The organism is Camelimonas lactis, from assembly GCF_004342915.1.
In the GTDB taxonomy this organism is placed as follows: domain Bacteria; phylum Pseudomonadota; class Alphaproteobacteria; order Rhizobiales; family Beijerinckiaceae; genus Camelimonas; species Camelimonas lactis.
This window is the reverse complement of sequence record NZ_SLWL01000002.1, coordinates 281,436-337,548: the sequence shown is the minus strand read 5'-3', so window position 1 is coordinate 337,548 and position 56,113 is coordinate 281,436. Positions and strand designations below refer to the sequence as shown.

The window sequence follows — 56,113 nt, the reverse complement described above, 5'->3', positions numbered from 1 at the left end:
AACGGATTGAATTCCGGCTGAACGCCCAGCCAGGCGCTCTTGGCGAAGGCCGGGAAGATGGCCGGCAATCCCGCCAGCCCCGCGAAGCGGGCAAAGGCGGTGACGCCCACCATCGGCGACAGCAGCACAAGCCGGTCTGGCTTCGCCAGGGCGGCGTTGTCCATGGCGTCCATGGCGTACATCAGCGCCAGCGCGCCGCCATTGGAATAGCCTATGACATGCAGCGGCTTGCCTGGCCCGCTGCGCTTGCGCGCCTCCCGCACGGCGAGATGCGTGGCGGCGAGCCAGTCCTCCCATTCAACGCCAGTGAGACCGCCCGGCGTCGCGCCATGGCCGGGCATGCGGATGATGACGGAAACGAAACCCGCCTCGCGATAGCGTTGGGCGATGTGGCGCAGGCTGTAGGGCGCGTCGGTGAGGCCGTGCAGGAACACGGCCGCGCCGCGCGGGGCGCCGCCTGGCGCGAGGATGGTCGAGCGGTTCCAGTCGGTGGCGAAGTTGCCCGGATACACCCGGCTGCCGGGCGCATAGCGGTTGAGCTCCGTGCGCAGTTCCGGCGGCAGCCTGTCTGAAACCCTCGCGCGAACCTCCGCGAAAATCCGCTGTTCAGCCGCCAGATAACGCTCCCAGGTCGCGTGCTGAAGCTCGTCGCGTGACAGCTCTTCCGGCGCGAACGTATGCCAGGGGCTCAGCGGCGCGCTGCGCCAGGCGTCGAAGGCCCGGGCGCCCAGCAGGGTCGCCACGACCACGCTGGCGAGCACCACAGCGCGCCGGAGATATCGGAGGAGGCGCCCGCGCATGGTCCGTTTCATGGCGCGTCCGGTCAACCGATGCGCCGGGCCGGCGCCGCGACGGCGCCAGCCAGCACCGGCGTCGCGGCGCCACGGGCCAGCAGGCGTTTTGTCTGTTGGTTGGTCATACTTTCCCCGGGCCAGCGCGACCGGCTTTGCAACCAGCGGCGAGCGCGCGCCATATGTGTTCACATCGCCAGGTTTATGGAACAGCCGCCCGGATCACGCGCGGGCGCGGCAAGAGCGCGGATCACGCCGGGCCGCCGCGCGCCGCAGACCGCGCCGGCAACTGCCGCACGCGCTGGCCCGGGTGCAACGCCTGCACGCCCGCCGAGACAACAATGTCCCCCGGCTCCAGGCCATGCGCGACGATCACCTTGTCCGGGTCGAAACGCAGCACGTCGACAGGGCGCAGGGACACAGTCGAGGTGGCCGGATCGACCACCCACACCGCCGGCGTCGCACCCTGCTGGGTCAGCGCGCTGGCCGGGATGGCGATGATCGACGGCGTGCTGATTTCCAGCACCCCGGTCACCGTGGCGCCGAGGCGCATGGCCTCCGGCGGATCGGTGAGGCTGACCTTGACCGGGAAAGCGCGCGTGGCGGGGTCAGCCTGGATCGCGACCTCACGCACCGTTCCGATGGCGCTCACCGCGGGATTGTCGGCGAGGGCGACGCGAACCCGATAGGTTCCCGCGTGATCCTCCAGCAGCCTGGCCGGAACCTGAAAGACCGCGTCGCGTCCTTCCTCCCGCGCCATGGTGATCACCACCTGTCCTGGCTGCACCACCTCGCCAGGTTCGATGGAGCGGGCCGTCACCACCCCCGGGACCCCGGCGCGCAGTTCGGTGAAGGCCAGCCTGTCCCGCGCCAGCTCCACCCGCGCCTCGGCGTTCTCCACCGCGGCCTGCGCGGTCTCCCGGGCCCGCAGGGCCTGGTCAAAACGTGGTCGCGTGGTGAAGCCCTGCGCCATCAGGCGCTCCTGGCGCGTGAAGGTATTGCGGGCGGTGTCGAGCTCGCCGCGCGCCGCGTTCAGCGACGCCTGGGCCGCCGTCAGCTCATTGCGCTCCAGCGTCGGATCGAGGCGGGCGACCACCTGGCCGGCGCTGATCCGGTCGCCCACATTGACGTTCCGTTCGCTGACGCGGCCATTGATGCGGAAGGCGAGGCCAACGCTTTTCTCGGCCTGGATTTCACCGCTCAGCCGCACGTCGCTGGCGACCGCGCCGGCCTCGGCGCGGATGACGCCCACCGGACGCCCTTCCGCCGCTGGCGGCGCCGCCTCCTAGCAGGCGATGAGCGGCGCCGCCAGGCTGACTGCGGCCGCCACGCCCAGAACGCTTCGGGGCAGGGACCGTTTGGGCAGGGACCGTCTGGCTGGAAACCGGATCATGCCGAAACTCCCACAGCGGTGGTCGCGGCCGGGGCGCCGGGCGCGGCCCGCGCCGACCGGCTCCGGTTGAAGACCGTAACGTAAAGCACGGGCAGCAGCACCAGCGTCAGCACGGTCGCCACCAGCAACCCGCCCATGATGGCGAAGGCCATCGGCCCCCAGAACACGGTCGGCGCGATGGGGATCATGCCGAGCACTGTCGAGATCGCCGTCAGCATGATCGGCCGGAAACGGGTGGCGGCGGCGTCGAGCGCCGCGTCCACCACGCTTTTGCCATCGGCCCGCTCGGCCTCGATCTGGCCGATGAGAATCACCGCGTTCTTGGTGATGATGCCGATGAGGGCGAGAACGCCGAGCAGCGCCACGAACCCGAGCGGCTTGCCGGACAGCAGCAGCGCGCCCACCACGCCGATCAGGCCAAGCGGCGCGATGACGAGCACGATGGCGAGCAGCCGGAAGCTGCGCAACTGGGCCATCAGCACGGTGAGCATCACCAGCAGCATCACCGGCACGACGGCGAGAACCGAGGCCTGTGATTTGGCGCTTTCCTCGACGGCGCCGCCGGTGGCGATGCTGTAGCCGGCCGGCAGGCTCCTGCTGAGCGCCTCGATCGACGGCTTCAGGGCGCTGGCCGCCGTTTCCGGCAGGGTTCCGGGGCGAACGTCGGCGGCGACCGTCAGGGTCGGCGTGCGGTCGCGGCGCCACACCAGCGGCTGGTCGAGGCCATAGCTGAAGGTCACGAACTGGGACAGCGGCGCCGTGCGCCCGCCGGGCAGCGAAACCTGCATGTTGCGCAGGGTCTCCAGCGAGGCGCGCTCTGCGTCGCGCGCCCGCGCCACCACGTCGATGAGGTAGATATCGTCCCGCACCTGGGTGACGGTGGCGCCGGACACCACGGAGTTGAGCGCCGCGGCGACCGCCGAGGAGCTGAGCCCCAGGCGCCGCGCCTCGTCCTGGTCCACTTTCAGCTGCAACTCCCGCGCCGGCTCGATCCAGTCAAAATTGACGTGATCGGTCCGGGGATTGGCGGCGATGGCCTGGGCGACCTTCATGGCGATCGAACGAACCTCGGTGATGTCCGGGCCGCTGACGCGGTACTGCACTGGCCATCCCACCGGCGGTCCAAGCTCCAGCGGGTAAACGCGCGCCACCACATTGGGAAAGTCGTGCGCCAGCATCTTCTCCAGTTTTGCCTGCAGGCGCTCGCGCGCCGGCACGTCCTTCGCGACAATCACCGCCTGGCTGAAGAAGTTGTTGGGCAGTTGGGCGTTCAGCGGCAGGTAGAAGCGGATGGCGCCGCGTCCCACATAGGCGCTCCAGCGCGCCACGTCGGGATCATCCTTCAGCGTCGCGTCGAAGCGTTTGACCATGTCCTCGCTGGCGTAGATCGAGGCGTTCTGGGGCAGCGTCAGGTCAACCAGCAGTTCCGGCCGGTCCGACGCCGGGAAAAACTGCCGGGGCACCAGCGGCAGGGCGAGCAGCGACAGCACGAACAGCGCGACCGTCACGCCGATGGTGACCCAGCGCAGCCGGATCGCCCCGGAGAGGAGCTGGCGGAACAGGCGCTCCACCTTGCCAGGGCCCGGCGGCTCCGCGCCAGGCGCCGGCGCCTTCAGCATGGCGACGCCCAGCACCGGCGCGAAGATCAGCGCCACGAACCACGACGCCACCAGCGCCATGCTGACCACGGCGAAGAGGGAGAAGGTGTACTCGCCGGCGGAGCTCGCCGCGAAGCCGATGGGCAGGAAGCCGGCGATGGTGACCAGCGTGCCGGCGAGCATCGCCATGGCGTATTTGCGGAAGGCGAAGGTCGCGGCGCTGGCCTTGTCGTCGCCGGCGGCCAGCCGCGTCACCATCGCGTCGGTCGTGGTCATGGCGTCGTCGACCAGCAGGGCGAGGGCGATGATGAGCGCGCCAAGCGAGATGCGCTGCATGTCGATGCCGGACACCAGCATCACCGCGAAAACCACGGCCAGGGTGAGGGGAATGGAGAGCGCAACCACCAGGCCCGGGCGCACGCCAAGGCTCAGAAAGCTCATCGCCATGATGATGGCCACGGACTGCCAGAGCGAGGTCATGAAATCGGCGATGGCGTGGTCCACCGTCACCGCCTGGTCGGCGACCAGCGTCGCCTCGACGCCCACCGGAAGGTTGGCGATGATCCCGGCCATGGCTGTCTTGATGTTCTGGCCGAGGGCGAGAATGTCGCCGCCGTCGCGCATGGCGACGCCAAGGCCGATCGCCTCGCGCCCGTTGACGCGGAACATCGGCTGCGGCGGATCCACATGGCCGCGCCGCACGGTGGCGATGTCAGCGAGGCGCACCATGCGGTCGCCCACCGGGAAGTTGACGTTGAGCAGGTCGGCTTCCGATCCGAACGCGCCGGAAACCCGCAGCGACATGGTTTCGTTGCGCGTCTGGATGGCGCCGGCGGGGCGGACCACGTTCTGGCTCTGCAGCGCCGCCAGCAGCGCGTTGCGGTCGATGCCGAGGTTGGCCAGCTCCCTGACGGAGAACTCGATGAAGATGCGCTCGTCCTGGGCGCCGATGATCTCGATCTTCGATACGTCCGGAACCTGAAGCAGACGCGAGCGCGCGGCTTCCACATAGTCGCGCAGTTCGCGCCCCGAGAAGCCGTCGGACGTAAAGCCGTAGATAATGCCGAACGTGTCGCCGAACCGGTCATTGAACAGCGGCCCGACCACGCCCGCCGGCAGCGTATGACGCATGTCGGTGACGAGATTACGCACGCGATACCACGTGTCCTGCACGTCGCGCGCCGGGGTGGACTGCTTCAGGTCAACGAAAATGGTCGTCACACCGGGGCGCGTGAAGCTGCGGACCGTATCCAGGCCCGGCGTTTCCTCAAGCTGGCGCTCAAGACGCTCGGTGACTTGGGTCAGCATGTCCTCCATCGTCGCGCCTGGCCAGGCGGCGGACACCACCATGGTCTTGATGACGAAGGCGGGGTCTTCATTGCGGCCGAGCCGCTCGAACGCGAACACGCCCGCCGCGACGGCGATGATCATCAGATAGATGACGACGGAGCGGCTTCGGAGCGCCCATTCCGAGAGGTTGAATTTCATGGTGTTTCCGCTCCGCCCAGACGCACCTGCTGCCCCTCGCGCAGGACATGCGCGCCCGCCGTGACGATGATGTCCCCAGGGGCCAGCCCCTTGCCGATCTGCGCCATGGCCGGATCGGCGGCCACCACCTCGACCTGGCGCAGCGACACCGTCGACGCCGCCGGGTCAACCACCCACACGCCGGCTTCCATGCCCTTGTCCTTGCGCCGCGTCAGCGCCGTCGCGGGAATCTGGATCGCCGCCTCGCCGTCATCGCCGGTGCGAACCGATACGGCGGCGCCAAGGCGCAGCGCGGGCGGCGGATCGGAGAGGCCGACCCGCACGGTGAACGTGCGCGTCACCGGATCCGCCTGCGGGGAAATTTCCCGCACCCGCCCCTGCGCCGTCACGCCTGGCTGGCCGGCCAGCGAGACGGTGGCGGCGTCGCCCGCGTGCAGGGCGCGGACGACGTCGGCCGGGGCCTCGAACACCGCGTCGCGGCCATCGCGCCGGGCAAGCTGCACGATCATCCGCCCCGGAGCGACCACCTCGCCAGGTTCAGCGCCGACGCGCGTCACCACGCCGGGCGCGTCCGCCTTCAGCGTGGTGAAGCCCACGATATCTTCCGCCGAAGCGACGCGCGCCTGGGCGGCGGCGACCTGGGAGCGGGCCGAGAGGCGGCCCTGTTCCGCCGCCTCGAAATCGGCCCGCGAGATCACGCCGCGCGCCAGCAGCTGGGACTGGCGCAGGTAACGCCCCTCCGCTTCGCGCAGATGCCCTTCCGCGGCCGCAAGCGCCGCCCGCGCCGCGCGCAGGTCATTGAGTTCATTGGCCGGATCGAGCCGGGCGATCACGTCGTTTTCACGCACCGGGGCGCCCACGCCTGCCTCGCGCGCCACAACGCGGCCGCCGATGCGGAACGACAGGTCGACGCGATCCTGCGCCGCGATATGGCCCGTGAAGGCGAGCGCGGAGGCTGGCGGCTGGGGCGCGACCGTCATGGTCCGCACCGGCCGGACTGGCGCGGGAGGCGCTTTCGCGTCCTCCTCTCCGCAGGCGCAGAGCGCGAGGCTCATGACAATGAGCGCTGAAACGGCGAGACAATGCGACCGCGCGCTGTCAGTTCTTTCCGCCTGCACAGACACGATACTCCCCTGAAAGGCCACGGAGCCGGAGGGTCCGCACGGGCCGCGCCGGACTGTCCGCCATTATGTTGTCTTAGGCTCCGGACCCATAAAAACAGTTTCGCTTTTAAGCGCTTTCTGATTCAAGGCTCCCGAAGGGAGCCATCGGATGGACACGCACGTTTTCTGGCTGACGGACGAGCAGTTCGCGCGGCTTGAGCCGCATCTTCCAACAGATACCCGCGGCAAGGCCCGGGTGGACGACCGACGCGTCATCAGCGGGATTGTGCATGTCTTGAAATCGGGCTGCCGCTGGGTGGATGCGCCCCCGATCTACGGCCCGAGGAAAACGCTCTACAACCGGTTCGTTCGCTGGGCAGACAAGGGCATCTGGCAGAACATCTTCCACGCTCTGGCGGCAGCGGGCGGCCCTCCGGCTCAGGTCCTGATCGATTCATCGGCGGTTAAAGCGCACCGGTGCGCCGCTGGCGGAAAAGGGGGGAACGGGCGCAGGCGATTGGTCGCTCGCGGGGCGGTCGCACCACGAAGATCCACGCCCTGACCGATGCTTTCTGCCGGCCCATCGCCTTCCTGCTCACGGGTGGGCAGGTTGCCGACTGCACCGCTGCAGACACGCTTCTCGAGCACATGCCGCACACCGACATCCTGCATGGCGACAAGGGTTATGACACCAATGCGGTGCGCGCGAAAATTGAGAACATGGGAGTTGCGCCCAACATTCCACCCAAGGCCAATCGGGTCTGGAAGAGCTGCTTTTCGCCGGCCCTCTATCGGAAGCGAAATGCGATTGAGCGCATGTTCTGTCGCCTCAAGGACTTCCGTCGCATCGCAACCCGGTATGATCGCAGCGCTGTAAACTTCATGGCCGCAGTCTGCATCGCGGCGACCATCAGCTACTGGTTATGAGTCCGAACCCTAGGCTACAATAACCAGTCGTGACAACGCGGATTATAGAAGACTGAGGAGTATTTCAGGGAGAAATACATGCAGACCCGCGCCAGTTCGGACAATTGCCTGCCGCCGGCGCGCCCGGCGCGTCGCAAACCGGCGATCCGGGGCAGGAGGGCGCGGCGGCGCGGGCCGCACGGCCGGCGGGGGCGCCGCGCCAGGCGGCGTTGAGCGGTCGATTCGGCGACCGCGCCTGTCTCTTGCGATGGTCGCCGCCCGCTGTCATGACTTCGTTCACAAGTCGTCGCCGGGTCGGTCATTGGCCTCAACCCGAGGTTGCGAATGGCGGCGCCGGATCGGTCCGGCTTTGGGGGGCGGGTATGGAAAGCGCTGGCAGGGGATCGATAGCGACGGCCATGATCGTGCTGATCGCGGTCATGCTTGTGTTCGGATGTATTTATTATGCGGGCGCCGTTATCGCCCCCGTGGTTTTCGCCATGTTCATGATCGCCCTCATGTGGCCGTTCCAGAGCTGGCTGCAAACGCGCATGCCGAAGGGGCTGGCGCTTGCCCTGAGCATGCTGGTGGTCGCGGCGGTGTTCCTGGTGTTCGGCTGGATCGTCGCCTGGGGGTTCGGGCGCGTCACCCGCTGGATCATCGCCGACGCCGGGCGCTTTCAGGCGCTGTACGCCATGGGGGTCGCCTGGCTTGAGGGGCACGGGATCGCGGTGGCGGGGCTCTGGGCGGAGCATTTCAACGTTGGCTGGGTCGTGCGCGCCGCGCAACAGGTCACGGGTCGGTTCAACACCACCTTGAGTTTCTGGATCGTGGTGTTCGTCTACGTCATCCTTGGCCTGCTCGAGGTGGACGACGCGGCTCGCAAGGTCAGCGCGCTGAAGAACCAGACCGTGGCTGGCGTGCTGTTGCGCGGCGCCAGCCAGACCGCCGCCAAGTTGCGCAGATACATGGGCGTGCGAACGGTAATGAGCCTCATGACCGGCGCGCTCGTCTGGCTATTCGCCACCGCCGTCGGCCTGCCGCTCGCGGCCGAGTGGGGCGTCATGGCCTTCGCGCTGAACTACATCCCGTTCATCGGGCCGCTGGTGGCCACGGTTTTCCCGACATTGTTCGCCATGGCCCAGTTCCAGTCCTGGGAGGCGGTGCTGGTCGTTTTCGCCTGCCTCAACCTGATCCAGTTTGTCGTCGGGAGTTATCTTGAGCCGCGGGTTGCCGGCTCGGCGCTGTCCATGTCGCCGTTCCTCGTGCTGTTCTCGGTGTTTTTCTGGAGCTACCTTTGGGGGATTCTTGGCGCCTTCATCGGCGTGCCGGTTTCCATTGCGCTGTTGACCTTTTGCGCCCAACATCCCGCGAGCAGCTGGTTTTCTGACCTGCTTGGGGCGCCGCCAAAAGGCGCGGCGGCGGACTGACTTTTCCGCCGGCGGCCAGGACGGCGCCATATGTCGGACGCGGCGGCGCCGTTCGCTCCGCCGTCGACCTGACGCGGCGCGAAAGGCCGACGTAACGCGGCGCGGGAAGCTGGTCATTTTGAGGTGAATGCGGTTCTTCGCGCAAAAACGCTGGGGCGGCTCACTCATTGTCGCATATGCTGGTTTTGAGGCGGTTACGGCCTCCTGCGGACCTTGGGGCGTGACGTCTGGCAGATGGCCCCGGGGAAGCTGTGAGGAAGGCGTGGAACCGTCATGTCCGGATGACGTCGCCGTGCGACATGCGGTTGTGCGGCGCGCTTGCGGAGTTCAGTGTAGCGCTCCAGCTCCCGGGCAGGCGCCGCCTTGCGCGGTTGCCCGGAACGCTGCTTTCCCTGTGTATATTGCGGAGTATTGCCGTGTCTGATCTCGTCGTCGTTGTTTATCCGGATGAACAGAAGGCGGAGGAGATCCGCCAGCGCCTGTTCGAACTGCAAAAGGAATATCTGATCAGGATCGGCGATGCGGTGATCGCCGTCAAAAACGACAAGGGGCAGGTCAAGCTCAACCAGCTGATGAACACGACAGCGGTTGGCGCGGCTTCAGGGGGCCTTTGGGGCCTGCTCATCGGCGCCATTTTCCTGATGCCGCTGGTTGGCGCGGCCATCGGCGCGGCGTCGGGCGCGGTCGGCGGCGCGCTGACCGACTTTGGCATCAACGACAAGTTCATGAAGGAACTGGGCGAAAAGCTTCAGCCCGGCAACGCGGCCCTGTTCGTGCTGGTGCAGGGTGTGACGGGCGACAAGGTGCTGGAAGAGCTGCGCGGCACGGGCGGCGAGGTGCTCAAGACCTCGCTGGACCACAGCAAGGAGCAGGCCTTGCGCGAGGCGCTCGCCGCCCACCCGATTACCCCGGAAGCGGCTGCCGCAACGGCGGCGCCGACGTCATAACCATCCGGGAGCGGATCGTTGTTTTGCATGTGGCCGGGCCCTGTCCCGGCCACATGGGTTTTACGACCGTCTCTCGCCGTTCGGGGAGCCCTTCTGAACGCCGGGGCAGGGCGCGTCCTCAGCGGCATGCGGCTCCAGGCCGCCATTTTCGGCAATGAACGCGATAACGGCGTCAAGGCCCGCGCCGCGCGACAGGTCGGTGAAGCCAAACGGCCGGCGCCCACGCATGCGGGCGGCGTCGGCGCGCATGACGTCGAGGTCAACGTTCACATAAGGCGCCAGATCGCTCTTGTTGATCACCAGGAAGTCCGAGCGGGTGATGCCCGGGCCGCCCTTGCGCGGGATTTCCTCGCCCTGACAGACGGAAATGACGTAAAGCGTCAGATCCGCCAGATCGGGAGAAAAGGTCGCGGCCAGGTTGTCGCCCCCCGACTCGATGAACACGATGTCGAGATCGGGAAAACGGCGGTTCATCTCGGCGATGGCCTGCAAGTTGATCGAAGCGTCCTCGCGGATCGCCGTGTGCGGGCATCCCCCCGTCTCGACGCCCATGATGCGGTCCTCCGGCAACGCCTGGCGGCGGGCGAGGATCATGGCGTCTTCCCGGGTGTAGATGTCGTTGGTGATGACGGCGATGGAAAAGCGGTCGCGCAGCGCCTTGCACAGGCGCTCGGTCAGCGTGGTTTTGCCTGAGCCGACAGGGCCGCCGATGCCGACGCGCAGGGGTCCGTTTCTGGATGTCATGAACGCAGTCGCCTCAGATGTTGTCATGCGGGGCGCGCCTGCGTTCCGCATGGGGCGTGGTTTGCCCGCAGAAGCCTGGTCTTGCGGAGTGGACGCTACTTTGCATCAGGAAAACATGGTGTTTCAACACCATGAAGCACGCCGCGCAAACTGGCGGATATCGCCGGCTGGTAAAACGGGCCCAGCTTGACCCGATGGCCAGGCAAGAAACCGCTTCCGCGCCCAGAAAACCGCTTCCGCGCCCTGGCCGTCTCCCGGCGCCGGGTCTGTCGGCCACGGCCTTTTCCTGGCGACGGTCAGTCGGGATGATGGTCGTGGTGGCCGTGGGCGTGATCATGGTGATGGCGCTCATGACCGTGGGCGTGGCCATGCGGCTCATGGCCGTGCTCATGCCCGCCATGGCCGGAAGAATAGGCGCCGCGCACCGGATGAAATGACGCGACGATTTCGTTGACCTGCGCGCCCAGGCCCTCAAGCATGGCGCGGATAACGTGGTCGCGCAGGATCAGGATCCTGCCCGGCGCAATGTCGGCGGCCAGGTGCCGGTTGCCGAGGTGCCAGGCCAGTTGCGTCAGGTGGAGCGGGTCCCGGGCCACGACTTCGTAGAGCGGCTCGTCGGCAGCGGCAATGGCGATGGCGCCGCCGCAATCGGTCATCAGGGCGTCGCCGTGCTCCAGCGCCACGGTGACCGGCAGATCGACGAGCGCCCGCGCGCCATCGCTCAGTTCGATGGTCCGCCGGCGCAGATGCCGTTCATCGTGCGCCAGAACCGCGCGGCCAACGACGAACTTTCCCTGAGCGCCGCCCTCGGATGCGCGTCGCACCGCAATTGCCTTCAACATGAGGCGCCTCATTCCGGAAATTCGGGAAACGCCGCGCGGCAGGCCCGATTCCTGGGCGCGGAGAAACTGCGCCAACCCTAGATGACAGGCGTTAACGCCGCAATGCGCGAATGTTGCACAAAATCTGGTGATCTAGGGTGAAAATTCACGGCTATATTGAATAAGCTTCACGATAAAAGTAGTTGCCTGGAACAGATGGGGCGCATACTCCAGACAGGAAGGGGAGGCGCCACATGGTCCTGTGTCAGCCAGGGGAGATTTTGCCAGACACGGCGACGCCCGTTGCGCCCGCGGCCACGCGCCGTCGTTCCTGGCCGGCGGAGCTGGAATTGTGGTTTGCGTCCATGGCCGGCAAAACCCGTCTGGCCCGCCGCCGTCATTGCGGCCCGCTGCTGGTGCAGAAGCCGTTTTATCCCGAGAAGGATGGCAGCTGCCATGTTTACCTGCTGCATCCGCCGGCCGGCATCGTCGGTGGTGACCGTCTCGTCCAGCATTTTCATGTCGATGACGGCGCGCGCGTCGTCCTGACCACGCCCGGGGCCACGCGTTTCTACCGCAGCCTGGGCGATGTCGCTCTCCAGTCGACGCGCATTGAGGTCGGCGCCGGCGCTGTTTGCGAGTTCCTGCCGCAGGAAACCATTATTTTTGCCGGCGCCAATGCGCGCGTTGAAACCACCGTGACGCTGGCGCCGGATGCGGTTTACGCCGGCTGGGATTTTATCTGTCTCGGCCGGCCCGCGGCGGGCGAGGGGTTCACGGCGGGGAGGGTGGCGCAACGCGTCGAGATCGTGCGCGACGGCCGGCCGGTCTGGTTCGAGCGCATGGCGCTGTCCGCCGGCGCGCCGCAGCTTGCCGCCGCTTTCGCCCTTTCGGGCCAGCCGACGGCCGGCGCGATGGTCTATGCCGGCGCCCTGCCGGATGACGCGGCTGAACGGGTGCGCGCGGCCATCGACGGCCAGGGCCAGGGCGGGTTCGGCGACGCGGGCTGCCTCCAGGGCATGTTTTCGGTGAGCCAGCTCGAGGACGTGGTGGTGTGCCGGTATCTCGGTTCGCGGGTCGCCGATGGCAAGGCGATGTTCGTTCAGGCCTGGGATATTTTGCGCAGACTGGGGCAGGGCAAACCAGCGAGCGCTCCGCGCATCTGGGCGACATGACACGGGCAAACTGACACAGCGAGGGTCTGGGAAATGGAACTGCTTCCACGCGAGAAGGACAAGCTCCTGCTGTTCACGGCGGGTCTGCTGGCGGAGCGCCGGAAAGCGCGCGGCGTCAAGCTGAATTATCCGGAGGTCATCGCCTACATTTCCCTGGCGATCCTCGAGGGCGCCCGCGACGGCCGGACCGTGGCGGACCTGATGTCCTATGGCGCGACGCTGCTGACCCGTGACGACGTCATGGAGGGCGTGCCTGAGATGATCCACGACATCCAGGTGGAGGCGACTTTCCCGGACGGGACCAAGCTTGTCACCGTTCACAATCCGGTTCCGTGAGGGGGGCTGCGTCATGAATCCGGGCGAATTTTTGCTTGAAGACGGCGAGGTCGAGCTCAACGCCGGTCGCGAGACCCGCAGGATCGACGTCGCCAACACCGGAGACAGACCGATCCAGGTCGGGTCCCACTATCATTTTTACGAAACCAACACGGCGCTGAAGTTCGATCGTCAGCAGGCGCGGGGCTTCCGCCTCAATATCCCGGCCGGCACCGCCGTTCGCTTCGAGCCAGGCCAGGAGCGCACGGTCGAGCTGGTGGCCCTTGCCGGCGATCGCGTCGTTTACGGCTTCAACGCCCTGGTCAACGGAAAGCTGGAGGTCTGAGATGACGCGCATCACACGCGAAACCTACGCCTCGCTCTACGGGCCGACCACGGGCGACCGCGTTCGCCTCGCCGACACCGATCTGGTGATCGAGATTGAGGAAGACCGCACCATTTATGGTGAAGAGGTCACCTTTGGCGGCGGCAAGGTTATCCGCGATGGCATGGGCCAGGGCCAAGGCGTGGCGGCGGAGGTCGCCGACCTGGTGATCACCAACGCCATCATCCTCGACCACTGGGGGGTCATCAAGGCCGACGTCGGCGTCAAGGATGGCCGGATCAGCGGCATCGGCAAGGCCGGCAATCCCGATATCCAGCCTGGCGTCGACATCGTCATCGGCCCAGGCACCGACGTCATTGCCGGTGAGGGCAAGATCCTGACCGCCGGCGGCATCGACACCCACATCCACTTCATCGCGCCGCAGCAGGCGGAGGAGGCGCTCGCCAGCGGGACCACCACCCTGGTGGGCGGCGGCACGGGTCCGTCCGTTGGCACGCTGGCGACAACCGTCACCCCGGGGCCGTGGTACATCCACCGCATGCTGCAGGCCGTCGACGAGCTGCCGATCAATGTCGGCCTGCTCGGCAAGGGCAACGCGGCCCTGCCGGAACCCCTGCGCGAACAGATTCGCGCCGGCGCCATCGGCCTGAAGCTGCACGAGGACTGGGGCACCACCCCGGCGGCGATCGACAACTGCCTGTCGGTGGCCGACGAAATGGACGTGCAGGTCGCCCTGCACTCCGACACGCTGAACGAGAGCGGCTTCGTCGCCGACACCTTCGCCGCCATGAAGGGGCGGGCCATCCACTCCTTCCATACGGAAGGCGCGGGCGGCGGTCATGCGCCGGACATCATCACCGCCGCGGGCCAGGAGAACATCCTGCCGGCCTCGACCAATCCGACCCGGCCCTACACCATCAACACCGTCGACGAGCATCTCGACATGCTGATGGTGTGCCACCACCTCAGCCCGCAGATTCCCGAGGACGTGGCTTTCGCCGAGTCACGCATCCGCAAGGAAACCATCGCCGCCGAGGACATCCTGCACGATCTGGGCGCCTTCTCGATGATGTCGTCCGACTCCCAGGCCATGGGCCGCATCGGCGAAACCACGACCCGCTGCTGGCAGACCGCCCACAAGATGAAAGTGCAGCGCGGCCCGCTGCCCGAGGACAACGCCCGCAACGACAACTTCCGCTGCAAGCGCTACATCGCCAAATACACCATCAATCCGGCGATCACCCATGGCTTCGCCCATGAGATTGGCTCGATCGAGGTCGGCAAGCGGGCCGATCTGGTGCTCTGGAAAACCGCGTTCTTCGGCGTCAAGCCGTCGCTGGTGATGCTGGGCGGCATGATCGCCATCGCGCCCATGGGCGATCCCAACGCATCAATCTCCACGCCGCAGCCGGTGCACTACCGGCCCATGTACGGGGTGCTTGGCGGCGCGCGCGGCGCCACTGGCGTCACCTTCGTCTCCCAGGCGGCGCTGGAAGATCGCATTGGCGACAAACTGGGGCTGGACAAGCAGCTGGTGGCCGTGAAGGGCACGCGCGGCGTGCGCAAGAAGGACATGATCCATAATGCCTTCACGCCAAGGATTGAGGTGGATCCGCAAACCTATGAAGTGCGGGTCGATGGCGAACTGATCACCTGCGAACCGGCCGAAAGCCTGCCGATGGCCCAGCGCTATTTCCTCTTCTGAGGCGGGCGCGCTTTCGGGCGGAGAAACGCAGGTGACCAATGCCTCTCCCGCCGGCCGCAAAAGGCCGGCGGGATATTTGGGGAGGGGCGTGACGTGAGCCAGGCAAATCTGTCTTCAGTCGACATGTTTCGCGATCACCCGGCGCTCGGTTTTGTCGACTGGTGCCTGCGGGGCGTTGGCCAGGTGGTGTTCCAGAACAACCCGCTGTCGGGGTTGATCATCCTTCTGGCCCTGTTCTTCAATTCCTGGATCTATGGCCTGGTCTGCATCGCCGGCGTGGTCGCCGCCACGCTGATGGCGCTGGCGTTGCAGGCGGACCGGGGGCTGGTCCGCGACGGCCTGTTCGGCTTCAACGGCGCGCTCGTGACATTGGCGCTGGTCGCTTTCACCAGCGCCAATTTCCGCGTTGGCCATGTCCCTTCGGGCTGGATGGTTGTTTATCTGCTGTTCGCCGCCGCCATGACAGCGGTGGTGTTTCAGTCGCTCTCCGCCCTGCTGGCTCCGTACAGGATTTCGGCGCTCACCGCGCCGTTCGTGCTCACGGGCTGGCTGTTCCTGTTCGCGGTGCTGAAATTCGCGTCGATCGAGGCGGGGCCGCTGGCGAAGCCGGTGTCGCCGGAGCAGTATGACGCCGCCGTCGCCTATGTGCTGCCAACCTGGTACATGGGCATCGGCAACGCCATCGGTCAGATTTTCTTTCAGGACAACTGGATATCTGGCTACCTCATCATCCTCGGCATCGCCGTGAACTCCCGCATTTCGGCGGGCATGGCCCTGATCGGCGCCGCGGTCGCCGCGCTGGTGGCGGCGCTGTTCGGCGGGCCGGAGGGCGCCATTCGCGACGGTCTGTTCGGCTACAACGCCGCGCTCACCGCCATCGCGCTTGGCGGGTTTTTCCTGGTGCTGACGTGGCGCAGCTTTCTTTACGCGCTGTTCGGCGTCGTCATCTCCACCTGGCTGTGGGCCTCGATCGCCATTTTCCTCAAGCCCATCGGCATGCCGGTGCTGACGTCAACCTTCGTGCTCGTCACCTGGCTGATGCTGCTGGGCCAGTACGGCTTCAGGGCGCTGGTTCCCGTGCCGCCGGCCGAGGCCACGACGCCTGAGGACAACATGCGCCGGCATCGGTCGGCGCCTGCCGCCCAGGTTTCCAGGGATTAAGGTAAAGGGACCGGCGCCCTGGGCGCGCCGGTCCTGTGGACCGCACGGTTAACGCGCGCCGGACCACGGCGCCGACACAGGTGAGTACGGAGTATGCCGGCATGGGGTTGATCGGGATTCTTGTTTCGCTGGCGCTGCTGATGTGGCTCGCCTACCGCGGCTGGAGCGTTCTGCTGGTCGCGCCGATCGCCGCGCTGTTGGCGGCGTTGATCGCCGGGCAGCCCGTCCTCGCGCACTGGACGCAGACCTTCATGCCGGGCGCCGCGGGGTTCGTGGCGCAATGGTTCCCGATCTTTTTGCTGGGCGGACTGTTCGGCAAGCTGATGGATGACAGCGGCTCCATCGCCTCCATCGCCAATTATCTGACGAAACGCCTCGGAACCCGGCGCACGATCCTGTCCGTGGTGCTGGCCTCGGCGGTTGTGACCTACGGCGGAGTGAGCGTATTCGTCGCCTTCTTCGTGCTGGTGCCCATGGCGCAACGCATGTTCGAGGCCGCCGATATTCCACGTCGGCTGATGCCGGCGACAATCGGCCTTGGGGCGTTCACCTTCACCATGACGGCGCTGCCGGGCACGCCTTCGGTCAACAACGCGATCCCGATGCCGTATTTCGGCACGACCACCTTCGCGGCCCCCGGCATCGGCATTATCGCGTCGCTGATCACCCTGGCGTTTGGCCTGTGGTGGCTCGCCCGCGCCGAGGCCGCCGCCCGGCGCGCCGGCGAGGGTTTTGGAACCGCCGTCGTCCTGCCGGCGCCGATTGACGAGAAGCTGCGCGAGCAGGCCACGGCGGTCGGTGACTTCGACATCGCCGAACTGGAACATGGTCACAAGGCGGAAGACTATCCGCCGGCGGCCCTGGCGGCCCTGCCGCTGGCTGTCGTTATCGTCGTCAATTTCCTGATGGCCCTCGTGGTGCTTCCGCGGCTCGATTTTGCCTTTCTGGCCGAGCCGGCCTGGGGCTCCACCACGTTCCGGGCGATTGGCGGCGTCTGGTCGGTGATGCTGGCGCTCGCCGCGGCGAACCTGACGGTCATTGCCGTCAATTTCCGGCGTATGCCGAAAATTCGCGAGTCCATCGACGCTGGCGCCAACTCGGCGGCGCTGCCCATGATGACAATCGCCAGCCTTGTCGGCTTCGGCGCGGTGGTGTCGGCGCTGCCGGCGTTCACCGTTGTTCGCGACGCCGTCATCGGCCTTCCAGGAGGGCCGCTGATTTCGCTGACGGTGGCGATGAACACGCTGGCCGCCCTGACCGGCACGGCCTCTGGCGGCTCGGCGATCGCCCTGTCGGCGCTTGGCGACCATTTCCTGAACCTCGCCGCGACCTATGGCGTCGACCCGGCGCTGATGCACCGCGTCACGGTGATCAGCGCTGGAACGCTGGATGCGCTGCCCCATAACGGCACGGTGCTGATGCTCCTGCAGATCAGCAAGCTGACCCACAAGGAAAGCTACGGCGACATGGCCATGACCGTGATCGCCGGCGTCGTCATCTCGCTCGCCGCCGTGCTGGTCCTCGGCTCGCTGTTTGGTTCCTTCTGAGGCTGTCCCGCCGTTGCGGCGTCCAGTCCGGCCCCCGGAAACCCGGGGGCCGCAAGGCTTTCAGGAGCGGAACAGGCGGCTGTACTGGTTTTCGTGCCAGGCGCTCGCCATGGCCAGCGCCACCGAGACATTGCCGATTTCGTCATCGCCCGCATCCCCGGCCCGAGCAACCGCGCGGGTAATCATCTCCGGAGCGGCGATCAGGATGCGCTGACCGGCGGTATGGCCGAGCGGAACCAGGCGGATCGCCGCTGCGACCTGGGCTTCCGCCGCGCTCCAGATCAGGCCGGAGAGCGCCTGCGTCGCCGGAATTCGCCAATGCCAGGCGGCGATGGCGAAGGCGGCTGTCCACGAGAGGCCGCCACGCGGGGAGCCGCCAGGGCAGGGGGGCTGCCCTGGCCGCGCGGCGACATACTCCCTCGCCAGTTCCCTGGCCAGCGGAACCTCAAGGTCGGCGAGCAGGCGCAGCATCGCCTCGCCCATGCGCCGGTCCTCCTGCTGCAACTCCCGGCTTTCCCGGCCCGCCGCCAGCCAGGCGTCCAGAGCCGCGAAGCCGGCGCGGTCGCTGCGCTCCAGAGCCGCCATCATGCGCAGGAACAGGGCGCCGTCGAACACGGCGTAGCTGTGCTCCAGCGTCCCGAATATCCAGTCGCGCGTTGTTGTTTCGTCGTGGACCCAGCCGGCGTGCACCGCTGCTTCCAGCCCGCGCGAGTAAGAAAACGCGCCGACGGGAAGGCTCTGGCTGACCAGCCTGAGCAGATGCAGCGGCAGGGGAGGCGCCATGGGGCCGTTCATGGGGTCAGGCCGCCCAGTCCGGCGCCGGCGATATAGACGGCGAGAAAATAATAAATCACGTAAGCCACATAGGTTTGGCCGTTGCCGGTGTAGGGCCGGCGGGCGAGTTTGGCGGCGGCCGTCGCGACGGCGGCGACCCCATCCCAGAACAGGATGGCGACCGGCGGCAGCGAGCGGCCGATCACCATGCGGTAATAGGCGTAAAAGCGGGCGAGGCCGCCGGTCCGCGCCTTGCGTCGCCAGATGATCCAGAAGACGGCGAACAGCAGGGCGGAAGCGCCGAGCGCCGCCAGCAGCGCCGGCGTCGGGTTCCAGGCGGCGTAGATTTTCTCCAGCGACATGCCCTCCCACACCAGGCCCGCGGCGAATTGCGGATCAATGGCGGCTGACACCGGCTCGAACAGCAGCTTCGGAAACAGCGACAGCACGATAATGCCCGCCGCCAGCAGCGCCTGCGGCGCCAGCAGAAAAACGGAGGCCTCCCGCGCCTGTTCCTGTCCCTCGGCGCGTGGGCCTGCGAATAGCCCCTGGAGCAGGCGGATCATATAGAGAAAGCCAAGGAACGCGCCGAACAGGCTGGCGACCGCCAGCAGGCTCCAGCCCTGTTCCATCATGGCCACGAGCAGCAGCCATTTGCCGCCGAATCCCATCAGCGGCGGCAGGCCGGACATGGAGACCACGGCGATGCACATCATCAGAAAGGTCAGGGGCATCATCCGGGCGAGGCCGCCCGTGCTGGCGAAGCGGCGCGCGCCGGTCCTGGCGATGATCCCGGCCACGCCCAGGAACAGTATGCCCTTCACCATCAGATGGTTGGCGACAAGGTAAAGCGCCGTCACCCAGCCAAGGCGGCTCATCAGCGCGATGGCGATAATGATGTAGCCAAGCTGGCTCATGCTGGAAAAGGCGAGGAGGCGCTTGAAGTCCTGCTGGCGCAGCGCCATCAGCGCGCCGCCGACAATCGTCAGCAGGCCGATCCACGCCATCACATGCGCCGCCTCCAGCTTCAGTTCGGTGCGGATGGCCAGATAGGTGACCAGCAGCAGGCCGTAGATGGCGACCTTGCTGACCACCCCCGAGAGCATGGCTGACGTATCATCCTCCGCCTCCGCGTAGCTTCCAGGCAGCCAGACATGCGCCCCAAGGACGCCAGCCTTGATGAGGAAACCGGCGACCAGCAGGATGAAGGCGACCTCCATGCCGCCGCCGGGCAGGCGCAGGGCGGCGAGCTCCGCGCTGCCGGCGTTCGCCGCGACGGCGGCGAACCCGGCCATCAGGAAATACGCCGCCGCCAGCGAGAACAGCAGGAAGCTCAGCAGATAGCGGCTGGCGCGGGAACTGCGGGCGATCAGGAAATAGCTGGCGAGGGTGACAAGCTCCCAGGAGAAAAAGAAGCTCAGGCTGTCCCGCGCCCGCAACAGCGTCATGATGGCCAGCAGCAGTGTGGTCATCAGCGGGTAAAAGCCGGGGCGCGCGTCGGCGCGATACAGGCTGGCGGCGGCGATGACGAGGCCGCCAGCGAGCAGCAGGCTGGCGAACAGGGCGGCGATGCCGGTAATGGGCCAGGCAAGCCATGAACCGGCGGCCAGGATAACCAGCAGCATGGCGACGGCCTTCACCCGGCCAGGCAGGACGCCGTCAATCGCCAGCAGGGCGGCGCCGGCAACCAGCGGGACGAACAGCCACGTCGCCACGCCAGCCATGCTGGCGGCCATGCCCCCGGCCGCCAGCAAAAGCAGGCCAGCCGCCAGCGGCGGCGCCAGCTGGCTGGCGTTGATCGCTGGCGGGTTGCTGACATGGCCGGCGCGGGCGCTGGTATTGCGCCGCAGGGTCAGGCCGAACCAGCGGAACATGTAGGCGGCTTCCAGCAGGGAGCCGAGAAGGATGACCATGGTCCAGTGATGCGCGCCGGCGGCGGTGAGCCGCATCACCAGCTCCCACTTGGCCCAGAAGCCGGGGAACGGCGGCAGGCCGGCGATGGCGACGATCAGCAGGCCAAGCAGGGCCAGCGCCAGCGGGTGGTTGCGCAGGCCGGCGCGGCTGTCGGTCTTCTCCATGCCGAGCGTTTCCGCCAGCCAGAACAGGCCGGCCTTGGCCAGCAGGTGATTGACAAACAGTCCGCCGATCACCAGCGGCGCCGCGTCAGCGGCGTCGATTTGCGCCAGCGCGCCTAGGGCCAGGGTCAGCAGGCCCATCTGGCCGATGGAGGAATAGCCGAGCAGGCGCTGCGTCCGGGTTTGCGACAGGCCAATAAGGTTGGAGAACAGGAAGGTGGCGGCCCCGGAAAAGGCGATGATACCGAGTTGCGCCCCGAACAGCGGCGCCAGTTTGAACAGCGCGAAAAACACCCCGGCGGAGACGCCGACCGAAACCATGGCGGCGATCCCGCCAGGCGCCGTTTCATAAACGTCCAGTCCCCAGCCGTTGGCGGGGAAGGGCTTCAGCTCAACCAGCAGGCCCGCCAGCAGCATCAGCAGGGCGGCGACGCCCATGGGACGGCTCAGGGCCCCGGCGCCGGCGATCAGCTCGTCGATATTGAGCGTGCCGGCCACATGGTACAGCAGCACCGAGCCGACGAGAAACAGGCTGGAGGCCACCACCGTCGCCATGATGTACTTGAAGGCGGCGGCCAGGGCCGCCGGCGCCTGCGACAGACCAAGCAGGCCGTAGGTGGCGATGGACACGATCTCCAGGAACACGAACAGGTTGAACAGGTCCCGGGTCATGATCATGCCGTCGATCCCCATCACCAGGATGAGGTAGAGCAGCAGCGCCCCGTAGGAGCCGCGCAAACGGTCCCACAGGCGCCAGGCTCCCAGCAGGGCCGTGACATTGACGCTGACGGCGAAGAACGCCTCCCACAACCCGAGGCGCAGGTTGATGGAGACCGGCGGCATGGCGCCCGCCGTCAGCACCTCGATGGCCGGTTCGCCCGCCAGCAGGCGCAGAAGCCCGGCGCCGCTGGCCAGCGCGATGCCGCCGAGCGCCAGGAAAAAGCCGCCAGCCAGCCATCCCTTGCCGAGCCGGTACAATAGCGGCAGCGCGAAGCCACCGCCCAGCCCGAACAGGAAAATGCCAAGCGGATGGAACGCGGCGGCTACCATTTTGATTCCGTGAAGGCGTCGATCGACAGGGTTTTCTTCGCCGCGTACAGGCGGATGGCGAAGGCCAGCATCACCGCCGTGACGGAGAAGCCAATGACGATCGCCGTCACCACCAGGGCTGAGGGCACAGGGTCGATGGCGCGCGCGCCGGCCTCCGCGGCGCCCAGCGCCCTGTCGATGATCGGCGCGGTGGCCCCGGTGACGTAGCCGCCCGCCACCATCACGATGTTGAAGCCCGTGCCCATCAGCACGAAGCAGATGATGATGCGCATGATGTTGCGGTGGGTCAGCATGCCCCACAGCCCGGTCAGCGCCAGGCCAAAGCCGGTGATCATCAAGATGGTGGAAACCGGAACGCCGATGCTCATGGCCGCCTCGCTCAGCTGCGGAACCTGTCGATGATGACGCTCAGCTCCGCGCCGACCTTGACGCCGAGCAGGGCGGAGATGAGCGGAATCGCCCCGGCGCTGATGAAAGCGCCGAACTGACCTTTCGGGAGAAAGCGCGGATCAAGAAAGCCGCCGGCCAGCGCCAGCCCGAGCACGCCGAGGCAGACGTAGAGCACCCCGGCCGCCGATTCGACCGCGCCCAGCAGCGCCGTATTGAGCCTCGCCGCCGGGTTCGCCACCAGCATCAGCATCACGCCCGAGGCGACGATGGCGCCGCCCTGGAAGCCGCCGCCAGCCGACAGATGGCCATTGACGATCACATAGGCGCCGAAGGTGAAGATCAGCGGCAGCAACACCATGGCGCCGGTGGCGACCAGTTCGCTGGCGGGCCGGCGCGGCGGCGACGCCGTTTCCCGGCCGTCCCCCTGCTGCAGCAGCAGGCCGATGCTCGCCGCCACCATGAACAGCACAGCCACCTCGCCGAGCGTATCGAAACCGCGCCATGAAATCAGAATGCCGGTGACGACGTTGGGCGCGCCGAGCTGGGCGGGAACCTGGGTGACATAATAGTGGGCCAGGGGCCGCAGCGCCTGCAATTCGGCGTAGTCGCCGACGATGTGAAGGAAAACCAGGCCCACCAGGACGACGGCAAGGGCGGCGAAGGCGCGCTTCATCATCGCGGCGGTCCTCCGTCCTCGTCCGGGTCGGGCTCCCGCGCCAGGCGTTCGCCGGCCTCGTGCGCGGCCAGCGCGTCCGCGCCGGTGGACGGCGCCGTCGGCGTCCGTATCAGCCAGGCGGCGCGGGACAGGGCGTGCGATGAAACCGGGTTGGTCATCAGCACGAAGCCGATGACCAGCAGCAGCTTCAGGGCCCAGTCCGGATGAAGGATCGCCAGCCCGGCCAGCACAAGGATATTGCCGAGGGTGGTGGCCTTTGTGCCCGCCTGGATGCGGGTGAAGGCGTCGGGCATGCGCAGGACGCCGAGGCCCGCGGAAAACAGGAAGATGGCGCCCAGCAGGATAATGAGGCTGCCAGCCAGATCCGTCATTGCGCGCCCCCGCCGCCGGTTTTGCGAATGGCGTAGATGAAGACGAAGGTGCTGAGGCCGCAGCCAATGGCCGCTTCCGCCATCGCCACGTCCGGCGCGGCCAGCAGCAGGAACGATACGGCGGCGAACAGGCTCGCCAGGCTGGAGCTCACCATCGCCGCCATCAGATTGTTGAGGCAGACCGCGAGCACGCCGCTGAGCAGGATGCCGGCGCACACCACGAGGATGAGCAGCTCCAGCATCTCAAAGCCCCCTTTCCAGGAAGCGGGCGATGGCCAGCACGGCGAGAAAACTGAGCAGCCCGTAAACCAGCGCAACGTCGATGTAGACGAACCGGCCCGAGACGTGCGCGTAAAGCGCGATCAGCGACAGGGAAATCACTGTCAGCATGTCGATGGCGACGATGCGGTCGACCAGCGTCCGGCCAATGGCGAGCCGGACGCCACTGAACAGCAGCGCCATGAAGATCAGCGCCGCGGCGAGCTGGATGATGACATGCGCCAGCGCGGCGGCCCAGGAGGGTTCAGCCAAAGACCTTCTCCAGATGCCGCTCGAAGGGCGCGACGATCGCTGTCGTCACCGCGTCGGGATCGGTGGTTTTCACATCGAGCCAGTGGACGAACAGCAGGTCGCCCTCCAGCGCCAGCACCAGGGAGCCGGGCGTCAGCGCGATGGTGTTGGCCAGCGCCAGCCGTCCGGTCGGGGAGGTCAGGCGCGTGCGCGCCTGAACAACGCCCGGGTGAATGTCGATGCGCGGCGCATAGACGTAGCGCAGCATCTGCAGGTTGGCTTTCACCAGCTCCACAAGGAAAACGCCGAGATACGCCAGGAAATGATACAGACCGCGCGGCGTCCAGCGGATGCCGCTCCATGCGCCGGAGGCGGAGAACGTCCATGCCAGCGCCCCGGTGATCACCGCGCCGGTGATGGCGATATCGGGGGCGAGGCTTATGTTGGCGATCGTCCAGACCGTGAACAGAACCAGCCACAGGGTGAGCGCGCCGTGCAGGCGCGACCGGCGGGCGCCGCCAGCCGCATCGCGCGGGCCCGTGTTTGCGGACAGGCCGGATTGTCTTCCAAGGGCATCATGTCCTGGAATGTCCGGTGCAGGAACGCTGTCTCCGGCCAAGGCGTCGCTCCCTTATCTGTGCGGCGTGTCCCGGGGGGGGCGCCGAATTCCCCATGCGTTACCGGCGTCGCCCCTGCGGGCGGCCCCGGACGCGCGCCCACGCCCTCAGCCCGTCCGCCAGGGGGCGGGAGGGGCCGCTTCGCAGGTCGCATCATCCCCGGCGGCGCGCCGTCGGAGAGTGTCGATATGCGTCGCGCGCGGCCCGTCCAGAGGGTTGCGTCAGCACTCCCGGTAGGTGCGGCCGCGATAGACGTAGGAGCGGCAGTTCGGCGTCGTCGCATTGCCGACGATGGCGCCGCCAACGCCGCCGATGGCCGCGCCCGCCAGCGCGCCGCCGGCGCGGCCCGTGGCCAGGCCACCCACAAGGGCGCCGGCGCCCGCGCCAATGGCGGCGCCGCCAATGGTGCGGTCCGTCCGGTCGTTGGGGTTGCACGCCGCCAGGCCAATCGCCAACAATCCGATAACAACGAGGCTCTTCATGACAATCCCCTTCACTGAATATGGATGAACAGATGACTGTTCAGCGCCAGACATCAAATGAAGTATCTGCCATACTGGCGGTCGTGTGAAAGGCCAATTGTTCAGCTGATCCCCAATTTGTGTGGTGTGACGTCCGCCCACAGAAACTGGTGACCCGCGACCGGCGACGCAGGAGAGCGGGAGCAGGAGCTGGGCCCGAAGTAGCAGGGCGCGCGCGGCGCGCCATGACGAAGCCGCCGATGGCGAGCGGCGTCAGGCGCAAGGGCGCCGGCGGGGGCGCCATAACGGGAGGGTCCGGATGACGGAGGCTGGGGCGGCTCCTGAAAGAAGCCTGCCGGATGGAGCGTTGCTGCTGGTTGTGTGCGGGCTCGCCGCGATCTTTATCGTTTTTGGTTTCGCCGTATCGGGACCCCGGGAGGTTTTTCTCGGGCTCGGCAAGATCCTCTTTGTCCGCGACACGCTGATCACCGATTACATGGGCGTGGGCGGCATTGGGGCGGCCTGCGTCAACGCCGGGTTGCTGACCCTGGTTGTGGCGGGGATATATCGCGTATCAGGCGTCGCCATTGGCGGTGGGGCCATCGCCTGTCTGATGCTGATTCTCGGGTTCGCCCTGTTCGGCAAGAACCTCCTGAACATCTGGCCCATTGTCGGCGGGGTCTGGCTGTACTGCCGCTTCAGGCGGGAGCCATTCTCGCGGCATATCAACACCGCGTTCTTCGGTTGCGCCCTGGCGCCCGTGTTTTCCGAGATTCTCTTCAGTTCCCTGATGCCCATCCACCAGTCCCTGCCGCTGGCGCTGGGCGCCGGGGTGCTGATGGGCTTCGTCCTGCCGCCGGCCGCCGCGCAGCTGTTCCGGGCCCATGACGGGTTCACGCTTTACAACATGGGCTTCACGGCCGGCATCATCGGCACGATCGTCGTGGCGCTCTATCAGTCCTACGGCTTCATTCCCGAGCCGGTGTTCATCTGGACCAGCGGCAACAACGCCTTGCTCGGCGGTTTTCTCTGCGTGCTGTTCGCCAGCCTGATTGGCCTTGGTCTTCTGGTCGACCGGCGCGCGCTGGCGAAAATGAAAGACCTTTTCGCCCTCGACGGCCGCACCCCCAGCGATTTCATTTCACTGGTCGGGGCGGGGCCGACCTTCGTGAACATGGGCGTCAGCGGCTTCATCGGCATGGCCTATGTCCTGCTTGTCGGCGGCGACCTGAACGGGCCGGTGATCGGCGCCATCCTGTCAATCGTTGGCTTCGCCGCCTTCGGCAAGCATCCGCGCAACTTCATCCCGGTGATGGCGGGGGTGTTCATCGGCTCGCTGGCCAAGCCCTGGAACGCCGCCGATCCGTCCATTGTGCTCGCGGCGCTGTTCGGCACGACGCTGGCCCCCATCGCCGGCCGCTTTGGCTGGCATTGGGGCATTGTCGCCGGTTTTCTGCACTCATCCGCCGCTCTCAGCGTCGGCGTCGTCCATGGTGGCCTCAACCTGTACAACAATGGTTTCGCGGCCGGCATTGTCGCCTCGGCGCTCGAGCCGGTCATCGTCGCCATCCAGTCCAGGTTCGGGGTTGACCCGCCGGAAAGACTTTGACGCTTCGCGCCCCTGGACATCTGTCCCCGGGGCGTGGGAACGACCGGTTAACCGGGCCGGGGCAGGGCGCCGCGGCCAGGCGCGCGCCCGGCTCCGGGCGCCGGGGGCCTGTCGCGGGCAACAAAAAAGCCCGGCGGCTGGCCAGGCTTTCTTGCGATCTGTAGCAGGCTGGCGCCAGGCTCAGCCTTCGTCGTCGTCGGTCTGCGCCGGCGGCACCAGGCCGTCCAGACCACGCAGCAGGTCTTCCTCGCTCATGCGATCGAATTCCTGGAGATCGTCGTCGTTGCGGGCGCTGACCGAGGAGCCGATGGAGGCGCGGCTCGGCACGGCGTCCTCTTCCGGCTCGTCCACTTCCACATGCTTCTGCATGGAGTGGATGAGGTCTTCCTTGAGGTCGTCCACGGAAATCGTCTCGTCGGCGATCTCACGCAGGGCGACGACCGGGTTTTTATCGCGATCGCGATCCACGGTCAGCGGCGCGCCGGACGAGATCATGCGGGCGCGATAGCCGGCCAGCAGGACCAGTTCGAAACGGTTATCAACCTTGTCGATGCAGTCTTCGACGGTGACGCGAGCCATTAAGGGCTCCCTTCAAAGGATCTGAATGGTGCGGAATCAGGTTCAGATACACGTTGGCGTCCGCTGGCGCAAGCTTTTCCGGCCCGCCCGCGCGCCCGCGACTTGACAGGCCGCCAGGTCGGCGCCACTGCCCGCCGCAGCGAACCATGGCGTGGAAACGCCGGCCATCATGCAGGCGCTCCATGGTTTTCCCCGCCGGCGCGCGCTTTTCCCGCCGGCGCGCCCTGGTCATGATGCATTACAGTCGTCGCAGCATGGATGGAAACACGATGAAACCAGCTTTCACCTTCCCCGGACAGGGCAGCCAGGCTGTCGGCATGGGCAAATCCCTGGCGGACAATTTCGCGGCCGCGCGCGAGGTGTTCGCCGAGGTCGACGACGCGCTTGGCCAGCATCTGTCCCAGCTGATGTGGGAAGGGCCCCTCGATGAGCTGACCCTGACCGCCAACGCCCAGCCGGCCCTGATGGCGGTGAGCATGGCGGCGATTCGGGCGCTGGAGACGGAAGCCGGGCTGGATCTGGCGAAGGAGGCCGCCTTCGTCGCTGGCCATTCGCTGGGCGAATATTCCGCTCTGGCCGCCGCCCGCAGCCTGACCCTCGCCGATACGGCCCGCCTGCTGCGCATTCGCGGCGACGCCATGCAGAAGGCCGTGCCTGTTGGCCATGGCGCCATGGCGGCGTTGATCGGTCTGGAGTTCGACGCGGCCGACGCCGTGGCGCGCGAGGCCGCCCAGGGCGAGGTCTGCTCGGCCGCCAATGACAATGGCGGCGGCCAAGTAGTGATCTCCGGCGCCCGCGCCGCCGTGGAGCGCGCCCTGCCGATCGCCCAGGAGCGTGGGGCGAAGCGCGCCATGCTGCTGCCTGTCTCCGCTCCCTTCCATTGCGCCCTGATGCAGCCGGCCGCCGAGGCCATGGCTGAAGCGCTGGCGCAGGTGACCATCTCCGCGCCGCTGGCGCCGCTGGTCGCCAACGTCACCGCTCAGGCGGAAACCGACCCCGACGCCATCCGCGCCAATCTGGTGAAGCAGGTCACCGGCACGGTTCGCTGGCGCGAATGCGTGGCCTGGATGGCGGACCAGGGCGTTGAGACCTTTTATGAGGTGGGCGCCGGCAAGGTGCTGACCGGCCTCGTGAAGCGCATCGCCAGCAACGGCAAGGGCGTGGCGGTTGGCTCGGCGGATGACGTGAAGGCGTTCGTGGCCGCCAGGGGCTGACAGGCGCGCTGGCCCGCCGTGGTTGCGCCGTCAACGATTCCGGTTTTTGCCGCTATTTCAGCGCCATGTTCTGAAGTGTGAATGTAACGCTCAAGCATGGCGCCGCCGCCAAATGGAGATATGCATGTTTGATCTGACTGGCCGCAAGGCGCTTGTTACGGGCGCGAGCGGCGGCATTGGCGGGGCGATCGCCCGCGCCCTGCACGCCCAGGGCGCCGATGTGGCGTTGTCCGGCACCCGCCGCGAGGCGCTGGAGGCGCTGGCCGCCGAACTGGGCGGGCGCGCCCATGTGGTTCCCGCCGACCTGTCGAGCGCCGAATCTGTGGAAGCGCTGGTTCCGGCGGCGGAAGCCGCCCTCGGCGGCCTCGACATCCTCGTCAACAACGCCGGCGTGACCCGCGATAATCTGTTCATGCGCATGAAGGACGAGGAATGGGACGCGGTGATCGCCGTCAATCTCACCGCCTCGTTCCGTCTGATGCGCGCCGCCACCAAAGGGATGATGCGCCGCCGTTTCGGCCGCATCATCAACATCGGCTCGGTTGTCGGGACCACGGGCAACCCGGGCCAGGGCAATTACGCCGCCTCCAAGGCCGGCCTCGTGGGCATGACCAAGGCGCTCGCGGCCGAGGTGGCCAGCCGTAACATCACGGTGAATTGCGTGGCCCCCGGCTTCATCACCTCGCCAATGACAGACGCGCTCAACGACAGGCAGCGTGAGGCCATTCTGGCGAACGTCCCCGCCGGGCGGCTGGGCGAGGGCGGCGACGTGGCCGCGGCGGTGGCCTATCTCGCTTCGACAGAGGCGGCCTACGTCACCGGCCAGACCCTGCACGTTAACGGCGGCATGGCGATGATCTGACCGGCGGCGGCAGGCGCCGCCAGGGCTGGCGGACGCGATCCGGCGGCGTCGCCTGCTGGTCGCCTTCATGATTCGGACTGGGGCCGGGCTGTGAATCCGGTCCCTCCGCCGGGCGTCGCAACCCGGCGTCCACGCCTCTGGAAAGCGCCGGGCCGCCCCTCGTCAGGCGGTTTCCGGTGTGTTAACAGGGCCGGCCTGCCGCGAGGGTACTTGACGCGACAGGCAAAAGCAGGCTTGCACTAGCAATGGACAAGGCGCCTTGACGGGCAGGATTGATCCGACGATTAACGGCGCGAACTGGCCATGGCTTCCGAACCAGGCAACTCGAAAATCGGGCGGCCATACGCCATCTGCAAAATGAAACGAGGACCGAACGATGAGTGACATCGCTGAACGCGTTAAGAAGATCGTTGTCGAACATCTCGGCGTGGAAGCCGACAAGGTCGTGGACAACGCCAACTTCATTGACGATCTCGGCGCCGACAGCCTCGACACGGTCGAACTGGTGATGGCGTTCGAGGAAGAGTTCAACGTCGAGATCCCGGACGACGCCGCCGAGACCATCGTGACGGTCGGCGACGCGATCAAGTTCCTGGAAAAGAACGCGGCCTGAGCCTGCGTCAGTTCCTGACATTACCGGCCGCTGTTCCCGGGCTGGCGCGCCGCCGCGCCGCCCGTGGAGGGCAGCCGCGCATTTCGGGGGCCTTCTGGCCCTCGAAACATGACTGACCGCGTTGGACACGTTCTGTTTTTTGCACGGATTGCTGGGTAAAAGGCAGGGCGCGCCCAAAGTATCAATGCTTTTAACAGGCGCCCCTTGCATGCGCGTGGCGATGACTTTTTTCATCCCGCCCCATGCAGCCGGCTCCGGGACAGAACGGCATGACAATGAGACGGGTTGTTGTCACAGGGCTTGGCATGGTGACCCCGCTTGGGGGCAATGTTGAGGCAACCTGGAGCAATGTGCTCGCCGGCAAAAGCGGCGCCAGCGCCATCACGACGTTCGACGTCTCCGATATCGCCTGTCGCATTGCCTGCCAGATTCCGCTGGGCGATGGCTCCGGCGGAACTTTCAATCCCGACCAGTGGATGGATCCGAAGGACCAGCGCAAGGTCGATCCCTTTATCGTCTACGCCATGGCGGCGGCCCAGCAGGCCCTCGAAGACGCGGGCTGGGAGCCGAAAGACGCCGACGATCAAAACGCCACCGGCGTGCTGATCGGCTCAGGCATAGGCGGCGTCGGCGGCATTTATGAGGCGTCGACCATTCTCAACGAGAAGGGCCCGCGCCGGCTGTCGCCGTTCTTCATTCCGGGCCGCCTGATCAATCTGGCGTCCGGCTACGTCTCCATCCGGCATGGCCTGAAGGGCCCGAACCATTCGGTGGTGACCGCCTGCTCGACGGGCGCGCACGCCATTGGCGACGCCGCCCGCCTCGTGGCGCTGGGCGACGCCGACGTCATGGTCGCCGGCGGCACGGAATCGCCGCTGAACCGCCTGTCGATCGCCGGTTTCGCGGCCTGCCGGGCGCTGTCCACAAATTTCAACGACGACCCCACCCGCGCCTCGCGCCCCTATGACAAGGACCGTGACGGCTTCGTCATGGGCGAGGGCGCCGGCGTCGTCATCCTGGAAGAGCTTGAGCACGCGAAAGCGCGGGGCGCCAGGATCTATGGCGAAATCATTGGCTACGGTCTTTCCGGCGACGCTCACCACATCACCTCGCCGGCGGAAGATGGCGACGGCGCCTACCGCTGCATGCAGGCGGCGCTGAAGCGCGCCGGCATTTCCGTCTCCGATATCGATTACGTCAACGCGCACGGCACCTCGACGCCGCTGGGCGACGAGATCGAGCTGCGCGCGGTTGAGCGGCTGCTGGGCAATTCGGCCGGCAAGATCTCGATGTCGTCGACCAAGTCGTCGATCGGCCACCTGCTGGGCGCCGCCGGCGCCGTGGAATCAATCTTCGCCATCCTGGCGATCCGCGACCAGATCGTGCCGCCCACGCTCAACCTCGACAATCCGTCGGTTGAAACGACGATTGACCTGACGCCCCATGTGGCGCGCCAGCGTGATGTGAATGTGGCCCTGTCGAACTCCTTCGGCTTTGGCGGCACCAACGCGTCGGTGATCTTCCGTCGCTTCGCGGCCTGACCCGCGTCTGTTTCGTCGCGCCGGCGCGTTTTCGTCGCATTCGGCGTTCATGCTCCGCGCCAGTTTCGCGGCCTCCGGGAGCTGCGATAAAGCTGGATGCGCCGGCGTCCGGCTGTTCCCCGGCGGCCAATGCGGAGGGGCTGCGCGCGCGGCCGCTGGCGGAGTGGTAATCTTCCGCGAGCAGGACGTCAGGCGGGCGATTCGCCCGCCCTGGCGCGCCGCTGGCGCCATCTGATGCTCCCGTCACATGTCTGCTGGCCCTGTGGGTTTCCCAACCCCCGATGATGGCCCAGGTCACGCCTGGGCGGGTATGTGAGCAGGAGCGGATTTGAACGGACCAGGGATGAGCGACAACAACAGGACGTCCATTGGCAAGGCAAACCCGGCCCCGGAGAAAGGGGCGCGGGTCCGTTCGCTGAAAAGTCCGACCGAGGCGATCAAGCCGGAGGTTGTGCCGCCGCCGCCGCCGCGCCGGCGGCGCGAACGGGGCGGCTTCGTTAATAGCATGAGCAATTTCCTCACCGCGATCGTGGTGGGCGCCCTGGCGGTTGGCGGCACGGTTTATGTGCTCAAAAGCGAGTTCAACGCCCCCGGGCCGCTGTCCGCGGACAAGGTGGTCATGGTCAAGGGCGGGGCGCGGGCCGTCGCCGATTCGCTCCAGCGCGAAGGCGTCATTTCCCAGCCGACCCTGTTCCTGGCCGGCGTCTATGTGTCCGGCGCCAATGACGACGTGAAAGCCGGCGAATACCTGTTCCGCAAGGGCGCCAGCCTGCGCGAGGTCATGGACACGCTGGTCAGCGGCAAGACCGTGCTGCACAACTTCACCGTGCCCGAAGGGCTGACCAGCGAGCAGATTGTCGCCCGTCTCCGCGACGCCGACCTGCTCACGGGCGAGATCACCGAAATCCCGCCGGAAGGCGCCCTGTTGCCGGAAACCTACCGCATCTCGCGCGGCGCCTCGCGCCAGCAGATCCTCGACCGCATGCGTCAGGACGGCCGGCGGGTGCTGGCGGAAGTCTGGGCCCGCCGCGCGCCGGACCTGCCGCTGAAGACGCCCGAGGAACTGGTGACCATGGCCTCGATCGTCGAGAAGGAAACCGGCCGGGCGGACGAGCGCACCCGGGTGGCCGGCGTGTTCATCAACCGGTTGCAGAAGGGCATGCGCCTGCAGTCCGATCCGACGATCGTCTATGGCATCGTCGGCGGCAAGGGCGCGCTGGGCCGGCCGCTGTCGCGGGCCGACATCACCACGCCGACGCCCTACAATACCTACACCATCAACGGCCTGCCGCCGGGCCCCATCGCCAATCCCGGGCGCGCCGCGCTGGAGGCGGTGGCCAATCCCTCGCGCACCCGCGATCTGTATTTCGTGGCTGACGGGACGGGCGGCCACACGTTCTCCGAGACGCTGGACCAGCACAATCGCGGCGTCAGCCGCCTGCGCCAGATCGAAAGCAGCCGGAAGGCCCAGGACGACGCTGCGGGCAAACCGGCGGAGGGCAAACCGGCGGAGGGCGAGGCTGGCGGCGCTCCCGGCGGCGCGGACCCGACGGCGGAGGCCCCCCAGTCGCCCGGCGGCCGTCCCCGCGCCTTCGACGCTTCAGAGGGCACGGACAAGGACCCGCTGCTCAACAAGACCTATGACCTGAATTCCCCGCAGGTTGTGCCAAAGGTCCGGTGACGCTGTTTCACCCGCATGGTTCCCGCTGGCCGCGCCGTCCCCTGGATGGCGCGGCGGCGTTTCATGGGGGCCTGGGCGCGGGATTGCGACCCGTTTCCGCCAGGAGACGGGAGAAAGGCGGCGTTCGTTCATTGAAGCGGGCGCCGGTCTGTTTTGATTTTATGATGTTTTGACCCGCCGGGACCCGGTTCCGCCGGAAAGGCGCGCCAGGCGCCGTGGCAAACGAACAGCAGGAGCGTGTGCGGTATGGCCATCGCCAGCATGACCGGTTTCGCCAGGGCCGAGGGTGCGCACGGGGCGCTCTCCTGGGCGTGGGAGATCAGAAGCGTCAACGGGCGCAGCCTGGATATCCGCCTGCGCACGCCGCCCGGCTATGACCGCAGCGGCGAGGCGATGCGCCAGTCGCTTGCCAGGGCCGTGCGGCGCGGCGCCTGCCATGTGTCGCTCACCGTCGCCAGCGCCGCCGCCGCCGCCGGGGTTCGCGTCAACCTGGAAGTGGCGCGCATGGTGATTGACGCCTTTCGTGATCTTGAGCGGCCGGCGGACATGGCGCCCCTGACCCTCGACGCGGTGCTGGGCGTTCGCGGCGTTGTGGAGAGCGTCGACGCCGACAGCGCGCCGGACGAGGAGGCGTTCGCCGCGATCGCCGCCACGGCCGGCGCTGCGGTGAAGGCGATGGTCGCCGCCCGCGCCGGCGAGGGCGCGGCGCTGGAAGCCGTGCTGCGCGGCCATATCGACCGCATCGCCGCGCTGACCGTCAAGGCGGAGGCGTCGCCGGCCCGCCAGCCGGAAGCAATCCGTCGCCGCATCCACGACCAGATCGCCCTGCTGACCGGCGGTTCGGTGGCGCTGGACCCCCAGCGCCTGCACCAGGAGGCGGTGTTGCTGGCCAGCCGCGCCGACATCCGCGAGGAAATCGACCGCCTGCACGCCCATGTGGCGGCGGCGCGGGCCTTGCTGGATGAAGGCGGCGCGGTTGGCCGGCGACTGGATTTTCTGGCCCAGGAACTGGGCCGCGAGGCCAACACCCTGTGCGCCAAGGCCAATGACGCCAGCCTTTCCGCGGTTGGGCTTGACCTGAAAACCGTGGTCGAGCAATTCCGCGAGCAGGTTCAGAACGTCGAGTAACGCCCCATGAAAGCCAACATCCCCGACGCGCCCGTGACCCGGCGTGGTTTCGTTCTGATCCTGTCCTCGCCGTCCGGGGCCGGAAAATCGACCCTGACGCGCCGGCTGTTGCAGCGGCACGAATTGCAGATGCGCATGTCCGTGTCGGTCACGACGCGGGCGCGGCGGCCGTCGGAGATCGCCGGCCAGGACTATCACTTCATTAGCCGCGAGGAATTCGAGCTTGGCCGCGATCGCGGCGACTATCTGGAGTGGGCCGAGGTGCATGGCAATTTCTACGGCACGCCGCGCGGGGCCGTGGAGAAAAGCCTCGCCGCAGGCCACGACATGGTCTTCGATATCGACTGGCAGGGCGCTGACCAGGTGGTCGGGAAAATGCCGGACGACGTGGTGACCGTTTTCATCCTGCCGCCGTCCATGGTCGAATTGCGCAATCGCCTGGTGCGTCGCGCCGAGGACGCCAAAGAAGTCATCGACGCCCGTCTCGCCGCCGCCCGCGACGAGATCGCCCATTGGGACGCCTATGATTACGTCCTGGTCAATGAGGACCTGGATGAGAGCTACAACGCGCTGATCGCCATCATTTCCGCCGAGCGCCTGAAACGTCGCCGCCAGACGGCGCTGGCCCCGCTGGTGGCCAGCCTGATGGAAGGCCCGCTGCCCCGGCACGACTGAGGCGCGATCCCGGGCGGACCCCAAGGACAGTTGCGCGCCAGGCGTCGCCATCTGTCCATCCATGAGTGGCCAGCCGCATGCGAAACGCGGCGGCAGGGCGATGGAGAAAATGGCGCGCCGTTTAAATGCGCGTGCTCCAGGTTAAACGCGCGCGCCCGGACGGCGCGGCTTTCGGGCTGAGCTTCAGGCGCTTTCCGCCAGCATGGCTTCACGCTCATTGGCAAGGCGCACGAACCCCGTGACGGGGACCGTCTCCGGGCGGGCGGTCTGGTCGATGCCGGCGCGCGCCAGCAAGGCCAGCGGGTCGCCGCTTACCCCTTTGAGGCTCTGCCGCAGCATCTTGCGGCGCTGGCCGAACGCCGCCTGGGTCACCGCCTCCAGCGCCGCAAGCCGGCACGGCTCCGGCGTCGGGCGCGGCGTGATGCGCACCACGGACGACATGACCTTCGGCGGCGGCGTGAAGGCGGCGGGGGGCACGTCGAAGAGGATTTGCGCCTCGGTGCGCCAGCCGCACAGGACGCCGAGCCGGCCGTAGTCGTTCGGAGCCGACGGCCCGGCGACGATACGCTCCGCCACCTCGCGCTGGAACATCAGCGTCAGCGACTCCCACGCCGGCGGCCATGCCTCCGTGGTGATCCAGCCAATCAGCAGCGCCGTGCCCACATTGTAGGGCAGGTTGGCGACGATGCGCAGCGGCCCGGCGCCGGGGCCGGCGAGGGCGGCGAAATCCACCTTCAGCGCGTCATCGTTGATCACCCGCAGGCGCCCCGGATAATGGGCGGCGATCTGTTCAAGCGCCGGCAGGCAGCGCTGGTCGCGCTCAATGGCGATGACTTCACGGGCGCCGCCAGCAAGCAGGGCCCGGGTCAGGCCGCCAGGGCCTGGCCCCACCTCGATCACCGTGACGCCATCCAGTGGGCCGGAAGCGCGGGCGATTTTGGCGGTCAGGTTCAGGTCGAACAGGAAATTCTGGCCCAGCGACTTGCGCGGCTCCAGCCCGTGGGCGGCCACGACCTCGCGCAGGGGGGGAAGGGCGTCGATCATGGGCGGGCGGCTCCGCTGGCGCCGGCCAGTCGCCCGGCGAGACGCAGGGCGGCCATCAGGCTGTCTGGCCGCGCCACGCCCTTTCCTGCGATATCGAACGCCGTGCCATGGTCTGGCGAGGTGCGGATAACCGGCAGGCCGAGGGTGACGTTGACGCCCTCATCGAAGGCGATGGTCTTGATCGGGATCAGCGCCTGATCGTGATACATGCACAACGCCGCGTCATAGCCGGCGCGCGCCCGGGCGTGGAACATGGTGTCGGCCGGCAGCGGTCCGAAGGCGTCAATACCCGCGGCCTGCAACGCGGCGACCGCCGGCGCGACCACGGCGGCGTCTTCCGCGCCCAGCGCCCCGTTCTCGCCGGCATGCGGATTGAGCCCCGCCACCGCCAGTCTCGGGCGGGCGACGCCAAAACGTTGCGCCAGATCGCGCGCCACGATGCGCCCGGTCTCGATGATCGACGCTGTGGTGAGCCGGCGCGGAACCTCCGCCAGCGGAATATGAATGGTGACGGGAACCACGGCCAGTTCTTCGCACCATAACATCATCACCGGCGTCGGCGCCTGGCCGGCGTCGTCAGCGCACAGTTCTGCGAGGAATTCGGTGTGCCCCGGATGACGGAAACCGGCCGCGTACAGCACCGATTTGGCGATGGGATTGGTGACCACGCCCGCCGCCGCGCCGCTCAGCGCCAGGGCGACCGCCCCGGTAATGGCGGCGATGGTGGCCGCCGCATTGGCCGGATCAGGCTGGCCAGGAATAGCGGGCGCAGACGCTGCGTTCACCGGCAGCAGCGGCAGCCGTTCCGCCGGAAGCTCGCCGACGCCAGGAGGCGCGGACAGAACCGCGACCTCGACGCCCCGGGCGCGCGCCGCCTGGGTCATCGCGCTGGCGTCGCCAACCACAAAGAACGGCGGCAGTTGCTGGCGCTGAAGCCAGGCGGCCACGGCGATCTCCGGGCCGATCCCGGCGGGATCGCCCATGGTGAGCGCCAGCGCGCCGCCCTGCGTCATGGCGAGACGCCGTCGCGCGTCGAATTGCCGACCGACTGGCTGAGCTGCACCGCGCCCAGCGTCGTCAGCTCAAGCTTGAGCATGATGCTCTGGTTGTTGGTGCGCACGCCCGTGGTCGGATCGTTGTAGGTGTTGGTGTAGACCACGGCGAAGGTGGTGCACTCGTCCTGGTACTGCACGCCGAACGATGTGGAGGCGATCGAACCGAACGGCGCCTTGACGTAGCTGGTGGCCAGCGGGTTGGACATGAAGTACTGGCTGGCGTTCTTCTGGGCGCTCAGGTCGAACAGCACGCTGCCATTCAGGCGCCAGTTCTGGGTGACCTGATAGCTCAGCGACGGCGCCAGACCCTGGCGACGCACCGCATAGCCCAGCGCCGGCTGCGCGGCGTACTGACCATAGGTCAGGCTGGCCTGCATGGCGCCGAAGTTCATGCTGCTGGTCAGCTCCATCCGCTTCAGCGCGAAGGTTTCCTGGTCGAATCTGCCCCGCGCGGTGAACGAATAGCGGCTGTTGGGCTGGATATGGACGCGGCCCACATAATCGGACGCCTGGCGGTCGAGGCCGGAGTCGAGGCCGGTGTTGCTCGGGTCGCGATAACCTTCCGAGAAGGAGTTCTTGCCGGCGAGCTGCACCGACTGGCCGAACAGCATGTCGGCGTAGGCGCCGCCTTCGGTGGTCACGGCGTATTTCAGGCCGTAGTTCAGGCGCACGCCGCCTTCGACGCGGTCATAGCCGGAGAACTTGTTCCACTCGAACAGGGTCGTGTCGTCGAACACCAGGCTCTGGGCGTCCTCGTTCGGCAGCTTGCCGATGCGCGTCTCGTTGGGGCGCGCCACGATCTGGGCGATGGGCTCGATGGTGTGGGTCAGGCCGCCCGAGGTCGTCGCCACGAAGGGGTAGCGATACTCCAGGCCCACCGCCGGCATGACGCGGCCGAGCACGTCCGGATCAGGATCCATGAAGTTCGGGATCTTGCTGTTCAGCGGACCGTCCAGATCGACGCGCGTCCAGGTTCCGTCAACCCGCATGGAGGCGAACGGCATCCACACCTGGCCGAACGGGTCGATGAACTTGCGCTTCCACGACACCTCGGCGCTGGCGCGTGAATAGGTTCCGGCCATGCCGCGCATGATGCAGCGGCCCTTCTCGTAGACGGCGCAGTTCGAATAGTAGCCGAGCCAGTTGTTCAGCATGTCCGGCGTCTGCTGGAAGAACGCCTGGTCGCGGCTGAGGCTGGTGACATTGGTGTCGACGGTGATCTGGCCGCCAAGCCATTCCGGCGCGTTGAAGGACTTGTTGTAGTCGAGCACCGGGTGGACCACCGGCTGCTGCTTCTGCCAGTCAAGGCTCGACAGGGCCTTGAAGTAATAGGCGCGCAGGTCGAAGAAGCCCTGTTCCCCCTTGCCGGTGAGAAATACCGTCGAGGTCGATTCACGGAAATAGGTGGTCGAGAGGCTTTCCGACTTGATCTTGTAGTTGTCGAGGAACCACTTGTCGCTCAGCAGGGCGACATCCCAGCCGTACTGCCATTTGTCGTTGATGTAGAAGCGGCCGGCGCTCTCGATGGAGCCGCGGAAGTCCTTGTCGCGCGGGCCGATGGGCGAGGCGAGAAAGGCGTCCTTGTCCTGCTGGAAAATGCCCGCCACGCGGACGTTGTAGCTGCCGGTTTCGAGCCGGTGGCGCCATTCGGCCATGCCCAGGAAGCCCTGCCGCGTCATGTAGGTCGGCGTCAGGGTCAGGTCCATGTTGGGGGCGATATTGATGAAGTACGGCAGCGCCACGCCATAGCCGGTGGCCGAGGTCGCGATGAAGCGCGGCGACAGGAAGCCGGTCTTGCGCTTCACCGTCGGATCCGGCGCGGACATGTACGGAATGTACGCCATCGGGATGCCGGCGAACTCAATCGTGGCGTCCTCGTAATAGATCATCCGCTCTTCGTTCTTGTGGATGATCTTCGCGGCGCGCACCTGCCACAGCGGCGGCCTGTCCGGCTTTTCGGCGCAGGGTTCGCAGGCGGTGTAGGTGCCCTTGTCGAACACCATGGTTTCGCCGGCGGTGCGCTCGGCCCGGGGGGCGGTGAAACGGGTGGTGACGGTTTTGCCGGCGAACACGCCCGTGCGCTTCACGCGCAACGAGTCGATGAAGCCGTCCTTGAAATTGTCGGTGAGTTCGAACCGGTCGCCGGTGATGACCGTGCCGTCCGCCTCGGTGATGCGGGCGTTGCCGGTGGCGAACACGCGGCGGGAGTTGCGGTCATAGGTGACGGAATCCGCCTGCAGGGTGCGGCCCTGGTAGTACAGGTGCACGTCGCCCACGGCCGATACCGTGTTCTTGTCGTTGTTGTAGACCAGCTCGCCCGCTTCCACGAGCAGCTTGTCCTTCTCGCCCGATTGCTTCTGTGACTTCGCTTGCAGCGCGTCGTTCAGGGTCTGGGCCGACAGGACGCACGGGGCCGCGCTCGTCAGCAGAACCGCTGCGATCGCCCTCAACGCAACCATGCCAATCCGTGACTTCATACTGCCGTTCCATCCCGTCCGCGGGCGAGGACTTCAAAGTCCGCCGTGGACGCCGTGTGCTGGGACGTCGCCTCGCGGCGGCGGCCGGTTAAGCGTGGGCGCTGTCGCGCCGGGGGTCCTTCGCCAGGGACCTTTGCGCCAAGGACCTTTGCGCCAGGGACCTTTGCGCCAGAAACCCTGGCGCGAATGGCCCCTGGACCCAGGCGGTTGCGCGCGGGGCCGTCCGCCCCGGGCGCCCGGGTTCAGCCGTCCTCCTGATAGAGGAGGGCGAGCACGCCCAGGAGCGCGCCGGTGACCGCGGGGAACCAGGCGGCCACCGCCGTTCCCAACATACCGGAGCCGCCAAGGTCCTGCATGAGCTCAGTCGCCACATAAAGCACGAAGCCGGCGACGACACCACTGAGAACCATTTTGGCGACGCCACCAAATCGGAAAAACCTTAAGGAAAATGACGCCGCCACGAGCACCATCGCGACAAACAGCATCGGCCGGGCGATCAGCACGTCGAGCTGGAGCCGGTAAGCCGTTGCATCCAGACCAGCTTTTTCCGTGCGCTCGATAACCTGTGGAAGTTGCCATAAAGGCACGCTTTCCGGCGGCGTGAACGCCTGCCGCACCTGATCGGCGTCGAGCGAACTGGCGATCCGTTTCGTGGAAAACGGCTGCGGCGGCGCGCCCGCCGAGATCACCCGGCCATCGGCAACATTCCAGTAACCATGTTCCAGGGTTGCGGTCCTGGCCTCGATGCGATCGCGGAAGCTGCCGTCCGGATTGAAGTTGAAAAACGTCACCCGGTTGAGGGTCGTGGAGTTCTCGATCACCTGGTCGGCGCGGATGATGACCTCGCCCTCCGGCCGCCGCTCGCGCAGCCACTGCTCCTTGCCGGGCTGGAACTTCTGGCTCTTGGCGAAAATGCGGGCCTCCACCCTGGAGGCGTGCTGTTTGAGATGGGCGGCGAAGGGATTGTAGACGGTGATGGCGACGATGCCGACCAGCAACGCCACCAGCACGGGCGGTTGCAGGAACTCCCACGCCGACACGCCGGCGGCGCGGGCGATCACCAGCTCCAGCTTGCGGCTGAGGTTGAGCAGCGTCGCCATGGCGCCGAACAGGATGGCGAATGGCAGCACCTGCTCCGCCACCGCCGGGGTGCGGAACAGGGCCAGCATCGCCATCATCGAGGTGGAGGCGCCCTCGGCGTCGCCGGCCCGGCGCATCAGCTCCACCAGGTCGAGGGTGTAGATCAGGGCGAACACCGTGCCGAAAACGATCAGCACGGCGCGGATGAAATGGCGCGCGAAATAGCGGCCAAGCGTGGGTCCGATGATCATGCGCGGGGGGTGCTCATCAGGCGCGCCGCAGCGGCAGGGCGGGCAGGCGCGCCGCAAGGCGCGCCCGTGCGGCGTCGAGGCGGTCGGTCAATACGGCGACCCGGTCGGGGAAAAAGATCAGCAACAGGGCGAAAAAACTCCCCAGCAGCGGCGCCGCGTAGATGCCGATGACGCCCGCCGGCGAGCGCACCGCCGCCGACGAGGCGAGGAAGCCCAGCACGCGCACCGCCACCACGCCGACCAGCGCCATGATCATGGCGAAGCCGCGCCCCTGGCGGGTGGTGCGGGCCTGGCCCAGGGCGGCGAAGGCGATCAGCATGAAGGCCACCGGATAGAGCGGCGCGGCGAAGCGGTCGTGCAACTCGGCGCGGAAGCGGCCGGCCTGCATCTTGTAATAGCCGTCGTTCACATTGGGGTTGAGCAGGTCCGAGGTCGAACGCTCGCGCGGCTTGTACACGACTTCGCCGCCTTCGCCGCCAAATGCTGAAAGATCAATGGCGTAGCGGTCGAAGTTGACAATCGAGTTGTCGCCGTTACCGCCGTCCTGACGCTGGATCGAGCCTTTCTCCAGCACCAGGTAGCTCTGGCCGTCCAGCTCCACCGTCTGGCCGCGCTGGGCCAGATAGATCGAGGTCTTGCCCTGCTCGCGCCGGTCCTGGAAGAAGATGCCGAGCAGCGTGTTTCCCTGCCGTTCCCGGTAATGGAAGGTCACGCCGCTATCGAGCGCCGTGAACTGTCCCGGCTTGACGATATTGGCGACGAAATCGGCGCGGATGTTGGTCACCAGGTCGCGCAGGCCCTGGAAGCTGTTGGGCATCAGCCAGATGGTCATCCAGCCCGTCAGCAGCGCCACCGCGAGGGAGGCGTAGCCGAACGGCCGCAGCAGGCGGCCGGGCGATACGCCCGCGGCGCTCATGACGATCAGCTCCGAGTCGCCGTTCAGCTTGTTCAGGGCGTAAACGGCGCCGATGAACAGGGCGACCGGCGCGATCACGGTGATCAGCGCCGGCAGCGACAGGGCGGTGACGGTGAAAAACACCCAGATGGTCTGGCCCTTGCCGGTCAGCAGGTCCATCTGTTTCAGCGCCTCGGTGATCCAGATCACCAGGGTCAGCGCCAGCAGGCAACTGATGAAGCCGGTCAGGACGTTCCGGAAAATATAGCGTTCGATCAGTGTCATGCGGCGTGCTCTGGACCTTTTGCCCCCTGATGGCGCAAGCTTCCGTTCAGGTTTGACGGGCATGTCGCGACAGGAGCTGCCGCGACGGCGGTTTCAGGCGTCATGGTAATCGCGCCGCCTGAAGGAAACGTTGTCGCCGGAATGGCGTCGCTCCGGCGAAGCCCCTGTTGAAGAGCCCGTGTCTCTTTGCTTCAAATGCATCCCACTGCCTGTAGCCTGGCGCGGGCGTCACGTTAAGAGGGGCGGCGCCTGTCCGGGGCTGTGTGTCCGGGTCGGCCGGCTTGCGGCGGAAGTTGCGCAAGCGCAAAAGGCCTTTTCAAGGCGCCGCGCTCCGGGCGCTTCGCTGGCCCCGGGGGCGTCGTCAAATGCGGATGGCGGCGCCTTACGGGCGCCGGGCATGCGGTTATAAGTATGTCATGGTTGGGCGTGGAAGCGGTCGGGGCGGCCTGGTTTCGCGTCAGGGAATGCAATTCAGCAGGAAAGACCGGAGCCCCAGACGGAGCCCGGCCCGGATCGAGGGTTTCATGAGCGATCGTATCAAGGTTGATTTCCGGAGCGTCGAGCCGATTGTCGGCGGCGATGTGGTCGTTTTTGTTGGCGATGATCTGAAGCTGACGCCGCTGGCCCAGGATCTGCTGGGCGCCGCCGCCCAGGCGCTGGTGTCGCGCGCCGCCGCCGTCGAGCGCTTCAAGGGCAAGGCGCGCGGCGCCATGGTTGTCACCGCGCCGGCGGGAATCACCGCTGACCGGCTGGTCGTCGTCGGCCTTGGCGACGCCCGCGCCCGCGCCAGCATCGATTTCACCCGCCTCGGCGGCGTGGTCATGGGCAAGGTCGGCGCTGGCCGCGCCGCCCATGTGGTGTTCGACTTCCCGGCGACGGGCGCGGGCGACCAGAAAGACGCGCCTGACGGCGCCTCGGGGAAGGACGGGAAAAAAGCCGCGAAAAAGGCCGCCAAAAAGGGCGCCGCGACTGGTGACGCCGTGTCCGGCGCGTCGCCGGCCGGCGCGGGCGCGGCCGCTGATTTCGCCTTGGGCCTGCAACTGCGCGCCTATCGCTTCGACCAGTACAAAACGAAGAAGAAGGATGACGACAACGGCGCCTCGGGCGGCGATTTCGCCATCTATCTCGCCGACCCGTCCGCCGCCCGCAAGGCCTGGCGCGCCCGCGAAGCGGTGGCTGGCGGCGTCATCCTGGCGCGCGACCTGGTCAATGAACCGCCGAACGTGCTCTACCCGGAGGCCTTCGCCGACCGCGCCGCCAGGCTGTCGAAGCTCGGCGTCGAGGTCGAGGTGCTGGATCAGAAGCAGCTGGCCAAGCTTGGCATGCGGGCGCTGCTCGGCGTCGCCCAGGGCTCGGCCTTCGCGCCGCGCGTCGTGGTGATGCGCTGGAACGGCGGCCGCTCCGGCGACGCGCCGGTGGCGTTCATTGGCAAGGGCGTCTGCTTTGACACCGGCGGCATCTCCATCAAGCCGGCCGCCGGCATGGAGGACATGAAGGGCGACATGGGCGGCGCCGCCTGCGTCACGGGCCTGATGCACGCGCTCGCCGCCCGCAACGCGAAGGTCAACGCCATCGGCGTCATTGGCCTTGTGGAGAACATGCCCGACGGCGCCGCCCAGCGCCCCGGCGACATCGTCACCTCAATGTCCGGCCAGACCATCGAGATCATCAACACCGACGCCGAGGGCCGCCTGGTGCTGGCGGATATCCTCTGGTACGCGAAAGAGCGCTTCAAGCCGCGTTTCATGATCGACCTGGCGACGCTCACCGGCGCCATCCTGGTGTCGCTGGCCCACGAGCACGCCGGCCTGTTCGCCAACGACGATCCGCTCGCCGGCCAGCTGTCGGCCGCCGGCGAGGCGACCGGCGAAACCGTCTGGCGCATGCCGATGGGCGATGCTTTCGACAAGATGATCGATTCCAAATTCGCCGACATGAAAAACACCGGCGGCCGTTTCGGCGGCTCGATCACCGCGGCGCAGTTTCTGAAGCGCTTTGTTGGCGACACCCCCTGGGCGCACCTCGACATCGCCGGCGTCGGCATGGGCCCGCCGGCCAGCGACATCAACCAGTCGTGGGGGCCAGGCTGGGGCGTGCGCCTGCTCGACCGCCTGGTGGCAGATAATTACGAAAACTGAGGCGCGGCGCCCCCTGTCGGGGCGGGAGCGCCCTGACAGGCGGCGGGAAGACCCGGACTGGCGGGCGCAACTCCGGCGCCTGCCTTCAGGGCGGCCCAAAGGAACGGACCACGGATGGCGGAAGTTCTGTTCTACCATTTGCAGCGGCAGCCCGTTGAGGCGGTGTTGCCCGGGCTGCTGTTGCGCAGTCTGGAGCGGGGCTGGCGCGTGGTGGTGGAGGCGGGCGATGAGCAGCGCATGGCCGCGCTCGATGATCACCTGTGGACGTTTTCCGACGACAGCTTCCTGCCCCACGGTTCCGCCCGGGAGCCGGACATCGCCAGCCAGCCGGTGGCGCTGGTCTGCGAGCCTGGCAATCCCAACAACGCGAACGTCCGCTTCCTGGTCCATGGGGCCCGGGCGCCGGACGATCTTTCGGCCTGGGAGCGCGTCGTGCTGATGTTCGACGGCGCCGATGAAGCAGCGCTGTCGGCGGCGCGCGAGGACTGGCGCAAGGTGAAGGCGCTTGGCGCTGATGCGACCTATTGGCAACAGAACGATCAGGGGCGCTGGGAGAAAAAGGCCTGAGCCGGCCCTGGTTGCGCGCGCCAGCTGGAGCCGCCCGTCAAACTTCCGCCCCTGAATCGGGGCAGGGTTCCTGAACAGTCATATGAAGTCCCACGCAGTTCGCGGCTGTCGCACCCCGTTCTTGCCGGAGCCGGCTGGCATGGTGGATCCCATCCGCGATCCCATATGAACGGTGAGGCCGCTTCCGGCAGGCGCACGCCGTCCATTGTGCGCCGCGAGCGGTTCCCACGTCAGCTTCTCAACCGAAAGGAAGGCCATGCAGCCGGTCGATCGCCATTGCCGCCACGCGCGGCGGACGGAAACCGTGAAAACCGTGCTGGCCGCCCTGATGGTCGCCGCGATGCTGACCGGCCCAACCCTGTCTGGCGCCCACGCCGCGGACGAAGCGGCCGCGCCGGCGGCTGGCCCATCATCCCCCGCACAGCCCCAATCCCAATCCCCGTCGCAGGACGCCAGCGCGGCGCGCGAACGTCTGCCGGCGCCGCGTAGCGTTGTTCGCGAAATCGATATCGCCGGCAAGCCACTGCGCTACGTCACGACCGCCGGCAGCATTCCGCTGCGCGACGCCAACGGCGCCTTGCAGGCCGAGGTGGCCTACGTGGCCTACGTGCGCCGGGATGCGGACGACAAAGCCGGCTCGGGCAATGGTTCAAAATCCGCCAGCGACGGGGCGCGGGGAAGCGCGGCGGCGCGACCCATCACGTTTGTGTTCAACGGCGGCCCTGGCGCTTCGTCGGCCTGGCTCAACTTTGGCGCCCTTGGCCCGCGCACCGTCAGCTTCGGCAATCAGGGCGATGCGCCTTCCGATGCGCCGCTGTTGCGCGACAATCCTGAAACCTGGCTGCCGTTCACCGATCTGGTGTTCATCGATCCGCCCGGCACGGGCTTCAGCCGGCTTGCCAGCGACAAGGAGGCGTTGCGCAAGAATTTCTGGTCGGTCGACGGCGACATCAAGGGGCTGGCCCGGGTGGTCAGCCGTTATCTGACGGACACTGGCCGGCTCACGTCGCCCAAATATCTCGTCGGCGAAAGCTATGGCGGCTTTCGCGCCCCCAAGCTGGCCAGCGCCCTGCAGACCGGCGAGGGCATCGGCGTCAACGGCGTGGTGATGCTGTCGCCTGTGCTTGATTTCGCCCGTCTTGGCGCCCAGACCGATCCGGTGATCGGCCAGGCGGCGCTGCTTCCGTCCATGGCGGCGGCGCGGCTGGAGCGCGACGGCAAGCTGACGCCGGAGGCGCTGAAAGCGGCGGAGGATTACGCGCGTGGTCCCTATGTGGCTGATCTGCTGCGTGGACCGCGCGACGCGGACGCCCAGCGCCGCATCAACGCGAAGGTGGCGGAATTCACCGGCCTCGATCCGGCGCTGGTGGCCCGGCTTGGCGGACGCCTGGACGGCCGCACGTTTTCGCGTGAGTTCCGGCGGGACGGGACCGGCAAGGGCCAGAACGAGGTGGTCAGCCAGTATGACGGCAATGTCAGCGGGCCCGATCCCTGGCCCATGTCCCTGATGGCCCGCAACGAAGATCCGATTCTCGACGGCGCCCAGGCGCCGCTGGCCAGCGCGGCGGTCGATGAAATCACCCGCACCATCGGCTGGCGGCCGGAAGGGCGCTATCACCTGCTCTCCGACCGGGTCAATCGCGGCTGGGACTGGGGAGGCGGCTTGCGTCCGCCCGAGGCGCTCTCCGACCTGCGCGCCGCGCTGGCGCTTGATCCGAAGATGAAAGTGCTGGTCGTTCACGGCTATGGCGATCTGGTCACGCCGTACTTCCAGTCGAAGTTCGACCTGGATTCCCTGCCGGCCATTGGCGGCGCCGACCGCACGCCATTGCGCGTCTATCCTGGCGGCCACATGTTCTATACACGCGAATCTTCGCGCCGCGCGTTCCTGGAAGATGCGCGAAAGCTGTATCCTGCAGGGAAGGCGGCGGAAACGCCGGGCGCCGCGCCAGAGCGGGGCCGCTGAGGCTGCGTCCCGCGCCAGCGCGAACGCGTCCGGCCGGAGGGACAGGACAACGCCCGGGAAGCGCGTCTGAAAAACGTCGCGCCCTTTCCGCAACCACATGAAGGATCATCAGGTGCAGTTGGATCACGCGCAGTTTGATCGCTCGCAGCCCGGTTTGGCCAGTCTCGTCCCAACCATGGTTGGGGAACGCCGCGCGGGTCAGCGCCGCGTGGCGGCGGTGATCGCGCCGGCGCTGGCGGTCGCGCTGGCGGGCTGCTCCTACAACATCAGCGCCATTGGCGTCGCCAATGACCGCAGCGCCTCGGCGTCAGTCGGCTCGGGCGGCGTCCATGCCCAGCAGACCGGCCCATCCGGAACCTCGGTTTACAGTTCGCCAGCCCCTGCGCCCAATTACGGGCCGGTGTTGCGCGCTGACGGAACCTGCTCGCAGCCGTTCGCCGGCCCGGCTCCGGCCGCTATCGTGCCGGGGATCAGCGAATGCGCCCTGGTCGCCGCCAAAGGCGCGCCGGTCGACGTGCTGGTTGGCGGCAGCGGCAAGGGGCAACGCGAGGTTCAGGTGCTGTATCAGGAGCCGACCGGAAAAAAGGTCTATCTGTTCTCCGACAACAAGCTGGTGCGCATCGTCGAATGACCGGACGGCGCTGCGTCCCGCCTCGGACGCCTGCCGGCGCCGCGATCACCCACGACACGCCGGCGATCCGGTCGCCCACAAGGCTCCCCCCGAGCGCTGATCACGCCCCCGCCGGGTCATGACGCGCGCGTTCTGGCCATCCACGAAAGCCATCCACGAACGCTGGCTCGTGCAAATGGTCGCCCCCGGTCGGCGGCGCGTGGGCGCCCGCGGCAAGCGGCCATGACGCGGTCAGGGTTGTCATGGCGGCGTCGCCCGGGCGAAGCGCGGCCGCCGCCTGTTGAATGGCAAAAAGGCACGCGGCCATCTTGCTGCTGGGCCTGGCCAGGGGGCAGCCGCCGTATGGCGAAGCGTCCGCGCTTAGCCGCCGCTCTCCAGCTGCGACGAGATCTCCAGCCATTCCTCCTCGGCGGTGGCTATGGCCTCCGCTGCGTCGGCCCGCATTTTCGCCAGCTCCGCCGCCTTCGCCGGATTCTTCGCGAAGGCGTCGCCTTCGGCGAGCGCCGCGTCGACCTTGTTGACGGCGGTGGTCAGCTTCTCGATCCGCGCCTCCAGCGCTTCCAGCCGCTTGCGCAGCGGCGCCTGGGCCTGGCGGCGCTCCGCCGCCTGCCGGCGGCGCTCCGCCTGTTCGTTGCCCTGGTTGTCGGCGCGGGGTTTGCCCGCGTCGGCGCCGCCGAGCACCAGGGCCCGGTAGTCATCCAGATCGCCATCAAATGGTTTCACCGAGCCGTTGGCCACCAGCCACAGCCGGTCGACGCAGGCCTCGACCAGGAAGCGGTCGTGGCTCACCAGCACCACCGCGCCAGGATAGTCGTTGATGGCCTCCATCAGCGCCTGGCGGCTGTCGATGTCCAGGTGGTTCGTCGGTTCGTCGAGGATCAGCAGGTGCGGCCCGTGGAAGGCGGCGAGACCCATGGTGAGGCGGGCGCGCTCGCCGCCGGAGAGCGACGACACCGGCGTGTCCGCCTTCTGCCCCGGAAAACCCATCTGCGCCGCCCGGGCGCGGATTTTCGCCTCCGGCGCGCCGGGCATCAGCACGGCCACGTGCTGGAACGGCGTGTCGTTGATGCGCAGCACGTCGAGCTGGTGCTGGGCGAAGAAGGCGGTTTCCAGCTTGCCCGAACGGGCCATGGCGCCGGAGAGCGGCTGCAACGAGCCGGCGAGCAGCTTGGCGAAGGTGGATTTGCCATTGCCGTTCTGGCCGAGCAGGGCGATGCGGTCGTCTGGCGCGATCGACAGGTTGAGGTTCTTCAGCACCACGCGCTCGCCATAGCCGGCGGCAACGCCCTCCATGGCGATGATCGGCGGCGACAGCGGCCGCTCGGGACCCGGCAGGCTGAACGGCAGCACCGCCTCGTCGGTCATGGCGGCGATTGGCTCCATCTTCTCCAGCCGCTTCAGCCGTGACTGCGCCTGCCGCGCCTTGGTCGCCTTGGCGCGGAAGCGGTCGACGAACGCCTGCATGTGCTTGCGCTCATTCTCCTGTCTGGCGCGCAGGGCGTTGTTTTGCGCCATCTTTTCCCGGCGTTGCCGGTCGAATGAGGTGTAGCCGCCGCGATACAGGGTCAGCTTGCCCCGGTCGAGGTGCAGGATGTGGTCCACCGCCTCGTCGAGCAGTTCGCGATCATGGCTGATCACCAGCGCCGTGTGCGGATAGCGGCCGAGAAAGTCGTAGAGCCACAGCGTGCCTTCGATATCGAGATAGTTGGTCGGCTCGTCCAGCAGCAGCAGGTCCGGTTCGGCGAACAGCACCGCCGCCAGCGCCACGCGCATGCGCCAGCCGCCGGAGAAGGAGGAGCAGGGCCGCAGTTGCGCTTCCGCGTCAAAGCCGAGGCCGTGAAGGATGGCCGCCGCCCGAGCCGGTGCGGAATGGGCGTCGATGTCCACCAGCCGCGTCTCGATCTCGGCCCGGCGCATCGGGTCGGTTGTCGTCTCCGCCTCGCGCAGCAGCGCCGCGCGCTCCGTATCGGCCGCCAGCACCACCTCCACCAGCGGCTCGGGGCCGGAAGGCGCTTCCTGCGCCACCGCGCCGATGCGGCGATGACGGGGCAGGGAGAACGCGCCGCTTTCGGAGGAAATCTCTCCGGTGAGCAGGCGGAACAGGGTGGACTTGCCGGCGCCGTTGCGACCGACGAAGCCGACCCGCGCGCCATCCGGTATGGCGGCGCTGGCGCTGTCGAACAGGATGCGGGGGCCGAGACGGTAGGTCAGGTCGCTGATGGTAAGCATGGCCGGGTTTTGGCCCCGGCCGCGCCGTCGCGCAAGTCGCAAAAACCGTCTGGGCGTGTCGTGAAACCGCCTGGGCGCGCGCCGGCGCGCCTCCAGCCGTCGCGGCGCTGCAAGGTCGTCGCCGCGTCGTGGCCCACGAAGGTGGTTGACAGGCTGTGGATGACGCATGGTGCGCCATCTGGCGCGATTTGATGCGCCCTGGACGCCTGACTACGCGCACCTGCGTGAACAAAACTGCATTCTCATGTAGTGCCAGTGACCTATGTCAAAGTGTCGCCGTGTTTGCGTCACGCTTGCGCCCACTGCCGCCATCTATCTATTCCTGTTGATAAGTTGTTGATTCGCAGTGGTTCCCATGATCGTCCGTCGCCTGTCCACCGATGCGCTGTTTCTGGTGCTTTTCTGCCTCGTCCTCGGGACGCTGGTGCTGGCGCAGACGTCGGTGCGCGCCTTTTCCGGCGCTGGCGGCCGTCCCGGGGTGGTGTCCGCGCCGCCAGCCTGCCTGGAGGGCGTCGCCTGCACCGCCCAGCATGGGCTCGCAAAGACACGGGTGGCTGTCGTGCGCGTCTGACGCGTGGCGGGCGGCCAGGCTGGCCCCCCTTGCATGATGCGAATTTTCTGGACCCGATGGGGCGCGCCCCGTCGGGTTTTTTCGTGCGACGCCGGTTTTTTAGCGGAGACAGGCGTTCAGAAGCGTCACAGGCTTGACGCAACCGCCACGGGAAACGACGATGCGCGTCAATCACGGATCATGAGACGTATGCGCGAGCCGATTCCGGCGCGGCGCGGGCGTTTCCCATGCTTCGGAGGTCTGGCGAGAGGCGGTTGACGGATTGCGTGGAATTGCCGCTGCGTAACCGGCCGGCTCCAGGGGTCCGCACGTTGATATCCTTCTCCCGCATTCCATTCTTCAAGGACACCGGACTTGATCTGGCGCCTTTCGAGCCGCGTTGCCGGTGGCGCAAGTTCGACGTCGACGAAATCCTCGTCGACTTCGAGGACAGCTCCACCGACGTGTTCTTCATTGTCGCCGGCGACGTGCGCATCCTGAACCGCACCCTGGCGGGCAAGGAGATCATTCTGGGGGAAATGCGGGGCGGACAGTTCTTTGGCGAACTGTCAGCCATCGACGGGGTGGGGCGCTCGGCCAATGTCACGGCGCTGACCCGTGGGGAAGCCTGCATTGTCCCGGCGCCGGTTTTCCGTGAAATGGTTTACGCCTCGCCCGCGCTCTCCGAGCGGGTCATGCGCATGCTGGCGGGCCGGGTGCGCGAACTCAACGCCCGGCTGATGGAGCAGTCGGTGCTCGACCTGCGCCACCGGCTTTATTCGGAGCTGCTGCGCCTGTCGACGCCGCGGCCGGGCCACGAAGGCGAGCGGGTGGTGACGCCGCCGCCTTACCACCACGTGCTCGCCGCCCGGATCGGTTGCCGGCGCGAGCAGGTGACGCGCGAATTCACCCACATGTCGCAGGAAGACCTGATCGAGCGCACCCGCGGCGCGCTGGTGCTGAAGAAGCCGCAGGTTCTTGAGGCGCGCGTCGTCCAGGCCCTGCGCGAGAGCGACTGACGCGGCGGGCTTCCGGCGCCGCCGCCCGTGTGTTCAAACGCCCCTATTGCACGCGCGTCCAGGTCTGGCTCTTGCAGATCAGGCCGCCCATGACGCAGCCCTTCAGCTTCAGCTCCGTCGCGCTGACCGGTTGCAGCTTGCCTGTATAGGTCTTGCCGTCCATGGGGTTGTACAGCTGGCCGGAGTAATTGCCGTCGGCGCCGCGCTTCATGCCGGAGATCATCTGCACGCCGGCAAGGCTCCGGTCACGCTTCGCCGGATCCGGGTTTTTCGCGTCCCTGGCGCCGTTGCGGGTCCATACGATCAAGCCGCACCACGCGCCGCCGCATGGGCTGATCTTCACGCGTGTGTCGCCGGAGCTGGTGAGCCAGACGCCGTTGACGTCAGCGGTCTGGCCAATGGCGCCCGTGGCGCCCAGGGCGGTGAGAAGTCCGATGCCGGCGACGGCGCCGCGAAAGATGACTGGAAGCATGATTGTCTCCACGCGCAAGCTTTCGTATCTCGCCGGAACGGAAATCCTTCCGGTTTTGCAGCCTGCACGCCGTAATGAACGGGCTGGCGGCGCTGGTTACAAGCTGGATTTAAGTCGAATACGCTGATGTGACCCGGAAAATCTGGCGGCCGCCGCGTCGCCGCCGGCCGTGATGCCGGCGTGGGAATCAGCCGCCATGCGGCGGCGGCGCTGCTTGCCGCAGCGTGGGCGCGCGGCTATAAGGCCTGACTTTTCTGTCTTTCTCTCACTTCTGGACGAGTATTACGCATGGCCCTCGAGCGCACCTTCTCCATCATCAAGCCGGACGCGACCGCCCGCAACCTGACCGGCGCCGTCAACGCCGTCATCGAAAAGGCCGGCCTGCGCATCGTCGCCCAGAAGCGCATCCAGATGACCCGCGCCCAGGCCGAGGAATTTTACGGCGTTCACCGCGAGCGTCCCTTCTTCGGCGAACTGGTTGACTTCATGATCTCCGCTCCGGTCGTCGTGCAGGTGCTGGAAGGCGACAACGCCATCGCGCGCTATCGCGAAGTCATGGGCGCCACCAACCCCGAGAACGCCGCCGAGGGCACCATCCGCAAGCTGTACGCGAAGTCGGTTGGCGAGAATTCCGTGCATGGCTCCGATGCGCCGGAAACCGCGAAGGTTGAAATCGCCCAGTTCTTCGCCGGTAACGAGATCGTAGGCTAATCGACCTACGCTTGACGGGTCGAAAGGGGCGGCTCATACCGCTTGTTGCAGTATTCGGCGTAAATCCCGGCATGCCGGTGCGGTTTTTCGGGTTTACGTCTGCGACGGGGCGGCGTCCTGGCGGCGTCGGCCTTGGGGCGCGCTCCGGTTCGCCGGGGCGGCGGCTCAGCCTGTGTCATCATGAACAGAGCCGCTCCCGTTCGGGGAGCAGGAGAGCAATCGTGCGCATCACGACCTTGTCGTTTATCGGGTTCCTCGTTGCTTCCGCCGCCGCGCATGCCGCCGGCAACCCCAGGGCTGTGAACCAGTTGCCGCCAAATGATCCCACGGCGGCGAAACTGACGCCGTATGAGATTACCCTGCGCGCCTTCGACGCGTGCCTCATCACCCAGTCGCGCCTGCTCGGCACGACCCGTGAGGCGGTGCACACGCCGTGCAGCTGCTACGCCCGGCGCACCATCGCCAACATGACGAAGGATGAGCTGAACGCCTTCCGCCGGACCGGCTACTTCAACGACAGCGCCCAGGCCAAGGGCCTTGAGGCGATCGACTACTGCAAGCTGAAGCGGCCGATCTGAGCCAGCGCGCAAGAGTTGACAACAAAAACCCGGTGGGTGAGCCCACCGGGTTTTTTATGGTCTGGACAAGGGGGCAGGCCGGCATGCGCATGGCGCGGTCGCGCGGCGCAGATCCGCGCCGTCTGGCGCCGTCAGGTTTCGTCCGCGAAAACCGTCGCCCGGGCCATGGCCTGCGCGTCCTGGTACATCACCCGGCCGTTCTCGAGCCATGCGGCGCCGCTGGCGATCAGCTCCAGCGCGCGCGGATACAGCCGGTGTTCCTGGCGTAGCACCCGGGCGGCGAGTTTGTCCGGGTCGTCGCCGGCCCGCACCGGCACCACGGCCTGGGCGATGATTGGCCCGACGTCGAGCACGGGCGTGACGAAATGCACCGTGCAGCCATGCACGCGCACGCCGTCGTTCAGCGCCCGCTCATGGGTGTGCAAGCCGGTGTAGGCCGGCAGCAGCGAGGGGTGAATATTCAGCATGCGGCCGTCCCACGCGCCAACGAACACCGGCGTCAGCACGCGCATGAAGCCGGCCAGGCACACCAGCTCCACGCCGGCGTCGCGCATGCGCGCGTCCAGCGCCCGCTCGAAGCTTTCGCGATCCTTGCCATAAGGACGGTGATCGACCACGGCGGTGGCGACGCCCTGGCTGGCCGCGGTGACGAGCCCGGCGGCGTCGGCCCTGTTCGACATGACCAGCGAGATTTCGGCCGGAAAGGCCGGATCGCTGGCGGCGGCCAGCAGCGCCTCCATGTTGGAGCCGCGACCGGAGATCAGCACGCCGATGCGTTTGCGCGTCATTTTGGGGCGCTCACCGGAACAGCCGGCCGCGCGTGGCGACCCGCTCGCCATCGCCGCTCCAGGCGGTCAGTTCGCCGAGCACGACAGCCTTCTCGCCTTCGCCGAGCAGGGCCGTGCGCACGGCCTCCACCTTGTCCGCCGCGACCACCGCGACCATGCCGACGCCGCAGTTGAAAGTGCGCAGCATCTCGCTCTCGGCGATATTGCCCGCCTCCGCCATCCAGCGGAACACCGGGTGCGGGTCAATGGCGTCGAGGTTCAGCGCCACGCCGCAGCCCTCGGGCAGCACGCGCGGAATGTTGTCCGGGAAGCCGCCGCCGGTGATGTGGGCCAGGGCCTTGATGGCGCCGGTCTTGCGAATGGCGGCGAGCAGCGGCTTCACATAAATGCGGGTCGGCGTCAGCAGCGCCGCGCCCAGGGACTTTTCCGGGGCGAACGGCGCCGGGGCCGACCAGTCGAGGCCCAGATTGGCCGCCAGGCGGCGCACCAGCGAGAAGCCGTTGGAATGAACCCCGGAGGAGGGCAGGCCCAGCAGCACGTCGCCAGGGCGCACGTCGTCATGCGGCAAAAGCTGGCCGCGCTCGGCCGCGCCAACAGCGAAGCCGGCGAGGTCGTAGTCGCCGTCCGCGTAGAGACCAGGCATCTCGGCCGTCTCGCCGCCGATCAGCGCGCAGCCGGCGTCGCGGCAGCCCTGGGCGATGCCGCGCACAATCTCCACGGCCGCCGCCGGGTCGAGCTTGCCGGTGGCGTAGTAATCGAGGAACAGCAGCGGCTCGGCGCCCTGGACCACCAGATCGTTGACGCACATGGCGACCAGATCGATGCCCACGGTGTCGTGGATGCCGGTGTCGATGGCGATCTTCAGCTTGGTGCCGACGCCGTCGTTGGCGGCGACCAGGATGGGATCATTGAAACCCGCCGCCTTCAGGTCGAACAGACCGCCGAAACCGCCGATCTCGGCGTCGGCTCCCGGGCGCCGGGTTGAGCGCACCAGGGGCTTGATCGCGTCGACCATGGCGTTGCCGGCGTCAATGTTGACCCCGGACTGGGCGTAGGTGAGGCCTTCTGCTTTCTGCTCAGTCATCTGTCTCGTGCGCTCCGGTGTTGGGGGGCAGGTACGACGGCGGGCGGCAAGGCGCAAGGGTTGATGCAAGGGTTCATGACGGATTCATGTGGCGCCGCCCTGGTTTTCGCGCGGATTTTCCTGCGAAAATCGCTCTGGCGGCCGTCCAGGGCCGCCTGCGCCTGCCCTGGGCGCGCGCGCCCAGTCTGCCATAAACGGCGCCGCGCGCCGGATGAAATTTTCCGCGCTGTCGCGGCCTCGCGGGATGCCCCCCAGGGAAGATCCCCGGGGCGATCTGGCGGACCTTTGGCGCCATGCGCCCGCCGCGTTGTGACGTGATATGCGGACGCCGGCGGGGACAGGCAGGCGGACGGCGTTGCGGGCCGGTCACCGCGTGCCATACCATCAGGGCGGAGGATGTATGACGATTCCCAATCTGATCACCGTCGCCCGGTTGCTGATGGTGCCGCTGGTCGTCGTGATGATCGGCGCGGGGCACTGGGCCGCCGCATTCGCCATCTTTCTGCTGGCCGGCGTGTCGGACGCGATCGACGGCTTCATTGCCCGGCGCTGGGGCATGCAGTCGGAGCTTGGCGCCTACCTCGACCCGCTGGCTGACAAGGCGCTGCTGGTGTCCATCTATGTCGCCCTCGCCATTCACGGCGTATTGCCGGGCTGGGTGGCGATCGTCGTCGTGTTCCGCGACATCATGATCGTTGCGGCGCTGCTGCTGTCGATGCTGCTGGACAAGCCCATGGAGGTGCGCCCGCTGATCGTCAGCAAGCTCAACACGGGCGCGCAGATCGGCTTCGCGGCGCTGATGCTTGGCTCCAACGCCTTCGGCGGCGCGCCGCCGCTGCTGGTGGAGGTGGGGCTGATGCTCACCGTCGCCCTGACCCTCTGCTCGGCCGGCGCCTATCTTGTGTTATGGTTGCGCCATATGGCCGCCTGAGGCGGCCCGGAGGACCGGGCGGGCGCGCCCAGGGGCGTTTCGCCTGATCTGGCGGCGTCAGGTCAGATTTTGCTTGCAGGTCCCGCCGCCACTGGCCGGACTGTCGCCGCCACGTCGGTCAGGGAGCAGTGATGCAGGTCAGTCGGGGCAGATTCTGGATCGGCGTGCTTGTCGCCGCCGCGCTGTTTTTGTGGCTGTTTGGCGGGGCCATGTTCCCGTTCGTGGTCGGCATGGGGCTTGCTTACCTTCTGGACCCGCTCGCCGACCGGTTACAGCGCCTGGGCATGAGCCGCATCCTCGCGGCCTGCGTCATCCTGCTGCTGTTCGTGCTGCTGGTGGTGCTGGCGTTGTGGATCCTGGTGCCGGTGCTTGCCCAGCAGGTGGCGGGCTTCCTCGACAACATGCCGCGCTATTTCGCCCGCCTGCACGACCTCGGCAACGCCTATGTGCGGCCCCTGTTCCAGCGCTTCGGCGTGGAGCAGGCGCTCAATGACGCGCAAACCTCCGTGGGGCAGATTTTCTCCCAGGGCGCCTCCTGGGCCGGCGGGCTGCTGAAATCCGTGTGGAGCGGCAGCCAGTCCGTGCTGGGCGTCGTCGGCCTGGTGGTGATCGCCCCGGTGGTGGCGTTCTACATGCTGATCGACTGGGACCGCATGGTCGCCGCCATTGATTCCTGGGTGCCCGTTGGCCAGCGCGAAACCGTGCGCACGCTGGCGCGCGATATCGATCGGGCGATCGCCGGTTTTGTCCGGGGGCAGAGTCTGGTCTGCCTGTTTCTTGGCGTGTTCTATGCGGTTGGTCTCAGTATCGTCGGCCTGAACTTCGGCGCGCTCATCGGTCTTGGAACCGGGTTTTTGACCTTCATTCCCTATGTGGGCTCAACCCTCGGCCTCGTCGTGTCAATGACCGTGGCCATCGTGCAATTCTGGCCGGAATGGACATGGATTGTCGCGGTTCTGGCGATTTTTGTCGCCGGCCAGTTCATCGAGGGCAACATCATCTCGCCGGTGCTGGTGGGCGACGCCGTTGGCCTGCATCCTGTCTGGCTGATGTTCGCGCTGGTGGC

General features: G+C 67.3%; 52 protein-coding genes (2 of these 52 only partly in view). 27 read left to right on the top strand and 25 right to left on the bottom strand.

Annotated features, from left to right (window positions below):
- The 4 genes from EV666_RS04500 to EV666_RS04485 all read right to left on the bottom strand — a co-directional run.
- Window positions 1-800, bottom strand: partial view of an alpha/beta hydrolase gene (locus EV666_RS04500; protein WP_132003703.1) — the 5' portion only. The gene continues 661 nt to the left of window position 1, outside the view; only the first 800 of its 1,461 coding nucleotides appear in the window; it begins with the start codon at window positions 798-800; its stop codon lies beyond the left edge, outside the window.
- Between the two features lie 241 nt (window positions 801-1,041).
- On the bottom strand, window positions 1,042-2,043 hold the full coding sequence (locus EV666_RS04495) for an efflux RND transporter periplasmic adaptor subunit (RefSeq protein ID WP_132003700.1): 1,002 nt from the start codon (window positions 2,041-2,043) through the stop codon (window positions 1,042-1,044).
- A 137-nt stretch (window positions 2,044-2,180) separates the two neighbouring features.
- On the bottom strand, window positions 2,181-5,270 hold the full coding sequence (locus EV666_RS04490) for an efflux RND transporter permease subunit (RefSeq protein ID WP_132003697.1): 3,090 nt from the start codon (window positions 5,268-5,270) through the stop codon (window positions 2,181-2,183).
- The gene (locus tag EV666_RS04485) at window positions 5,267-6,250 is read right to left on the bottom strand and encodes an efflux RND transporter periplasmic adaptor subunit (RefSeq protein ID WP_245514203.1); all 984 of its coding nucleotides are present in this window, start codon (window positions 6,248-6,250) and stop codon (window positions 5,267-5,269) included. The genes EV666_RS04490 and EV666_RS04485 overlap by 4 nt, the downstream gene beginning before the upstream one ends.
- 292 nt (window positions 6,251-6,542) lie before the next feature.
- Between EV666_RS04485 and EV666_RS04480 the strand changes: the two genes are divergently transcribed.
- The 3 genes from EV666_RS04480 to EV666_RS04470 all read left to right on the top strand — a co-directional run bounded on the left by EV666_RS04480 (window position 6,543) and on the right by EV666_RS04470 (window position 9,656).
- A protein-coding gene (locus EV666_RS04480) for an IS5 family transposase (protein ID WP_132003691.1) occupies window positions 6,543-7,300 on the top strand; the annotation gives its coding sequence in 2 pieces (ribosomal slippage) (window positions 6,543-6,876 and window positions 6,876-7,300; 759 coding nt in all).
- A 362-nt stretch (window positions 7,301-7,662) separates the two neighbouring features.
- A complete protein-coding gene (locus EV666_RS04475) occupies window positions 7,663-8,709 on the top strand; it encodes an AI-2E family transporter (RefSeq protein ID WP_132003688.1) in 1,047 nt (348 codons plus the stop codon).
- A gap of 416 nt (window positions 8,710-9,125) precedes the next feature.
- Window positions 9,126-9,656 carry a DUF1269 domain-containing protein gene (locus tag EV666_RS04470; protein ID WP_132003685.1) on the top strand — a complete coding sequence of 177 codons (531 nt, stop codon included), beginning with the start codon at window positions 9,126-9,128 and terminating at the stop codon, window positions 9,654-9,656.
- 60 nt (window positions 9,657-9,716) lie between these two features.
- Here the strand turns inward: EV666_RS04470 and ureG are convergent, their stop codons facing one another.
- Together ureG and EV666_RS04460 are read right to left on the bottom strand one after the other, a co-directional pair.
- Window positions 9,717-10,400, bottom strand: a complete 684-nt coding sequence (ureG, locus tag EV666_RS04465) for an urease accessory protein UreG (RefSeq protein WP_245514202.1) — start codon at window positions 10,398-10,400, stop codon at window positions 9,717-9,719.
- A gap of 296 nt (window positions 10,401-10,696) precedes the next feature.
- Window positions 10,697-11,242: an urease accessory protein UreE gene (locus tag EV666_RS04460; RefSeq protein ID WP_132003682.1), complete on the bottom strand. Its 546-nt coding sequence runs from the start codon at window positions 11,240-11,242 to the stop codon at window positions 10,697-10,699.
- A 233-nt stretch (window positions 11,243-11,475) separates the two neighbouring features.
- On the opposite strand from EV666_RS04460, the gene EV666_RS04455 reads away from it, so the two are divergent.
- The 6 genes from EV666_RS04455 to EV666_RS04430 all read left to right on the top strand — a co-directional run bounded on the left by EV666_RS04455 (window position 11,476) and on the right by EV666_RS04430 (window position 17,470).
- Window positions 11,476-12,396: an urease accessory protein UreD gene (locus tag EV666_RS04455; protein ID WP_245514201.1), complete on the top strand. Its 921-nt coding sequence runs from the start codon at window positions 11,476-11,478 to the stop codon at window positions 12,394-12,396.
- 33 nt (window positions 12,397-12,429) lie between these two features.
- Window positions 12,430-12,732 (top strand): urease subunit gamma, encoded by a 303-nt coding sequence (ureA, locus tag EV666_RS04450; protein ID WP_132003679.1) that lies wholly within the window; start codon window positions 12,430-12,432, stop codon window positions 12,730-12,732.
- A 13-nt stretch (window positions 12,733-12,745) separates the two neighbouring features.
- Window positions 12,746-13,057 (top strand): urease subunit beta, encoded by a 312-nt coding sequence (locus tag EV666_RS04445; RefSeq protein ID WP_132003676.1) that lies wholly within the window; start codon window positions 12,746-12,748, stop codon window positions 13,055-13,057.
- A gap of 1 nt (window position 13,058) precedes the next feature.
- Complete coding sequence (ureC, locus tag EV666_RS04440) at window positions 13,059-14,762, top strand: urease subunit alpha (protein ID WP_132003673.1); 1,704 nt, start codon at window positions 13,059-13,061, stop codon at window positions 14,760-14,762.
- Window positions 14,763-14,885: 123 nt separating this feature from the next.
- Window positions 14,886-15,923 carry an urea transporter gene (locus EV666_RS04435; protein WP_132003782.1) on the top strand — a complete coding sequence of 346 codons (1,038 nt, stop codon included), beginning with the start codon at window positions 14,886-14,888 and terminating at the stop codon, window positions 15,921-15,923.
- A 101-nt stretch (window positions 15,924-16,024) separates the two neighbouring features.
- On the top strand, window positions 16,025-17,470 hold the full coding sequence (locus EV666_RS04430) for a GntP family permease (protein ID WP_132003670.1): 1,446 nt from the start codon (window positions 16,025-16,027) through the stop codon (window positions 17,468-17,470).
- A gap of 60 nt (window positions 17,471-17,530) precedes the next feature.
- Here EV666_RS04430 and EV666_RS04425 read toward each other — a convergent pair whose 3' ends face one another.
- From EV666_RS04425 to EV666_RS04385, 9 genes are all read right to left on the bottom strand, one after another.
- Complete coding sequence (locus EV666_RS04425; protein ID WP_245514200.1) at window positions 17,531-18,253, bottom strand: urease accessory protein UreF; 723 nt, start codon at window positions 18,251-18,253, stop codon at window positions 17,531-17,533.
- Window positions 18,254-18,261: 8 nt separating this feature from the next.
- Window positions 18,262-21,369 carry a complex I subunit 5 family protein gene (locus tag EV666_RS04420; RefSeq protein ID WP_132003664.1) on the bottom strand — a complete coding sequence of 1,036 codons (3,108 nt, stop codon included), beginning with the start codon at window positions 21,367-21,369 and terminating at the stop codon, window positions 18,262-18,264.
- Window positions 21,363-21,737: a sodium:proton antiporter gene (locus EV666_RS04415; protein WP_132003661.1), complete on the bottom strand. Its 375-nt coding sequence runs from the start codon at window positions 21,735-21,737 to the stop codon at window positions 21,363-21,365. The genes EV666_RS04420 and EV666_RS04415 overlap by 7 nt, the downstream gene beginning before the upstream one ends.
- Before the next feature lie 11 nt (window positions 21,738-21,748).
- Window positions 21,749-22,435: a hydrogen gas-evolving membrane-bound hydrogenase subunit E gene (gene mbhE / locus EV666_RS04410; protein ID WP_132003658.1), complete on the bottom strand. Its 687-nt coding sequence runs from the start codon at window positions 22,433-22,435 to the stop codon at window positions 21,749-21,751.
- Window positions 22,432-22,806 (bottom strand): monovalent cation/H(+) antiporter subunit G, encoded by a 375-nt coding sequence (mnhG, locus tag EV666_RS04405; RefSeq protein WP_132003655.1) that lies wholly within the window; start codon window positions 22,804-22,806, stop codon window positions 22,432-22,434. The genes mbhE and mnhG overlap by 4 nt, the downstream gene beginning before the upstream one ends.
- Window positions 22,803-23,048 carry a hydrogenase subunit MbhD domain-containing protein gene (locus EV666_RS04400; protein WP_132003652.1) on the bottom strand — a complete coding sequence of 82 codons (246 nt, stop codon included), beginning with the start codon at window positions 23,046-23,048 and terminating at the stop codon, window positions 22,803-22,805. Before EV666_RS04400 ends, mnhG begins: the two co-directional genes overlap by 4 nt.
- 1 nt (window position 23,049) lies before the next feature.
- Window positions 23,050-23,337, bottom strand: coding sequence for an MrpF/PhaF family protein (locus EV666_RS04395; protein ID WP_245514199.1), 288 nt, complete (start codon window positions 23,335-23,337; stop codon window positions 23,050-23,052).
- Window positions 23,330-23,935 (bottom strand): Na+/H+ antiporter subunit E, encoded by a 606-nt coding sequence (locus EV666_RS04390; RefSeq protein WP_245514198.1) that lies wholly within the window; start codon window positions 23,933-23,935, stop codon window positions 23,330-23,332. Before EV666_RS04390 ends, EV666_RS04395 begins: the two co-directional genes overlap by 8 nt.
- Window positions 23,936-24,154: 219 nt before the next feature.
- Complete coding sequence (locus EV666_RS04385; protein ID WP_132003649.1) at window positions 24,155-24,415, bottom strand: glycine zipper domain-containing protein; 261 nt, start codon at window positions 24,413-24,415, stop codon at window positions 24,155-24,157.
- Between the two features lie 298 nt (window positions 24,416-24,713).
- Between EV666_RS04385 and EV666_RS04380 the strand changes: the two genes are divergently transcribed.
- Window positions 24,714-26,003 carry a DUF1576 domain-containing protein gene (locus EV666_RS04380; RefSeq protein WP_132003646.1) on the top strand — a complete coding sequence of 430 codons (1,290 nt, stop codon included), beginning with the start codon at window positions 24,714-24,716 and terminating at the stop codon, window positions 26,001-26,003.
- Window positions 26,004-26,183: 180 nt separating this feature from the next.
- On the opposite strand, the gene rpoZ is transcribed toward EV666_RS04380, so the two are convergent.
- Window positions 26,184-26,582, bottom strand: a complete 399-nt coding sequence (gene rpoZ / locus EV666_RS04375; RefSeq protein ID WP_132003643.1) for a DNA-directed RNA polymerase subunit omega — start codon at window positions 26,580-26,582, stop codon at window positions 26,184-26,186.
- A gap of 269 nt (window positions 26,583-26,851) precedes the next feature.
- Between rpoZ and fabD the strand changes: the two genes are divergently transcribed.
- The 7 genes from fabD to gmk all read left to right on the top strand — a co-directional run bounded on the left by fabD (window position 26,852) and on the right by gmk (window position 34,296).
- Window positions 26,852-27,796: an ACP S-malonyltransferase gene (gene fabD / locus EV666_RS04370; protein WP_132003640.1), complete on the top strand. Its 945-nt coding sequence runs from the start codon at window positions 26,852-26,854 to the stop codon at window positions 27,794-27,796.
- 124 nt (window positions 27,797-27,920) lie between these two features.
- Window positions 27,921-28,658, top strand: a complete 738-nt coding sequence (gene fabG / locus EV666_RS04365) for a 3-oxoacyl-[acyl-carrier-protein] reductase (protein ID WP_132003637.1) — start codon at window positions 27,921-27,923, stop codon at window positions 28,656-28,658.
- Window positions 28,659-29,034: 376 nt separating this feature from the next.
- A complete protein-coding gene (locus EV666_RS04360) occupies window positions 29,035-29,271 on the top strand; it encodes an acyl carrier protein (RefSeq protein ID WP_132003634.1) in 237 nt (78 codons plus the stop codon).
- A 275-nt stretch (window positions 29,272-29,546) separates the two neighbouring features.
- Complete coding sequence (fabF, locus tag EV666_RS04355) at window positions 29,547-30,812, top strand: beta-ketoacyl-ACP synthase II (protein ID WP_132003631.1); 1,266 nt, start codon at window positions 29,547-29,549, stop codon at window positions 30,810-30,812.
- A gap of 343 nt (window positions 30,813-31,155) precedes the next feature.
- The gene (gene mltG, locus EV666_RS04350; protein ID WP_132003628.1) at window positions 31,156-32,493 is read left to right on the top strand and encodes an endolytic transglycosylase MltG; all 1,338 of its coding nucleotides are present in this window, start codon (window positions 31,156-31,158) and stop codon (window positions 32,491-32,493) included.
- A 246-nt stretch (window positions 32,494-32,739) separates the two neighbouring features.
- Complete coding sequence (locus EV666_RS04345) at window positions 32,740-33,621, top strand: YicC/YloC family endoribonuclease (RefSeq protein WP_132003625.1); 882 nt, start codon at window positions 32,740-32,742, stop codon at window positions 33,619-33,621.
- Window positions 33,622-33,627: 6 nt separating this feature from the next.
- Complete coding sequence (gene gmk / locus EV666_RS04340) at window positions 33,628-34,296, top strand: guanylate kinase (protein WP_132003622.1); 669 nt, start codon at window positions 33,628-33,630, stop codon at window positions 34,294-34,296.
- Between the two features lie 183 nt (window positions 34,297-34,479).
- On the opposite strand, the gene rsmA is transcribed toward gmk, so the two are convergent.
- From rsmA to lptF, 5 genes are all read right to left on the bottom strand, one after another.
- Complete coding sequence (rsmA, locus tag EV666_RS04335) at window positions 34,480-35,340, bottom strand: 16S rRNA (adenine(1518)-N(6)/adenine(1519)-N(6))-dimethyltransferase RsmA (RefSeq protein ID WP_132003619.1); 861 nt, start codon at window positions 35,338-35,340, stop codon at window positions 34,480-34,482.
- A complete protein-coding gene (gene pdxA, locus EV666_RS04330; RefSeq protein WP_132003616.1) occupies window positions 35,337-36,353 on the bottom strand; it encodes a 4-hydroxythreonine-4-phosphate dehydrogenase PdxA in 1,017 nt (338 codons plus the stop codon). The genes rsmA and pdxA overlap by 4 nt, the downstream gene beginning before the upstream one ends.
- Window positions 36,350-38,872 (bottom strand): LPS-assembly protein LptD, encoded by a 2,523-nt coding sequence (locus EV666_RS04325; protein WP_132003613.1) that lies wholly within the window; start codon window positions 38,870-38,872, stop codon window positions 36,350-36,352. Before EV666_RS04325 ends, pdxA begins: the two co-directional genes overlap by 4 nt.
- A 242-nt stretch (window positions 38,873-39,114) precedes the next feature.
- A complete protein-coding gene (gene lptG, locus EV666_RS04320) occupies window positions 39,115-40,203 on the bottom strand; it encodes an LPS export ABC transporter permease LptG (RefSeq protein WP_132003610.1) in 1,089 nt (362 codons plus the stop codon).
- Window positions 40,204-40,219: 16 nt separating this feature from the next.
- Window positions 40,220-41,383, bottom strand: coding sequence for an LPS export ABC transporter permease LptF (gene lptF, locus EV666_RS04315; protein WP_132003607.1), 1,164 nt, complete (start codon window positions 41,381-41,383; stop codon window positions 40,220-40,222).
- 524 nt (window positions 41,384-41,907) lie between these two features.
- Between lptF and EV666_RS04310 the strand changes: the two genes are divergently transcribed.
- From EV666_RS04310 to EV666_RS04295, 4 genes are all read left to right on the top strand, one after another.
- Window positions 41,908-43,521 carry a leucyl aminopeptidase gene (locus EV666_RS04310; RefSeq protein WP_132003604.1) on the top strand — a complete coding sequence of 538 codons (1,614 nt, stop codon included), beginning with the start codon at window positions 41,908-41,910 and terminating at the stop codon, window positions 43,519-43,521.
- 114 nt (window positions 43,522-43,635) lie between these two features.
- Window positions 43,636-44,088, top strand: a complete 453-nt coding sequence (locus EV666_RS04305) for a DNA polymerase III subunit chi (protein WP_132003601.1) — start codon at window positions 43,636-43,638, stop codon at window positions 44,086-44,088.
- A gap of 256 nt (window positions 44,089-44,344) precedes the next feature.
- On the top strand, window positions 44,345-46,054 hold the full coding sequence (locus EV666_RS04300; protein WP_207906327.1) for a S10 family peptidase: 1,710 nt from the start codon (window positions 44,345-44,347) through the stop codon (window positions 46,052-46,054).
- 112 nt (window positions 46,055-46,166) lie between these two features.
- A complete protein-coding gene (locus tag EV666_RS04295) occupies window positions 46,167-46,685 on the top strand; it encodes a hypothetical protein (protein WP_132003598.1) in 519 nt (172 codons plus the stop codon).
- A gap of 360 nt (window positions 46,686-47,045) precedes the next feature.
- Here the strand turns inward: EV666_RS04295 and EV666_RS04290 are convergent, their stop codons facing one another.
- Window positions 47,046-48,914: an ABC-F family ATP-binding cassette domain-containing protein gene (locus EV666_RS04290; protein ID WP_132003595.1), complete on the bottom strand. Its 1,869-nt coding sequence runs from the start codon at window positions 48,912-48,914 to the stop codon at window positions 47,046-47,048.
- 355 nt (window positions 48,915-49,269) lie between these two features.
- Between EV666_RS04290 and EV666_RS04285 the strand changes: the two genes are divergently transcribed.
- The gene (locus EV666_RS04285; protein ID WP_132003592.1) at window positions 49,270-49,485 is read left to right on the top strand and encodes a hypothetical protein; all 216 of its coding nucleotides are present in this window, start codon (window positions 49,270-49,272) and stop codon (window positions 49,483-49,485) included.
- A gap of 227 nt (window positions 49,486-49,712) precedes the next feature.
- A complete protein-coding gene (locus tag EV666_RS04280) occupies window positions 49,713-50,483 on the top strand; it encodes a Crp/Fnr family transcriptional regulator (protein ID WP_132003589.1) in 771 nt (256 codons plus the stop codon).
- Between the two features lie 43 nt (window positions 50,484-50,526).
- On the opposite strand, the gene EV666_RS04275 is transcribed toward EV666_RS04280, so the two are convergent.
- Window positions 50,527-50,955 carry a DUF2147 domain-containing protein gene (locus tag EV666_RS04275; protein ID WP_132003586.1) on the bottom strand — a complete coding sequence of 143 codons (429 nt, stop codon included), beginning with the start codon at window positions 50,953-50,955 and terminating at the stop codon, window positions 50,527-50,529.
- A 288-nt stretch (window positions 50,956-51,243) separates the two neighbouring features.
- Between EV666_RS04275 and ndk the strand changes: the two genes are divergently transcribed.
- Window positions 51,244-51,666, top strand: a complete 423-nt coding sequence (gene ndk, locus EV666_RS04270) for a nucleoside-diphosphate kinase (protein ID WP_132003583.1) — start codon at window positions 51,244-51,246, stop codon at window positions 51,664-51,666.
- A gap of 221 nt (window positions 51,667-51,887) precedes the next feature.
- Window positions 51,888-52,244 carry a hypothetical protein gene (locus EV666_RS04265; protein WP_132003580.1) on the top strand — a complete coding sequence of 119 codons (357 nt, stop codon included), beginning with the start codon at window positions 51,888-51,890 and terminating at the stop codon, window positions 52,242-52,244.
- A gap of 131 nt (window positions 52,245-52,375) precedes the next feature.
- On the opposite strand, the gene purN is transcribed toward EV666_RS04265, so the two are convergent.
- Both purN and purM read right to left on the bottom strand, forming a co-directional pair.
- Window positions 52,376-53,032 (bottom strand): phosphoribosylglycinamide formyltransferase, encoded by a 657-nt coding sequence (gene purN, locus EV666_RS04260; RefSeq protein ID WP_132003577.1) that lies wholly within the window; start codon window positions 53,030-53,032, stop codon window positions 52,376-52,378.
- Between the two features lie 10 nt (window positions 53,033-53,042).
- Window positions 53,043-54,116, bottom strand: a complete 1,074-nt coding sequence (gene purM, locus EV666_RS04255; RefSeq protein WP_132003574.1) for a phosphoribosylformylglycinamidine cyclo-ligase — start codon at window positions 54,114-54,116, stop codon at window positions 53,043-53,045.
- 400 nt (window positions 54,117-54,516) lie between these two features.
- On the opposite strand from purM, the gene EV666_RS04250 reads away from it, so the two are divergent.
- Together EV666_RS04250 and EV666_RS04245 are read left to right on the top strand one after the other, a co-directional pair.
- Window positions 54,517-55,047 carry a CDP-alcohol phosphatidyltransferase family protein gene (locus tag EV666_RS04250; RefSeq protein ID WP_132003571.1) on the top strand — a complete coding sequence of 177 codons (531 nt, stop codon included), beginning with the start codon at window positions 54,517-54,519 and terminating at the stop codon, window positions 55,045-55,047.
- A 131-nt stretch (window positions 55,048-55,178) separates the two neighbouring features.
- Window positions 55,179-56,113 carry the 5' portion of an AI-2E family transporter gene (locus EV666_RS04245; protein WP_132003568.1) on the top strand. The gene runs 172 nt beyond the window's last position, so the window shows 935 of its 1,107 coding nt (coding positions 1-935); it begins with the start codon at window positions 55,179-55,181; its stop codon lies beyond the right edge, outside the window.

Excerpts from the sequence above, each read along its gene's own strand:
- EV666_RS04445 (WP_132003676.1), top strand. The coding sequence starts at position 12,746 with ATGAATCCGGGCGAATTTTTGCTTGAAGACGGCGAGGTCGAGCTCAAC.
- EV666_RS04475 (WP_132003688.1), top strand. The coding sequence starts at position 7,663 with ATGGAAAGCGCTGGCAGGGGATCGATAGCGACGGCCATGATCGTGCTG.
- pdxA (WP_132003616.1), bottom strand. The coding sequence starts at position 36,353 with ATGACGCAGGGCGGCGCGCTGGCGCTCACCATGGGCGATCCCGCCGGG.
- EV666_RS04360 (WP_132003634.1), top strand. The coding sequence starts at position 29,035 with ATGAGTGACATCGCTGAACGCGTTAAGAAGATCGTTGTCGAACATCTC.
- EV666_RS04290 (WP_132003595.1), bottom strand. The coding sequence starts at position 48,914 with ATGCTTACCATCAGCGACCTGACCTACCGTCTCGGCCCCCGCATCCTG.
- mbhE (WP_132003658.1), bottom strand. The coding sequence starts at position 22,435 with ATGATGAAGCGCGCCTTCGCCGCCCTTGCCGTCGTCCTGGTGGGCCTG.
- EV666_RS04420 (WP_132003664.1), bottom strand. The coding sequence starts at position 21,369 with ATGGTAGCCGCCGCGTTCCATCCGCTTGGCATTTTCCTGTTCGGGCTG.
- fabF (WP_132003631.1), top strand. The coding sequence starts at position 29,547 with ATGAGACGGGTTGTTGTCACAGGGCTTGGCATGGTGACCCCGCTTGGG.
- EV666_RS04325 (WP_132003613.1), bottom strand. The coding sequence starts at position 38,872 with ATGAAGTCACGGATTGGCATGGTTGCGTTGAGGGCGATCGCAGCGGTT.
- rsmA (WP_132003619.1), bottom strand. The coding sequence starts at position 35,340 with ATGATCGACGCCCTTCCCCCCCTGCGCGAGGTCGTGGCCGCCCACGGG.
- EV666_RS04280 (WP_132003589.1), top strand. The coding sequence starts at position 49,713 with ATGCTTCGGAGGTCTGGCGAGAGGCGGTTGACGGATTGCGTGGAATTG.
- EV666_RS04400 (WP_132003652.1), bottom strand. The coding sequence starts at position 23,048 with ATGCTGGAGCTGCTCATCCTCGTGGTGTGCGCCGGCATCCTGCTCAGC.
- mltG (WP_132003628.1), top strand. The coding sequence starts at position 31,156 with ATGAGCGACAACAACAGGACGTCCATTGGCAAGGCAAACCCGGCCCCG.
- EV666_RS04380 (WP_132003646.1), top strand. The coding sequence starts at position 24,714 with ATGACGGAGGCTGGGGCGGCTCCTGAAAGAAGCCTGCCGGATGGAGCG.
- ureA (WP_132003679.1), top strand. The coding sequence starts at position 12,430 with ATGGAACTGCTTCCACGCGAGAAGGACAAGCTCCTGCTGTTCACGGCG.
- EV666_RS04385 (WP_132003649.1), bottom strand. The coding sequence starts at position 24,415 with ATGAAGAGCCTCGTTGTTATCGGATTGTTGGCGATTGGCCTGGCGGCG.
- EV666_RS04250 (WP_132003571.1), top strand. The coding sequence starts at position 54,517 with ATGACGATTCCCAATCTGATCACCGTCGCCCGGTTGCTGATGGTGCCG.
- EV666_RS04305 (WP_132003601.1), top strand. The coding sequence starts at position 43,636 with ATGGCGGAAGTTCTGTTCTACCATTTGCAGCGGCAGCCCGTTGAGGCG.
- EV666_RS04430 (WP_132003670.1), top strand. The coding sequence starts at position 16,025 with ATGGGGTTGATCGGGATTCTTGTTTCGCTGGCGCTGCTGATGTGGCTC.
- lptG (WP_132003610.1), bottom strand. The coding sequence starts at position 40,203 with ATGATCATCGGACCCACGCTTGGCCGCTATTTCGCGCGCCATTTCATC.
- ureG (WP_245514202.1), bottom strand. The coding sequence starts at position 10,400 with ATGACATCCAGAAACGGACCCCTGCGCGTCGGCATCGGCGGCCCTGTC.
- purN (WP_132003577.1), bottom strand. The coding sequence starts at position 53,032 with ATGACGCGCAAACGCATCGGCGTGCTGATCTCCGGTCGCGGCTCCAAC.
- purM (WP_132003574.1), bottom strand. The coding sequence starts at position 54,116 with ATGACTGAGCAGAAAGCAGAAGGCCTCACCTACGCCCAGTCCGGGGTC.
- ureC (WP_132003673.1), top strand. The coding sequence starts at position 13,059 with ATGACGCGCATCACACGCGAAACCTACGCCTCGCTCTACGGGCCGACC.
- mnhG (WP_132003655.1), bottom strand. The coding sequence starts at position 22,806 with ATGACGGATCTGGCTGGCAGCCTCATTATCCTGCTGGGCGCCATCTTC.
- EV666_RS04310 (WP_132003604.1), top strand. The coding sequence starts at position 41,908 with ATGAGCGATCGTATCAAGGTTGATTTCCGGAGCGTCGAGCCGATTGTC.
- EV666_RS04425 (WP_245514200.1), bottom strand. The coding sequence starts at position 18,253 with ATGGCGCCTCCCCTGCCGCTGCATCTGCTCAGGCTGGTCAGCCAGAGC.
- EV666_RS04455 (WP_245514201.1), top strand. The coding sequence starts at position 11,476 with ATGGTCCTGTGTCAGCCAGGGGAGATTTTGCCAGACACGGCGACGCCC.
- EV666_RS04285 (WP_132003592.1), top strand. The coding sequence starts at position 49,270 with ATGATCGTCCGTCGCCTGTCCACCGATGCGCTGTTTCTGGTGCTTTTC.
- fabD (WP_132003640.1), top strand. The coding sequence starts at position 26,852 with ATGAAACCAGCTTTCACCTTCCCCGGACAGGGCAGCCAGGCTGTCGGC.
- fabG (WP_132003637.1), top strand. The coding sequence starts at position 27,921 with ATGTTTGATCTGACTGGCCGCAAGGCGCTTGTTACGGGCGCGAGCGGC.
- EV666_RS04415 (WP_132003661.1), bottom strand. The coding sequence starts at position 21,737 with ATGAGCATCGGCGTTCCGGTTTCCACCATCTTGATGATCACCGGCTTT.
- gmk (WP_132003622.1), top strand. The coding sequence starts at position 33,628 with ATGAAAGCCAACATCCCCGACGCGCCCGTGACCCGGCGTGGTTTCGTT.
- EV666_RS04275 (WP_132003586.1), bottom strand. The coding sequence starts at position 50,955 with ATGCTTCCAGTCATCTTTCGCGGCGCCGTCGCCGGCATCGGACTTCTC.
- EV666_RS04300 (WP_207906327.1), top strand. The coding sequence starts at position 44,345 with ATGCAGCCGGTCGATCGCCATTGCCGCCACGCGCGGCGGACGGAAACC.
- EV666_RS04490 (WP_132003697.1), bottom strand. The coding sequence starts at position 5,270 with ATGAAATTCAACCTCTCGGAATGGGCGCTCCGAAGCCGCTCCGTCGTC.
- rpoZ (WP_132003643.1), bottom strand. The coding sequence starts at position 26,582 with ATGGCTCGCGTCACCGTCGAAGACTGCATCGACAAGGTTGATAACCGT.
- ndk (WP_132003583.1), top strand. The coding sequence starts at position 51,244 with ATGGCCCTCGAGCGCACCTTCTCCATCATCAAGCCGGACGCGACCGCC.
- EV666_RS04460 (WP_132003682.1), bottom strand. The coding sequence starts at position 11,242 with ATGTTGAAGGCAATTGCGGTGCGACGCGCATCCGAGGGCGGCGCTCAG.
- EV666_RS04485 (WP_245514203.1), bottom strand. The coding sequence starts at position 6,250 with ATGACGGTCGCGCCCCAGCCGCCAGCCTCCGCGCTCGCCTTCACGGGC.
- EV666_RS04345 (WP_132003625.1), top strand. The coding sequence starts at position 32,740 with ATGGCCATCGCCAGCATGACCGGTTTCGCCAGGGCCGAGGGTGCGCAC.
- EV666_RS04435 (WP_132003782.1), top strand. The coding sequence starts at position 14,886 with ATGTTTCGCGATCACCCGGCGCTCGGTTTTGTCGACTGGTGCCTGCGG.
- lptF (WP_132003607.1), bottom strand. The coding sequence starts at position 41,383 with ATGACACTGATCGAACGCTATATTTTCCGGAACGTCCTGACCGGCTTC.